The following is a 49365-nucleotide window of genomic DNA, read 5'->3' on the forward strand; positions in this document are numbered from 1 at the left end:
TATCCTGATTTCAGGAGGAAACTTAAACAGCAACCTTCTCAAGAATCTCCCGCTTCTATAAGCGGGAGAGGTTCAATTATTCAGGAAAATAGTAAATTTTGTTCTTTTTTCGGGAAGAAAAGTTGACTGTAAGTGCCCCCTTTCCCTGTGCTATAGTAAAGGCACAGACGAGCTGGAAACAGGGAATCTCCCGATACAGCTAAGACAATATACAGCTAACCACTTAAAGAAAGGATGTCTTCACGATGAAAAAATTTGCAGGAAAAGTAGTATTAGTCACCGGTGCCGGCCATGGCATCGGCAAACAGATTGCCCTTCAATTTGCCCAGGAAGGGGCCAACACGGTCATCGTCGACTACAATGAAGAAACAGGCAGCCAGACCGCCGCTGAATTGACAAAAGGCTATGAAAAATCCCTTTTCGTCAAAGCAGACGTATCCAGCCTGGAAGCCATGAAAAACGTCCGGGAAAAAGTATTTGAAACCTTCGGCCGCATCGATACGCTGGTCCTGGATGCGGGCATCGCCATTAAACATAAATTCGGCGACATCAGCCTCGATGAATGGCACAAGACCATGTCCATCAACCTCGACGGCTTGTTTACGACCGTCCAGGCCTTCTACAACGATTTCCTCACCAACAAAGGCAGCATCGTTTACATCAGCTCCGGTTCGGCCCTGTCCGGTACCGGCGGCAGTGTCGCTTACGCTTCCTCGAAAGCAGCTGGTGAAGGCATGATCCGCGGCCTGGCTAAAGAATTAGGGCCCCTGGGTGTCAATGTAAACGCCATTGCGCCGCGCCTCATCGATACCGGTGCCATGATGCGCGTCAATTATCCGACCCAGGCCGACCTCGATGCCGTCCTGCAAAAGATTCCGGTCCGCCGCTTCGGCAACGTCCGCGATGTAGCTAACCTGGCTGTCTTCCTGGCTGACAAGGAAAACTCCTATATCCAGGGCCAGACCATTCTCGTCGATGGCGGACGCACTATCGCCTAAGGCTATTATCATCGAAAAGGGCCGCAAATTGACAAATCTTCACTAAAAACTACAAACGGCAAACTTAATACTCAAAAAGGCGCTGTCCTCATGCGACAGCGCCTTTTTTGACATTGACTCCAGTTTCACTTTTTAGTAAAATATTATGATAGTTCTGCGCATAACAAAATAACCGCCCGTAGCTCCCAACTATAGCGGTTATTTCATTATACCTATTATATTGGGCATAACCGTTTGCCGTGTAATGCCCTTTCTGTTTTTATTATAGTAATAAAAGGTAATTTCGTCAATATAAACTGGAGGAATAACATGCAACATAAAACATATAAAGCAGCGATTTTTGACATGGACGGTACCGTCCTCAACACCCTGGACGACCTGACCCATGCCTTGAACCATACCTTAGCCGCCACCGGACATGACCATACCTATGGCATAGCTCAGGTCCGCCAGTTTTTTGGCAGCGGCGTACAAGTCGCCATTACCCGCGCCTTAGCCATTGAAAACGGGATTGCCCCCTATGAGCAGCTGGAATACGTCGGCCAGCCCGACGATACGATCACGCCGCGCGTCGACGCCCAGGAAGTCAGCCGCATCCAGGACATCTTCCGTCCCTACTATGCCGCCCACTGCGCCATCCAGACGGGCGAATACACCGGCATCAGCCCACTGCTCCGCCAGCTCCGGGCCCAGGGCATCTTGGCCGCTGTCGTTTCCAACAAGCCCGATTTGGCCGTACAGAAACTGACTGCCGACTATTTCCAGGGCTTGTTCGACCTTTCCCTGGGCGAACAGCCCCAGATACGGCGAAAGCCTGCGCCGGACATGGTGCACAAAGCCTTGAAAGACTTAGCCCTCACGCCGGAACAGGCCGTTTACATCGGAGATTCCGAAATCGACATCCAAACCGCTCAAAATGCAGGCCTGGACTGCCTCAGCGTCACCTGGGGCTTCCGTTCCAAAACCTTCCTGAAAGCCCACGGTGCCCGCTTCCTCGTCGATACGCCAGAAGAAATCGCTGCTTTTTTCTGAAATCTAAATCTTATTCTCCATCCGGTACGAACCAAAGACCATTATTGTTTTTCTTCATATATTCTTTGAATTCGTCGGAATGATAAGCATCGGCAATATCTTTAACCCACTGTGCATCTTTATCTTTGTCCTGGACGACGAGCTGTAACAGGAGATGCGGTAAAATATCTTCTTTAGCTAAAGCCGTCTGAGGATCAATTTTAGCATTGTAAATGATAGCACCAGTGATGACGATGTAACTGAAATCACTGCGTACAGACGGAATCGTCAAAGATTTCATTTCTGTAAATTTCAAGTGATGCGGATTTTCTACGATATCCTGCTGAGTAACTGTCGACAAATCCTTATTCGGGTCCAATTTAATCCAGCCGATTTTCTGGAGCAGCGCATAAGCGCGGGCTGTATTAGAAGCATCGTTCGGAACGGCAATCGTATCGCCATCGGCTACCTGATCTAAAGAAGTCTTAGAGCCGGGGAAAATACCGGCCGGTACGGTCGGAATCGGAGTTATCGCTGCTAAATGACCATTTTGTTTCTGGTTAAAATTTTCCATATAAGCTGTATGCTGTTCAACATTGAAGTCTACTTCCCCTTCATTTAAAGCTACATCAGCCTGCAATAAATCAGACATGTCCTTACCGGTAACTTTATAACCTTTCTTTTCCAAAATCGGCTTAATGCCTTTTTCAAAGAGGTCAGAATATGGACCTTGCGATTTACTGTACGTCAGCTCTTTCTTATTCGCACTCGATGAACTGCTGTTATCACTGCCACATCCAGCAAGGAAAGCTGCCCCCATGATGACGGCCATTGCCATGACACCAAATTTTTTCCATGTTTTCCATTTCATATGAATACCCCCTAAATAAACATCCCTATATATACGTAGACTTGTGCAACCTTAATGATTGCGCGTCTTATAGGCAAAATGATTACCAATGGATTGAATGATTTGTACAAAAATAACTAAGATGACGACTGTAAAGAACATAAGCGGCGTATTCAATCGTTCATAGCCATAGGTCAAAGCTAAGTCACCGACACCACCAGCCCCGATGACACCCGCCATGGCCGTCGCTCCGATAAGGCCTATAGTCCCAGTCGTAATCGATAAAATAAGAGAACTTTTCGCTTCGGGAAGCAGAAAATACCAAACGATTTCAAAATAAGAAGCTCCCATAGACTGCGCTGCTTCCACGATTCCCTTGCTGACTTCCAAAATGGAATTTTCAAAAAGCCGGGTTAAGTAAGGCGCAATGAAAATGACCAGCGGAACTAAAGCCGCTGTCGTCCCAATACGAGTCCCAACAATCATTTTAGTCAATGGCAAAATAAAGACCATCAGGATAATAAACGGGATACTGCGAATAATGTTTATGACCGTATTGAGGACTGTAAACACATATTTATTTTTCAAAATGCCGTCCGCATTGGTCAATACCAGGACAACGGACATAATAATGGCTAAAATCGTACCTAAAAACAGGGATACGAAAACCATATACACAGTCTGTTCGGCTGCCAAGATAATCTGCGCCATAGGTACACCTAAATCAATCATCACAACTCAACCTCCTGCCACTGAACATGCTGTTCATCAATGTATTGAATGACTTGGGAAATTTCTTCATCAGTCCCCACAATCTGAAGAATGAAGATGCCAAGGATCGTTTTTTGTAGTTCATTGACCGATGCAAAAAGAATATTCGTCTGTACAGAAAACTTCTTATTGATATGATACATGAGATGGTCTGTTGCATTATCTCCCAGAAAACGAAGTTTCAAGATTTTGTAGTTATCCTTTTCTTCATGAATCTTGGCAACGACGGACGGTGGAATCTGGTCAGGAATAACTGTACGAACGAATTTTTTGGTCATATCCTGCTGAGGATTGCTGAAGACCTCAAGAACAGACCCCTGTTCGACGACTTTGCCGTGTTCCATAACGGCAACGCGGTTGCACAGACGCTGGATGACCTGTATTTCATGCGTGACAATAAGCATGGTAATGTTTAACTCTTTATGAATCCGTTCCAGGAGTTGCAGAATGGATTCTGTCGTTTCCGGGTCCAGTGCACTTGTCGCTTCATCGCACAAGAGGATTGACGGGTCCGTGGCCAGGGCACGGGCAATACCAACACGCTGCTTCTGCCCGCCGGAGAGCTGCCCCGGGTAGGCATCGGCTTTATCTGCTAAATTGACATACTTCAAAAGTTCCATGACTTTCTTGTTCATCGTTTCTTTATCCGCTTTATTCAGCCGCAACGGAATAGCTACATTATCAAAGACCGTTCGGGAGTCCAAGAGATTGAATTGCTGGAAAACCATACCGATAGATTTGCGAAGTTTACGCATTTCATTATGAGAAATCTTACTCAGGTCCTGGCCATTGATTTCAACATGCCCTTCTGTTGGCATTTCCAGTCCATTAACCATCCGCAATAACGTTGATTTGCCGGCACCACTAAAGCCGATAACGCCAAACATATCTCCGTCTTCGATAGTCAATGATACATGCTGTAACGCCTGCGTAGTAACACCTTTGCTTTTAAAGGTCTTACTGACGTCTTTAAATTGAATCATTTCTTACTGCTCCCTTCCTGCTGAATCTGGTCTATCGCCTGACAAGCTAATTCAGCCATATATTGTGAAGCTGGATATAATGCAGCTGGGTCGACTTTAAACTTTGCATTGTGATTCGGATAAGAATGGCCGGTTCCGACAAAAACGAAATACCCAGGAACTTTGTCATAATAAAAGGCAAAATCTTCCCCGCCTAAAGACGGAGCCATCGGTTGTTTATCAAAGCCCTGTCTATCCGCTACTTCGCGAGCTAAAACTCCCCAATGAACATCATTAATCAACGCCGGCGGCCCTGGAATCCATCGAACATCTGCACTGGCTCCATAAGCAGCCGCTGTTGAAGATGCCAAGGCTTCAATCCGGTTGCGGATGGTCATCCGCCCCTCTTTGCTCATGCTCCGGGTGGTACCTTCAACAAAAGTTTCGTCTGGAATGACATTCCAGTTATGACCACCTTCAATATGAGTGACACTGACTAAAGTGGCGGCGAAAGGATCCATATTCCGGCTGACTACAGTTTGGACAGCACCGACAAAAGCAGATGCCGTTACAATGGGATCAACCCCTTTATCCGGATGAGCTGCGTGAACGCCTTTACCATGAAAAGTAATACGAAAAGCATCGACAGCCGCCATGGCCGGGCCATCGAGGATACCCATTTGGCCAACATCGAGAAGTGGAGTGCAGTGCATCCCAAAAATCGCGTCAACATCATCAATAATGCCGGTTTCAATGATTTTCAAGGCCCCACTTGGCCCTTCTTCCCCAGGCTGAAAGATAATACGGACAGTTCCCTGTATATCTTTTTCCCGTTCTTTTAACAAATAAGCGGCACCTAAAACAGAGGCTGTATGGAAATCATGGCCACAAGCATGCATGCATCCTGGATGTTCGGATGGATACGGTACATCGGCTTCTTCTGTAACAGGCAATGCATCGATATCACATCGAATCGCTACAATAGGATGCTTTCCCGTTCCGACTTCTGCAACTACGCCGGTCTCCAAAGGAAGATTCAGAATATGAAGGCCACCTTTTTGTAAATCTTGGCGGATTCGTTTCGTCGTCTCTATTTCTTTAAAAGATAATTCTGGATGACGATGGAACCATTGAAATTCATCATGAATATATTGCTCTATGTTTTGCATCATAACGTACCCCCTCTTTCTCAGCTCCTGTATATCCCTATCCGAATATACAAAAAGACCACCATCCCTATGACAGAGACGGTGGCCCGTGGTTCCACTCTGTTTACAGCCAAAGCTGTATCTCATGACCGTGTAACGCCGGTTAGACGCAGCTGCATACTTAAAATTCCGCAGCTATGCAACCAAAGGCATTCCATCCTGTTTCCTAATGATGCAGGCTTTCAGCCCCAGGCCTGCACTCTCTGACACTGTACACAGGTGTACTTGTTTTGGTTATCGCATTTCTCAATGTTTACGCCTATGGTACTATCTAAAAGGCTACTTGTCAAGTATAGTTTTCTTTTTTATATTTTTTCTCGTAAATTCAAAAAAAATGAATACTTTGTGATTTTTGCTGCCATCTCCCGATAGATACAGCGGGTATGGTATAATAGAGGCAGAATGATTACGTAGGTGAGGTGCGGATATGTCGACGGAAAAACGGATTTTTTACTCCATTTGCCTGATCAGTTTTGTCGGGCCCTTTCTTTCTACGTCCATCAATATTGCCATTCCCGTCATGGCCGGTCAGTTCGGTGTCACGCCGGACCGCATGAGCTGGGTCGTGACGATTTTCCTGATGACGACAGCGGCCTTTCTTCTGCCTTTGGGCAAAGTGTCCGACGTCCACGGCAGGCGGCGGACGTATTCTATTTCCCTGGTAGTCTTTGCCATGGCTACGGCAGCGGCGGCCTTTGCCCAGACCCTGACCGGCCTCATCGTCTTGCGGGCCATCCAGGGCATCGCCTTGTCCGGCGTCTATGTATCCTATATGCCTCTGCTCCTGGCGACGACAGATGAAGCCCATCAAGGTCATATTCTCGGCCGGGCCGTAGCCTTGACTTATCTCGGCCTGTCCCTGGGGCCGGTCATCGGCGGGGCCCTGACCCAGTTCGTCGGCTGGCGCTGCATCTTTCTCCTGTCGGCCCTGGCCATCGTCCTGTCTTACGCCTTCATCCGGCCCATCAAAGAAGAATGGTATGCCAACGGCGCGCCTTTCGTCAACCTGGTCAGTACGGCTTTGTCCGTCGCTGGCATCCTCTGTGCGCTGTACGGCTTATCGTCTTTTGAGGATTACAGCGCCTTTTTCTGGGCCGGCCTGGTCCTGCTGGCAGCCTTTGTCATCCACGAAGGGAAATCCTTCCATCCCCTGCTGCCGCTCTACTTGTTCCGTAACCTGACATTTTCCATGTCCAATCTGGCCGCCCTCATCCAGTACAGTGCCACCTATGCCGTTTCCTTTCTGTTATCCCTCTATTTTCAGGTCATCCTCGGCCTGGCGCCGGCTGTTTCCGGGGCCATTCTCCTGGTCCAGCCGATCATCATGGCCTTCCTGTCGCCCCGGGCCGGCGACCTTTCCGATAAATACGGCCCGCGGGGCATCGCCTCTATCGGCCTTCTGCTGACGGCCCTGGGGCTGACGGCATTCGCCTTGTTCCCGCACATCCCCGTCAGCGGCGCCGCTGTCTTCCTGGTCTTCATCGGCCTGGGCGCAGCCCTCTTCGGTGCGCCCAACAACAGCGCCATCATGGGGTCCGTCAAAAAGATGCATCACGGCATCGCTTCGAGCATCCTGGCCTTATCGCGCAACCTCGGCCAGGCCCTGAGCATGGCTGTCGTCACTTTCATTATGACGACAGAAACGGCCAATCAGCCGTCCTATACGGATGGCATCCTGGCGGCCTTACATGCATCATTTGCCATCTTAGCCGCTCTCTGTTTCCTTGCCGTCGCGGCCTCGCTGGCCCGTGGCAATAGTCAAAAAAAAGCTTGATTCAGGAGGTATTTCCATGAAAAAACAACTCATCGCAGCCGTTACGGTTGCATCGCTCCTCGGTTTTGCCGGCGGTACAGCCGTCCAGGCCTTCAACCTCGGTTCCATCTTAAAAGTCGGCGGCATTTCCGTCCTCGTCTCTAAGTACGGCGATTCCATCAACGATTTCCTCAACAAACTGCTCATGAAGAACGGTGTCGGCACGGATTATGCCACTAAGGTCGTCCCCATCGTCAGCGTCGGCACGGGTAAATATATCGGTGCTGTCCAGGTCATCGGCCCGTCGGCACAGGTCGAAAAAGTCAAGGCCGTTGCCCAGCTGGAAGGCGAATTCAACGGCATCGCCCGCGCCAATGCCCTCATCCCTATGGCTACGACGGACGTCAGCAATCTCAACCGCGTCCAGGGTGTCGGCGTATCGGCGACTATTGATTTCAAATTCTGATGCCTTCCCTAAGCGATGAGAGCATGGTAAAATAAGACAACATAATTTTATAAGGAGGCCCTTTGCTTGAAAACTTATCAGCCCATTACGGCAGAAATCATTGAAAAATTAAAGGCTATCACCGGTCCGACTTATGTCAAGACCGATAAAGACCTGCTCTTACAGTATCAGACAGACTATGAAACCAATCCGGCCATGTTCCACCTTCCGGAAGCAGCCGTATCCCCGGCCAACGCCCAGGAAATCTCGGACATCGTCAAATTGGCCAATGAATACGACTTCCCCATTACCGTCCGCAGCGGCGGCACCAGCCTGGCCGATGGCGCCATCCCAGTCTGTGGCGGCCTGGTCCTCTGCATGGACCGCCTCAACAAGATCATCGAACTGAATGAAGAAGGCATGTACATGACCGTCGAAGCCGGTGTCCGCACGGTAGACTTGCAGAACGCCGCCAAGAAAGTCGGCCTCATGTATGCCGGCGACCCGTCCAGCGCAGAAAGCTGCCTCATCGGCGGTAACCTGGCTACCAATGCCGGCGGCCTGCGCGCCGTCCGCTACGGCGTCACCCGCGACCAGGTCTATTGCCTGGAAATCGTCACGCCGACTGGCGACATCGTCGAATGTGGCCGCATCCTCAAGAAATGCTCTACCGGCTATGACCTGGAACAGCTCATCATCGGTAGTGAAGGGACGCTGGGCATCATCACCAAAGTCACGGTCAAACTCATCCCCCTGCCGCCGTACCGCTTCGACGTCCTGGCCATCTACACGGATCCGCGCCAGGCCCTGCATATGGTGCCGAAGCTGATGAAAGCCGGTATCGACCCGACCAGCGTCGAATACATGGACAATTCCTACGTCCGCGGCTGTGCTGACTACTGCCACTACAAAGACATGCCCCATTATGACGACGGCATTTACGTCATCATCACAGTCGAAACATTCCACGAAGATGAACTGGACACCAAGATGGATGCCGTCTGCACGATTTGTGAAGAATCGGGCGCTGCCGAAGTCCTGGAAGCCGATGACCGCGTCTGGAACATGCGCCGCAACTGCCAGACATCGGTTGAACTGCAGAGCAAGGTCTTCCTCACGGACGACGTCGTCGTACCGGTCCATAAAATCGCCGGGACCATTGAAAAAATCATGGACATCGGCAAGAACTATCCCTTTGAAGTCAAAATCAACGCCCATATCGGCGACGGCAACCTGCACATCGTCCTCTGCAAAATGGACATGAGCGACGAAGAATGGGAAAAGAACGTCGAAGAATTCCACCAGCAAGTCTATGCCTATGCCTACAGCGTCGGCGGCCGCCTGGCCGGTGAACACGGCATCGGCGCCAAGAAACTGAAATATATGGAACAATTCACGCCAAAAGGTGAACTGAAAATCATGAAGACCATCAAACGGGCCATGGACCCGAAAGACATCCTCAACCCGGGGAAAGTGATTGATGCGTAAAAAAAGGGCTTGTCGTCATGCGACAAGCCCTTTTTAAGTGGCTAGCAGTTAGTTGTTAGCGGATGGTTTTAAATTTGAAGGTTTTCTCTGCAAACTACAAACTCTGTGCTACAAACTATAAAGTAAACGGGGCATCACATGATGGCAGAAACCTTCGTGCGACAGCCTCTTTTTGAGTGGTTAGGGGCTAGGGGTTAGTAGGGGCGCCCACGTGGGGCGCCCGTTTACGCAAGTCGGTCACGGGATTCTTACACATCCCCGACTACAAACTACAAACTATTTCCCCCGCAAGAGCCGCATGGCCATGACGGCCATGATGACTAAGAGGGCCGTGACTAAGGCGAAGGAGGCGTAGAGGCTGAAGGCCCGGCCGATGAAGCCCAGTACGGCCGGTGCCAAGAGGATGCCGGCGTAACCGATGGTGCTGACGGCAGCTACGGCATCGGCGACGGGCATGTCTTTCTGCGTTCCCAGAAAAGAGTAGAAAATCGGCACGGTATTGGCACAGCCGACGCCGATGAGGACATATGAGGTAAACAAGAAAGGACCGCTTCCGATGAGCAGGATACCTAAAAATCCGGCAAAGGCAATTGGCAGAGAAAAGGCCAACAGCCGCCGTGGTCCTAAATGCATGGTCAGGGAATCTCCAGGCAGACGGGCCAGGAAGGCTGACGCCGTGAACAAGGTCAGACCCAGGCCGGATTGGGAAATGTCGATGCCTTTTTCCGTCGTCATGAAGACGCCGCTCCAATCGTTGATAGAACCTTCTACCAGGAAGGCAATGGTGCAGACCAGGCCGACGAGGATGATTTTCCCTTTCGGCAGGACCAGGGAAGCACCTTTACTGGATGCCTGCCGTTCCCCATGGAGGTGAGGGGCGAAGAAGCAGACACAGAGGACGATAAAGACGGCTCCGGCCAGCATGACGACTTTCCAGTAAAGTCCCAGATGGAGCAGAGCTGCAAAAAAAGCGGCACCGGCGAAATTCCCCAGGGACCACATGGCCTGAAGGCCCGACATGAGCCGTTTACGGACTTTCCGTTCAATGAAGATCCCGTTGATGTTGACGACGACGTCGAGCAGCCCCAGAGAGGATCCGAGGAGGACGGCCGTAATCAAGGCCGTCGCATAAACGGGCACATAGCAGAGGATGTTCAAGACGACGGCAATGGCCAGGCCGGCAACCGTCAAAGACCGGCGGCAGCCCAGACGACCGGCGATGGCCCCGGCCAGCATCATCATGATCAGGGCGCCTAAGCCCACGGCCAGCAGGAGGAAGCCCAGATGGTCGTCGGGAATCTGCAGCTGCCGCTTCAGGAAAGGAATGAGCGAAGCCCACGACGTAAAGCCGAAGCCGCCGAGGAAGTAAAAAGCTTTAGCGCTGTAAATCTGCCACAGGATATCTCGTTTATTCATCATTTTCTATCACCTCACACTAAAAAAAGCCGGACAAGAAACCACCCAGGGCTGCACCTTTATCGAAAGACGCGTTTACGTACGCATCCTTCCTCCAGTGCAGGACTGAAGTGACATCTTATCCGGCTTTATACTATACGAGCATAAGCCTCCGATGAGCGATATTATTATAACATAAAAAGAAAATTTCCTCAAGAATGACAATATTTCTTGACAGATTCCTTGAGAGATGATAATATGTACACCAACAACAAAACATTGTCTTTCATCAAGAGCAGTCGAGGGAATGGCCCGATGACGCTGCGGCAACCCCCTATCGGGATAGGTGCCAAGTCCAGCGGTGTATACCGGCAGATGAACGAATCGCAAATTGAGCCGTCATCTGTATGACGGCTTTTCTTTTTGACCGGCAAGCCCTTATGTTAGTAGAGATGCAGAAAGGAAATGATTACATGAACGCAACAGTAAAAAAACTCTTCGCCGCCGTCCTCATTACGACGACATGCCTCTTTGCCGCCGGCTGCGGTTCGTCTTCCAATTCCGGTGCTTCCGGTGACAAAAAAGAAATCAAAATGGGCGTCACTGCCGGTCCCCATGCTGAAGTCATGGAAGAAGTCGCAAAAGAAGCGGCTAAACAGGGTATCACCATCAAAATCGTCGAATTCAACGACTATGTACAGCCGAACAAAGCCCTGGCCGAAGGCGATCTGGACATGAACTCCATGCAGCATCAGCCGTACATGGATAATGTCGTCAAGAAACAGGGCCTGAAGATTACGTCCATCGGCAAGACCATCATCCTGCCCATGGCCGTCTATTCTCACAAATATAAAGACATCAAAGACGTCGCAGACGGTGCCAAAGTCACCATCCCGAACGACCCGACCAACGGAGCCCGCGCATTGCTCCTGCTCCAGCAGGCCGGCCTGATTAAATTGAAGAACGGCAACTCCGTCGACGCTTCGGTAACGGACATCACCGATAATCCCAAGAACCTCCAGTTCGTCGAACTCGATGCCGCTCAGATTCCCCGTTCCCTCGACGATACGGACCTGGCCTGCGTCAACACCAACTATGCCATCCCGGCTGGTTTGAACCCGCAGAAAGATTCGATCCTCGTCGAATCGAAAGATTCGCCGTATGCCAACGTCATGGCAGTCCGTCAGGGCGACGAAAACAACGAAACATACAAGAAAGTCTTAGAAATCTACCAGTCGGAACCGATCAAGAAATTCATCGAAGAACACTTCCAGGGAACCATCCTGCCGGCGTTTTAGCAGCTAGTGGCCAGTGGTTCGTGGCTAGGGGCTAGTGGCTAGTGGCTAGTGGTTCGTAGGGGCCGCCCAAAGGGCGGCCCGCCTGAATCCTCTTAAAAGGGCTTGTCGCACGTGCGACAAGCCCTTTACTTATGGTATAATAAGGGTTGTCCATCAGATTCAGAAAGGAGACACCGTTTATTATGAAAGCCGTATTTGTCGATTTCGAGATGAACCCTATCGGCCGGGACCAGAAGGAAGCGCGCCGCATCTGCAAGGGGGAAATCATCGAAATCGGTGCTGTCAAAATAGATGAAGACGGGAATGAAATCTCGTCTTATAAAGAATATGTGCTGCCCGAATATACGACAGCCATGAATCAGACCTGTCAGGAACTGACTGGTATCACCATGGAAATGCTGGCCGGGAAGCCCCATTTCCGCCAGGCCTTCGACCATTTCCTGACCTGGTGCAATGAAGGCTGCCCCAATGCCTACGAAATGTTCGCCTGGAGTGAAAACGACTGGCGCCAGCTGGACTGCGAACTCCGCCTCAAAGAAATCGACGAGCACGACGACCGCGTCCGCTGGATGCTCGACCACTGGCAGAATTTCCAGCAGATTTACTGTAACCTCCTGGGCCTGGATAACGTCATTTCCCTGGACAAAGCCGTCAGCACCTTGGGCGAAACCTTCGACGGCCAGATGCACGACGCCCTCTGGGATGCCCGCAACACGTCCAAGCTCTACGTCTTATCGAAGAAGAAAGAAGAATTCCGCGACATCATGCAGCCTATCATCGACGCCACCAAGCCGGCCGAACCGCTGACGTTCTCCCTGGCCGACGCCTTCCGCGCTGCCCGCAAGTAACGAGGGCGGCCATGGAAGATACGACACTCCGGATGGTTTATATTTTTACAGACATCATCCTGCCCATGATAGCCGGATATGTCGCCAAAAAGCGGAGATGGCTGACACCGGACCAGTCGAATTGGCTCATCCGCTTCAACATTATCGTCATCATGACGTCCCTGACCCTGCTCAGCTTCTGGGTCCTGCCCATGCGGACGGATTTGCTCAGTCTGCCTTTCTTTGCTTTTTTCAACGGCCTGCTGCCCCTGGCCGTCGTCCTCTTGCTGGGCCGGCAGCGCAAATTCTCGTCCTTTGTCGACCGCGGCAGCTATCTCATCGCTGCCATCCCGGCCAATACAGGGATGCTCGGCGGCCTGTGCAGCTATATCCTATATGGAGAAATGTCCTATGCCTATGTACAGATCATCGGCGTCTTTCAGAACCTGCTCATGTTCTTTGTCCTTTTCCCCATGGGCTACTACTACCAGCATGGCGGCAAAGACCGCAACTTCTTCGTCTTTTTCAAGGATAATTGGAAATCGATCTTCATCAACTGGAATCAGTTATCCGTCGTGGCCCTGGTCATCGGCACGGCATTGCACGCTGCCGGTATCCCCAGGCCGGCTGCCGGGACGACGATTTTCCAGGCCCTGATCCATGTCAGCGCCTGGGTAGCCCTCATCCCCGTCGGCTACCTCATCGACTTTTCCCACTTCAAGGACTACGCCCGTAAGACCCTGGACCTCATCCCCATCAAGATGGTCCTGACGCCGCTGGTATCGTATTTCCTGGCGTTGTACTTCACGTCGGATCCGGTGCTCCTGGGAACGATTGTCATCGTCATGGCCACACCTTGTGCCATCAACGCCTTAATTACAGAACGCCTTTACGACTTGAACGTCAACCTGGCCATGGCGCCGTTCATTACGACACAGCTCCTATATATCCTCATTCTCTATCCTGCTTTTTATCTGCTCGTATCCTGGGGATACTTGCCTTTCAAATAACTTTCGCGAGGTGCACTCATGACTCATACCCGAATCCGCTCTCTCTGTCTGGCTTTATGCCTGCTCATCGTTACGCTGAGCCTGACAGCCTGCTATACGATTACCCTCAAAGAACGGCGCGTCGACGGCATGGGCTCGGCCATTTCCCTGAAACTGCCGGGAAATCTCCAGAAGCTCGACTTCCCCGTTCCCGTCGACCCGCTGACCCAGCGTTACTTCAAGGGCAGCCGCCTGTACGGTGAAATAGACAGCGGCCTGTATATCGCCATCTATACCAACAGCATCGATACACAGCAGATGTACGATGACCTGCACATCAGCCAGGGCCAGGCCATCAGCCAGCGCCTCAACCAGACGGCTGAAGCCGCAGCCGGCGCCGTATTATCGAAAATCGACGCCCAGAACGTCTCGGTCAGCCAGGACACGACGACCGTCAGCGGCCAGCACGCCGTCGTCCAGACCTTTACGTTCACCTATGAAGACAAATCCATGAAAGCCCGCCTCATCGGCTTTGCCGACGGCCCGGCCACCTGGATCGTCGTCGTAGCCTGCGACGGCAGCAAAGAAGATAAAGTAAAACTCGCCGATGAAGTGCTCGATTCCATCCGAATCAATTAACCGCCTAATCGCCTGCTTGCATACGCCGGTAAATGGGCAGCCGCTTCAAGTGGCGCAAGGTAAAGATAGCCGTAATGCCGATGAGGATGCCCGTCCCCGTACCGGCGACGGCCAGGATGGGCAGGTAGAGCATAATCTTGATATTTCCGACGACCAGGGAGGCCACGATGACCTGGCCCAGGTTGTGGAAAATACCGCCAGCTGTGCTGACGCCGATGATAGAGAATTTCCCTGTCTTCTGCAATACCATCATGGCACCCAGGCTGAAAGCTGCCCCGGCGACGCTGTACAAAAAGGCGTTGATGCCGCCGCCAAAAGCCGTAGCCAGGATGATGCGCACGAGCAGGATGAGGCAGACGTCGCGCTTGCGCGGCAGGGCATAGAGGGCGATGACCGTAATCAGATTGGCCAGCCCCAGTTTCGCCCCTGGTGCGATGAAGGGCACGGGCAGCATCCCTTCGACGACGTATAGGACCAGGGACTGGGCGATGAACAGGCCCAGGATAATGATGTGAAATGTTTTTTTCATAAGTACCTCTAATGGGCCGGAATGACATCAGGTTCGTCATCACCGGCGGACTTTACTTCGACCAACACCTTGTGAGGCAGGCAGACGACGGTCGCACCGGGCTTGCTGACAAAGCCTTCACTGATGCAGATTTTATCGGGACAATCGGCTTCGGTAATGCCGACGCTCTCGTCCTGGACGACGACGAGGTTATAGCCTTCATCGGTCTGGATAGGGATGACGTCGGTTCCGTGGTGGCCCGACAAGGGAACTTCTTTATAGACCTTGCCATCGACCTGGATGACCGCATACGTCCGGCTCACAGACGCATCATTGCCGGTGAGGTAAAAGATACCTTCCGGGATGAAAGATAAGACGAGCAGCGTAATGATGAGGACGATGTCCCCTTTTTGGATGATATGTTTCATAAGATTTCCATTTGACGAACAGGAGAATGAACATGAAGAACAAATACTTGGCCATCCTGCTCCTGCTGGCCCTGGCTGTCGGGAGCAGCGGATGCAGTACACAGCAGGCCCAATCCCAGCCGGCTCAGACGGCGCAGGACGTACAGGCCCCATCGGCACCGGCCATCCAGGCCGATTCGCAGGCTTATAGCGACGAAGGCCTGAAAAAATACCAGGCCGGCGATTATGCCGGAGCCCTGAACGATTTCGACAAAGCCCTTTCCCTCGACGCCAACAATTATCAGGCCTTGAGCAATAAGGGCGTCACCCTGGCCATGCGCGGCAACAGTACGGGTAGCAAAAACGACGTCACCCAGGGCATCGAGCTCATCGAAAAAGCGCTGAAAATAGCCCCGAAAGACGTCGCTTCTTTCTATAACCTGGCCTTGGCCTATAAGATTGACGGCCAATACGATAAGGCCTTGACGTATTTCAAGAATGTCATCACCGCCGACCCGGGCAATACCTGGAGTTACTACGGTATCGCCACCATCTACGGCGACCTGGGCAAAGCCGATGAAGCCCTGCCCTATTTGAAACAGGCCATCGACCTGGGCGGCGAAGACGTCCGCCAGGCAGCCCGTACGCAGAGCCATTTCGATAAAATCCGGAACAACGTGCAGTTCCAGAAAATCGTCGGCTGATTACATATCTTCCTCAGCGATTTCGCAGAGGATATGACCGATCATAATATGCATTTCCTGGGCCCGTGCCGTCACTTTCGCCGGTACGGCCAGGCAGATGTCGCAGGCCTCCTTCATCTTGCCGCCGCCATAAGCGGTCATGCCGATGACGGTGAGGCCTTTTTCATGGGCTGCGTCAATCGCTTCCAGGACATTCTGGCTGTTGCCGGATGTAGAAATGCCGACCAGGACGTCGCCTTTTTCACCCAAGGCCCGGACCTGGCGGGCAAAGACCGTATCAAAGCCATAATCATTGCCGACGGCCGTCAGGATCGACGTGTCGACAGTCAGGGCAATGGCCGGGTAAGGACGCCGTTCCTTTTGGAAGCGGCCGACGATTTCTGCGGCTAAATGCTGGGAATCGGCAGCGCTGCCGCCGTTACCGCAAAAAAGTATCTTGTGACCGGAAGCCAGGGCCTCTTTGACCAGGGCCCCGGCTTTTTCAATATCCGGAATCAATTCCATCGTCGCCTCGAGGACGGCGGCGTGGTCTTTCATTCGTTGTGCTACGAGACTCATAATACCTCCTATTTTTGGCCTTCTCCATCGTCGACGACGCGGATTTCACCGGTGTGCGGATGGATGACCATACCATAAATCGTAAGGGTTGAAGGCAAGTAGGGATTGGCCCGCAGGCGGCGGACCGTGTCGCAGACAGACGTGCTGATATCGGTAATGGGATCGGCCCACTGTTCCAGTTTCGGCCGGACAGCCGCAATCGCTTCTTCGTCAATGCCTTCTTCGGCCATATGACGGCACAGGCTGTCTGCCGTCGTCTTGAGCATGCCGCAGTCATCGTGCCCCATAACGATGATGTCGTGGACGTGCAGCTCATAGACGGCGACCATGAGGCTTCCGATGACGCTGTCAAAGTCTTCAAAAGCCGTATTGCCAGCGACTTTAATGAGCTTAGCTTCCCCACGGGCCAGGCCCATGGCCGGTTCGAGGAAACTCAGGAGACGCGTATCCATGCAGGTCAGGACAGCCAGGTTGCGGCTGGGATATTTGCTGACTTCGTCGAAGCCGCCCTGAGACAGGGACTGCTTGACAAAATGTTCATTGGCTTTCAAAATCTGCCGTGTCAGTTCACTCATAGCGCCCTCCTTATGCCTTAGCGGCAGTCATGACTTTCTTGGCCTTCAAGTACTGGTCGATACCCGCTGCCGTCTTGCGGCCTTCGCGCATGGCCAGGACGACAGTCTGCGGTTTGTGGACGATATCGCCGGCAGCAAAGATACCTTCCCGGCTGGTCATGCCATAGGGTACATCCTTGACAGCGATGTAGCCATCGTCATTGGCATCGATGCCAAAAGCTTTGACAATAGGCAGTTCCGGCTTGTTGCCGATAGCGGCGATGATCTTATTGGCCGGGACGACGCCGAATTCCCCTGTCGGCACCATGGTAGCATCTTCGAGGATCTGCTGTTTTTCGTATTTCAATCCTTCTACATGGTCCGTCCCGACGACGGCTTTCGGAGCCGAATAGAACTGGAACTGGACGCCATCGGCTTTGGCTTCTTCATATTCCGACGGCAGGCATTTCATATTCTTTTCAGCACGGCGGTAGACGATCTTGACGTCAGCACCGAGGCGGAGCGACGTGCGGGCCGCATCGATGGCGACATTGCCGGCACCGACGACGATGACCTGGTCGCCTTTCTGGACGGGCAGGTCTTCCAATTCGACTTCGCCCGTCTGGACGCGCTGGACATCGCGCAGGAACTGTTCCGCATCGACGACACCGTCGAGGGTATCATTGTCGACGCCGAGATTCCAGGCATTCATCGTACCGATGGCGATGAAGACGGCATCGAAATCGCTCTGCAATTCATCCAGGGACTTATCGACGCCGATTTTGACGTTGTATTCAATGGTGACGCCCATATCCGTCAAGGCCTTGGCTTCGCGGTGCAATAATTCTTTATGGAGCCGGAAAGTCGGGATGCCGTAAGTCATGGTACCGCCAGGCTGGGAGGCCGCTTCAAAGATAGTCACATCATAATCAAGCTTAGCCAGTTCCCGCGCGGCTGCCATGCCGGCAGGACCGCAGCCGATGATGGCCACGCGGCCGGCTGTCTTGCGGCTGACCGGCTGCGGCAGGAAACCGCCGTCCAGGGCCATGTCCGCTACGAAGCGTTCGAGCTTGCCGATTTCAACGTGTTTGCCTTTTTTGCCGAGGACACAGTGGCCTTCGCACTGCGTTTCTCTCGGACAGATACGGCCACAGATAGCCGGCAGGTCGCTGCGGTGATAGATATGTTCAGCAGCGGCACCGAAATCGCCCAAGGTCATGGCGTGGATGAACTGGGGAATTTCATTTTCAATGGGGCAGCCTTTGCGGCACTGCGGCACTTTGCAGTTCAGGCAGCGTTTGGCTTCGGCTACGGCTTCAGCCAGCGTATAATCAGCATCATGCATGACTTCTTCATGGAAAGAAGCCAGCCGGTTCTTGGTATCGGACATGAGAGAACCCACCTTTCCGGATTATAAATGATTAGATTTTATTCGGGATAAAAAAATGGTGCGCCCAAGATGACTCGAACATCCGACACGCAGTTTAGGAAACTGCTGCTCTATCCAGCTGAGCTATGGGCGCACAGGGCACACAGGTCTGCTGCGTGCAGATTAATCATACCATGAAACGGCAAAAAAATAAAGGTGCTGGCTCATGAAAAAAAGGCCTATTGCAAGTCTTTCAAACACTCTCTATAATTAGAGATGTGCATATTGTTCCCAAGCGACAATAGCCACGACTGCCATGAAAGAAAGGAATCAAGCATGATCAATTTAGAAACCCTGGCTACGGAGCAGCCAAACAGCCATAGCCAGCATATCGACAGCGTATCGACAGAAGATATGCTGCGCATCATAAATGAAGAAGACCATAAAGTCGCCGATGCCGTCGGCGCCATCATCCCGGCCATCGCCAAAGCCGTCGACACCATTGCCGACAAACTGCGCCACGGCGGCCGCCTGTTCTATATGGGCTCCGGCACATCCGGCCGTCTGGGCATCCTCGACGCCGTCGAATGTCCGCCGACGTACAGCACCGATCCGGAACGCATACAGGGCCTCATCGCCGGCGGGTACGAAGCCATCTTCCGGGCCAAAGAAGGGGCCGAAGATTCACCGGAACTGGGACGGCAGGATTTAATGGCCAAAAACCTGACCGCTGCTGACGTCGTCGTCGGCCTCAGCGCCTCGGGCCGGACGCCCTATGTCGTCGGCGGCCTGACCTATGCGGCCTCGGTCGGAGCCGCTACCATCGCCATCGACTGTTCACCCCATTCAGCCATCGGCTGTTGTGCCGACATCGACCTCTGTGCCATCGTCGGCCCGGAAGTCGTCACCGGCTCGACACGCATGAAGGCCGGTACGGCTCAGAAGATGATTGCTAACATGCTGTCGACAGGCGCCATGATCCGCCTGGGCAAAGTCTATGGCAACCTCATGGTCGACGTCAAGTCATCCAATCAGAAATTAGAAGAACGAGCACGGCGTATCGTCATGACGGCGACGGGCTGCAGCCGCCAGGAAGCCATAACAGCCCTCGCCGAAAGCCAGGGCCGGGCCAAGACGGCTATCGTCATGGTCCTCCTGCATATCCCGGCCAGCGAAGCCGAAGACCGCCTGACAGCCGCCCAGGGCTACGTCGCCGCCGTCCTCAAGGAGGCTGCCCATGGATTACGATAAACTGGCACGGGCCATCTACGATATCACCGGCCCGGCAGGCAATATCGAAAAGGCCTACAACTGCATGACCCGCCTGCGCCTGACCGTGAAGGATGAACACTTCACCAAGGACGACCTGGCCAAACTGCCCGGCGTCATGGGCATCAACAAATCAGGCGATGAATGGCAAATCATCGTCGGCCCGGGCAAGGCGACCAAGCTCTATCAGGCCTTTGCGCCTTTAGTCGAAGCAGGCCGTAAAGAACAGCCGCCAGCAGCTGCGCCAGCCGCCGGCGATGATAAGCAGGGCCCGTTCGACGGACAGGCCCTGCACGAAGAAATCCGCCGTAAGAATGCGACGCCGGCCAAACTGGCCTTGAAGAAAATCGCCCACATCTTCGTACCCATCATCCCGGCCTTCATCGCCTGCGGCCTGATCACGGGCCTGCTCAACGTGGCCTTTAAGATGGACCCATCCCTGGCGGCCCAGCCGCTGATGCAGGTCCTGGCCATTGCCGGCAATGCAGCCTTTTATGGCCTGAACATCTTCGTCGGCATCAATGCGGCTAAGGAATTTGGCGGCTCGCCCATGCTGGGCGGCGTCATGGCAGCCATCCTCAGCCACCCGAACCTGGCCCAGATCAATCTCTTCGGCGAATCTCTGGTCCCCGGCCGGGGCGGCATCATCGCCGTCCTCCTGGTCGTCTTCTTTTCATCGTGGCTGGAAAAGAAACTCCACCGCATCGTCCCGGATATGTTCGACCTCTTCGTCACGCCCTTTCTGGTCGTCGTCATTTCGACCTTCGTCGCCCTCTTCCTCTGCCAGCCCCTGGGCGGTTACCTGTCAGAAGCCATCGGCTATGCGGCGACAGAATCCATCGGGACCGGCGGCGCTGTGACGGGCTTCATCCTGGGCGGGACCTTCCTGCCCATGGTCATGGTCGGCATCCATCAGGGCCTGACGCCGATTCACGCAGAACTCCTGTCGCGCTACGGCGTGACCATTCTCCTGCCCATCCTGGCCATGGCCGGCGGCGGCCAGGTCGGCGCGGCCATCGCCGTCTATGCCAAGACCCAGAACAAGGCCCTGCGCAAGACCATCGCCTCGGCCCTGCCCGTCGGCCTCATGGGCGTCGGCGAACCGCTCATCTACGGTGTCACCCTGCCCCTGGGCAAACCATTCATCGGTGCCTGCATCGGCGGGGCCTTTGGCGGGGCCGTCCAGGCCGCCTACATGGTCGGCGCCGCGACGATCGGCATTTCCGGCCTGCCCCTGGCAGCCAGCACGGACAACATCCCCATGTATTTATTAGGACTTGTCACAGCCTACGTGACCGGCTTCATCGCAACCTGGCTCTTAGGCTTTGACGACCCGAAGGAGGGTGAATAAATGGAAACGGGTATCTCTGTCTATCCCGGTCTGGGAGGGACGATACAAGAAAAAACGGCCCGCATCGAACGGGCTGCTGCCCTCGGGATGACGCGGCTCTTTACGTCATTCCACATCCCGGAAACGGATCCGGCGGCTTTCCGCAAAGAACTGCAGGCCGTCCTGGACACGGCCCGGCAATGCCAGCTCGATATCGTCGCCGACGTATCGCCGGCCTCGGCAGCCTGCTTGGGCATGGACCGTTTCGATCCGGAAGCCATCGCCAAGCTGGGTATTACAACTGTCCGCTTTGACGACGGCTTCGACGCAGCCAAACTGGCCATGTACAGCCATATCGTCCGCGTCCAGGTCAACGCGTCGACACTGACCCAGAAAGACCTGGAAGACCTCCAGAAGAATGGCGCCCAGCTGGACCACATCGACAGCCTGCACAACTTCTATCCCCGCCCCCATACGGGACTGGCCCTGGACTATTTCAAGGCCCAGACAGCCCGGCTCCACGCCTGCGGCCTGTCCGTCGGCGCCTTCGTCCCCAGCCAGACCGGCCAGCGGGCACCACTGTATGAAGGCCTGCCGACGCTGGAATTCCATCGCCATCAGGACGTCAGCCTGGCAGCCCGCCACTTAGCCGCTCTGGGCGTCCAATCCGTCTTCATCGGCGACGACAAACCAGCCGATAAAGAACTGCGCGATCTGGCCCGGGCCGGCCGGGAAGAAACAGACGTCGTCGTCATCAAAGCCAAACTCCTCAGCCGGGAACCGCATATCCAGGACCTGCTCTCCTATACCTTTACGGCCCGGCCCGATCCGTCACGGGATGTCATCCGCGCCAATGGCAGCCGGGCCCATCTGGACGGCCGTATCATCGAACCGGACAGCGACATCTTCCGCAGCCTCCACCGCGGCGACATCACCCTGGATAACGCCGATTTCCTGCGCTACATGGGCGAAGTCCAAATCGTCAAATGCGAACTGCCGCCGGAAGAACGGACCAACATCGTCGCCAAAGTCGTGCCGAACGAAGAATTTCTCCTCGACTACATCACGCCGGGCCGGAAATTCCGCTTCGAATTCATCCGTTAGGTTCCTCTTTCTTGGCCAAGAGGATGACCGCTCCCAGGATGCAGGCCATGCCGGCCGCCCCGGTCAGGGTCAAGGCTTCATGGAAAATGGCGATGCCGACGACGGTCGACGTCAGCGGTTCCACCGAAGCCAGGATGGACGCCCGGCCCGCCTCCATATGCTTCAGGCCTATCGTATAGAGGCCAAAAGGCAGGGCTGTCGACATCAGTCCGAGGAGGCCAAAGAGGAGCCCCGTATAGGGTACCGCTGCGGTCAGGGAAAGGATCATGCCGAAATGGCAGAAAGGCAGGAGCCCTAAAGAGGCGATGAGGAAGGTCCAGGCCGTGACCGTCAGGGGTTCATATTTCGCCAGGGCGTAGTGGCCAAAGACGGAATAGAGGGCGTAGCCGAAGCCGCTGCCCAGGCCGGCCAGGATCCCGGCAGCTTCGACATGGCCCATCCCTAACCCGCTGACCAAGACGCAGCCGGCAAAGGCCAGGGCCAGGCAGAACCCTTTGCGCCGCGTAAAGCGTTCATGGAAGAGGAAGATGGAAAAGACCATGACGATGCTCGGCGCCGTATAGAGCAGGATGGCCGCAACCGATAAGGTCGTCAACTCAATGGCTGTAAAATAGCAGATATTGAAAAAGACGATGCTCCCCAGGCCCGTCCCCAGGAACATCCAGATATCCCGCGGCGCGATGGCCAGGCTGCGGGGCTGATGGAAGAGGGTGGCGCCGGTCATGGCGATGGCTGTGACCAGGGCCCGGCCAAAGGTAATCTGCAAGGGCGACAAGCCATAGGCCGACAGCTGGCGGGTAAACAGGCCGATGATGCCCCAACAGATACCGGCTGCGACGACGCAGAGAGGCGCCATATGTTCTATTTTCATCTGTATCACCTTCCTAAAAAAAATAGGCCCGGCGAAGGATAAACGCCTTCGTTCCAGCCTTGGTTTTATTATAGCACAGTTAATGCTGATGATGATATAATAAAAAAAGTAATGTAAACAGAGGTAATCAAATCATGAATCAAGAAATGAAACTCGCCGTCCTCATCGACGCCGAAAATATTTCCAGCAAATACATCGACGTCATCTTATCTGAAGCGAATAATCTCGGCGATGTCATCTACAAACGAATTTACGGCAACTGGACGACGCCCCAGATGGCGTCGTGGCGCAACACCATTTTAGATAACGCCATCCAGCCCGTCCAGCAGTACAGCAATACAATCCGCAAGAATTCGTCCGACTCGGCCCTCATCATCGACACGATGGACTTATTGTACCAGAGCAATCTCGACGGCTTCTGCATCGTCTCATCAGACAGCGACTTCACCCGCCTGGCCTCGCGCCTGCGGGAATCGCAGAAATACGTCCTGGGCATGGGCGAAAGCAAGACGCCCCGGTCCTTCATCTCGGCCTGCAACAAGTTCCTCTACCTCGACGTCCTTTGGGAAGAAGCGGAAGAACACGAAACGAGCGAGCACGAAGGAAGCGACCATGAAGAAGCCCAAGCCGACCACACCAGCCCGCAGACGAAGGCCGAAAAGCCGGAAACCGACAACCATGCCAGCGAAACGCCGGCAGCCCGCCCGCTGACACCGCCGGAAACGATGCCCCTCCACGGCAAGACGCCGGGGAAAGATTTCTCCACCATCCGTCAGGCCCTGATCAAACTGACTGAAGAAAATTCCGACGATAACGGCTGGATTTTCTCGGGTACGCTGGGAAATCTCCTGAGCAAGCAGTTCTCCGATTTCGACGTCCGCAATTTCGGCTACAAGAAATTCGTCCCCTTCATCGAATCGCTGAAACTCTTTGAGGTCAATACCTTTACGGACGAAAAGAACCGTACAGTCAAGCACAATTACTTCAAGCTCAAACAAACGCCCAAGCGGCCACGGCGCACGTTCCGCCCGTATTATAAACAGCGCGGCCGCTAAAACCACTCGATTCACGGAGGATACCCGCCATGGATGCGAATACACAAAAGGCGCTGGAATCGCTGCGCCGGCGAAAGGTCAATTCGTCCATCGCCATCGCAGCGGACCTGGCCAACGACAACTTAAACAGTATCTGCCGTCTGGCGCTGGCCTGGATCAGCGACGGCAATGTCCACGGCATTTCCTATTTCATCAAGCCCAGGGAAGGCCCGGTCCAGGCGCACAACCTGACGGAAGCCATGCTGGCCGACAGCAAGCCTTTCGACGTCGTCTGGGATGAAGACATCGCCATTCTCCTCAAAGATGCCGTCCTCTCTGCGTACCGCTCGGAGCGGCTCTTCCCGGCCATCAAGGCCAGCTACGAAGCGTCGGGGCGGGAACTCCCCCTGAAGGATGTCTACATCCGGGACCTGAAATTCCTGGCCGCGACGTATATGCCCAACCTGGCCAATGACTCACTGACGTCGATCCTGCACCGCATGAAAATCCCCGTCGATATGGACAACGCACTGAGCCGGTCCATGGCCTGTATCTGCGGCTTGAGCTGGTTGGAAAACCTTTATCCTATTTCCAGCTACGGTATCCCCTTGTCGGCCATCCTGGCCGGCGCCCTGCAAGGCCAGCCGGAAGAGGTCGTTGAAACGCGGGAGGAACGGGAAGCAAGGGAACAAAAGGAAGCCAAATACGCCAAATTGACGTATTACACGAAGATGCTCTTCCTGCCCTTCGTCATTTTCTGCCTGTTCATCACCATTTATTATGTCCATCGCTACGGGGAATCAGAACAGACCAACGTCAACTTCTCCCGCTATTCGTCCAGCGGCATCCCGGAACTGAGTGATGATGAAAAAGAAGCACAGCAGGAAAAGACACGACTGCCATCGAACAGCGGCCGCTACCTCATGATGCGCGGGACCTACGTCATCCCCGATGAGACGACGATTCCCACCTTCCTCAAGGCCAGTCACGACCGGGATATGGAAACGATCCGCTCCCTCGTCCGGTCCGACAAGATACTGGTCTTCGCCAAGCCGACGCGCATCCAGATTACAGGCGACAAAGACAAGAATGGCTTCGTCCCCGTCAAAATCCTGGAAGGCGATTACGCCAATCGCACCGGCTTCGCCTCAGATGATATGATAACAAAATAAAAAAAGCGCTGTCGCATGAAGACAGCGCTTTTTCTGTAGGGGCGCCCACGTGGGGCGCCCGTTTACGCTTTTTAGTTGTTAGTGGTTAGGGGTTAGGGGTTAGCAGCCCGCCCTTCACGGGGCCAGCCAGTCCTGGAGTTCTTTGATGACGGCTTCTTTGGCTATGATGCCGTGGGAATTCCAGACGACACTGTCGACCTCCTTGACGTGGCCTTCCCGGACAGCCGGTACATGCTGCCATAAGGGATCGGCCTGCAAGCTTTCATAACGGCGCTGGGCGGCGTTGTTGTTTTCGCCGCTGCTCATGCCGTAGCCGCAGCTGACCAGGATATAATCGCACTGGAAGTCGGGGATGGCTTCCAGCGACAAGGCCATGTTCTTGCTGCTGCCCATAGCTACGGCCAACGGCGGCGGATAGAGATTGAGGAGTTCATACATGAATTTATTGATGGCATTTCCCGGATAAGGGTAAAGCCGTATTTCTTTCTTCAAGACCCGCACCAGGGCGACACTGCGGTTGCCGATACGGGATTTGATGGCCAGGCGGGCCTGCTTGACGACGTCATAATATTGGCGAAGCCGTTCAGCCCCCCGCTCAGGCTGCCCCAGGGTGATGGCCATGGCCAGGAGGGATGTCTCGGCATCCTGCAGGTCAAAAGCCGCTACGGGAGCGATTTTACTCAGGGCCACATAAGCATTGCGGTCATACGAATCGCGGAGGATGATGAGGTCCGGCTTTTCCGCCTGGACCTGTTCCAGGTTGATTGTATTAGTACTGTCATTGATGTAAATGTTGTCGACGCCTTGAGCGGCCAGCGTCTCATGCAAGTAGGAATCAGGCCGGTCATGAGCCGCCACCATAGGAACCCCCAAAGCCACCATGGGATCTTCCATGCCGATGACGACGACCCGCTGGGGCTGGTCCGGCAGGATGGTCGTCCCATATTTATGATGCAGTACCCGGTACCCATCGCCATCGTAGCTGAACATAGCCTGGGCCGCCGCCTCCTTCTTAGCAAAGCGTTTCTGCAATTCCTGGTCAATAGCCTGAGGCGTATCGGAGCGCATAGACTCCTGATCGAGCACGGGCAGGTCACCGCCGACACTCTGCCAGGACAAAGTGGCACAACCACCGAGGAAGGTCGCCGCCAGCATCAGTCCCAGTCCGGCGCAAAGGCCTTTCACCTTGGCATTACTCGTCATGAGCCGCTCCTTCCCGGACATAAGGGATACAGAACGGCCGCTTCGTCCGCGGGTCCTGCATGATTTCAGCTTCGACGCCAAAGACGTCGCCCAGCATCTCTTGGGTCATCGTTTCTTCCGGCGTACCGGAAAAGCGGATTTCCCCTTTCTTCATGGCAATGATATAGTCGGCAAAACGGGCGGCTTCATTGAGTTCGTGAATGACCATGACGATGGTCTTGCCGTATTTCCGATTCAAGCGGCGGACGAGTGTCAGGATTTCCATTTGATGGGAAATATCGAGGAAACTCGTCGGTTCGTCGAGGAACAAGATGTCCGTATGCTGGGCTACGGCCATGGCAATCCAGGCCCGCTGCCGCTGGCCGCCGGATAACTGCTCAATAGGCCGGTTGGCAAATTCCGTCATATCTGTTTCGGCCAGGGCCCAATCGATGATCTCAGCATCTTCCCGGGTCAGGCCGGAAAAGGCGTGTTTCTGATGCGGTGCCCGGCCATAACTGACCAGTTCCCGCACGGTCAGGCCGCCGGGCGCACTGGGGTTCTGCGGCAAAATAGCCAGGGACGCAGCCAGACGCCGGCTGTCCTGTTCATGGACCGATACGCCGTCGAGCAGGACCTGCCCCTTCAAAGGCGGCTGAATCCGGCAAATCGTCTTGAGCAGCGTCGACTTGCCGCAGCCATTGGCCCCGATGAGGGCCGTTACCTTCCCGGTCGGGATGCGCAGCGTCAAATCGCGGATGATGACGTTATTATCATAGCCGGCGTACAGATGTCGTGCTTCCAGTTCCATAGATAGTCCTTTCTTTTATACAGGTTTCTTCAAAAAGAGATACATGAAATAAGGGGCCCCGATGAGGGCTACAATCGTGCCGACGAGCATTTCATCAGGCGCGATGATGACCCGCGACACCCAGTCGGCCGTACACAACAGGAGGGCCCCCAGCAAGGCCGAAGCCGGAAGGACCCGGCTATGGCGGACACCGACCAGGCGCCGGGCGATGTGCGGGCAGATGAGGCCGATGAAGGCGATGCTGCCGCCGACAGCGACACAGCAGGCAGCCAGGACGACAGCCGTCATCAGGTAGAGGAAGCGGCTGCGGTTGATATTGAGACCCAGACCGATTGCCGTTTCATCGGATAAACTGAGGATGTCCAAGTCGCGATGGCGGAACCATAAAAAGAGGCCCAAGCCGAGAACGACGGGCAGCAAGACGGCGACGTGCCCCCAGGAGTTGCCGAAGATACTGCCGATGATCCAGGCATTGACCTGGTGGAATTTCGTCGAATCCAGGCGGACGATGAGGACGATTTCCAGGGCATGGATGCCGGCGGCCAGGGAGACGCCATTCAAGATGAGCGTATACATCGACGTCTTGCGCCCTTTCCGGTAAGACAGGCGGTAGATGATGAGCGCCGTCAGCGAAGCTCCGGCAATGGCAGCCAGGGGCAGGGCCCAAATGGGCAGGGCTTCTGTCGCCGACTGGCGATAGATGAGCAATAAGACGGCAAAACCGGCGCCGGCATTGACGCCAAGCAGGCTGGGACTGGCCAGGCCGTTCTTGGAAACAGTCTGAAAAATCGTCCCCGACAGGGACAATCCCATGCCGACCAGCAGAGCTAAAATCGAGCGTACCAGGCGGAAATCGAAGACCGTCAGCCGTTCTTCCGGCGTCCCGCCGCCCAGGAGGATGCGGATCAGCTGGTCATATGAGAAATACGTAAAGCCCGTACCGACGTGGATGATAAAGATAGCCGCCGTCAGCAGCACCAGGATGGCGATGCAAAGGCTATAAGAATAAGAGCGCATCACTTCATCCCCTTTCGGTTGGCAAGATATAAGAAGAAAGGTACGCCGATAAGGGCCGTAACCGCGCCGAGAGGCAATTCAAAAGGCGGCGAAACGAGACGGGCCGCCATATCGGCTGCGACGACCAGGATGGCGCCGAGCAGGGCCGCAATGGGAACGACCTTGCGGTAGTCGATGCCGACGAGATAACGGGCCATGTGCGGCGTCACCAGGCCGATGAAACCGACAGGACCGGCGACGGCGACGGCAGCCCCGCTGAGGAGCAGGACCGTAATCCCTGCCAGGACGCGGATGCGCAGGATCTTGCCGCCCAGGCCGATGGCGACTTCTTCGCCAAAGGTCAGGAGGGTCACGGATTTAGAAATAAACAGGGCCAATATAAAACCGGCCAGGACCCAGGGCAGGACTGCGGCAATCTGGGTCATGCGGATGCCGCTGATACCGCCGGCCGTCCAGTAACTGACGTCCTGTGCAACGTCAAAGAAGACGACCAGAGCCTGAGTAATGGCCGAAAAAATAGCCCCAATGGCCACACCGGCCAGGGTCAGATAGACTTTGGAAGAAGAACCGCTGACACGGAAAGCCATGGCCATGATGAAAAAGGTCGCAATGGCAGCGCCAGCAAAGGAGAAGAAAATCGTCCCTGTCAATTCAGCATCGGGAAAGAAGATCATGGCTACTGCCAGTCCCAGGCCGGCGCCAGCATTGACGCCGAGGATGGACGGACTGGCCATGGGATTGTTGGTAACGCCCTGCATGAGAGCGCCGGATACAGCAAATCCGGCACCGCAGAGCAAGGCAGCCAGCAGGCGCGGCAGGCGCAGCGTGCGTACCAGCAGCTGCGCCGCATCATCCGGGTCATAGGTGGTGAAAGACTGGCAAATGGCCTGCACGGAAATATCCCGGGCGCCGACAGTCAGGAACAGCAGGGACAGGCCCACTAGGACGGCAGCCAGGACACAGGCCAGGGCAATGGCGAAACCATTGCTGTGGCGGCTGTATCCTCCCCTGCCTGGCTGGGAAATACGCATAGTGTCATTCCTTTCTGTCGCCTTACAACTTAATATTGAAGGACAAGAGGTACGTCCGGGCCTGGCCGAGGTACACGGCATTTTCCAGGGCGTGCCAGTAGTTGCGGTTGAAGACGTTGAGGACGTCGAAACGGACCGTCATCGGCGTGCCGCCGCTCTTGAAGGAATAGCGGGCGCCCACATCCCAGCGGGTCCAGGGAGCGACGCGCAGCGTATTGGCCGCATTGGCATAGGCCGAGCTGTTGTAAATCATGCGCGTCGTGAAAGTCAGGCCCGGTACGGACTTGATATCCTGTTCCAGGCCCATCGTAGCCGTCCAGCGGGACGTCCCGGCGACCTGGTTGCCATTATACTGGCCATCCTGGGAATTGGTATACTTGGCATCGAGATAGCTGACGCCGCCGAGGATACGGGTCCCCTTCTTCGGTTCGCCAAAGATATTCCATTCGATGCCGCGGTGGCGGACTTCCCCTGTCAATTCGTAGTATTTCGTCAATTCATTTTCGATGAGCGACGGTTCGCGGATAGTGAAAGCGCTAAGGGTCGTCGTGTATTTGCCGAAATCGAACTTCGTGCCGATTTCGTACTGTTTCGTCTTATACGGGGCAAAGGACTGACCGTAGTTGGCCGCATTCGTATCGGTAACGGTTTCCCCGGCTTCCAGGCCCTGCATGTAGTTGGCGTAGATGGAAGCGTGTTTGCCCATCTTGTGGACGATGCCGTACGACGGCGAGAAGACCGTTTCATCCGACGAGCTGGCCGTATTCGCCGTCGAGCTGACGGTATTATTGAAGTTTTCCAATTTAGCCCGCTGGAAACGGCCGCCGATAATGAACTTCCAGGCATCATCTTTGGTCGACAGGATATCGGTCAGGGCGACGCCGGTCAACGTCGTTTCATCATTCTTCGGCTCTGCCCAGGCATCATGATCCGGATAGCCCTGGAACTGCGGGTCGTAGAAGTTGGTCGTATAACTGTAGTTCTTGCCAAGGGCTGTCTTGATCTTGCGGTTGGCCATGTAACGCGTGTAGTGGACGCGGTCGGCGCTGAGGACGAGTTCGTGATTGATGTCCCCTGTCTTCACCTTGCCGCGGATGCCCACTTCTTCCGTATCGGCCTTATTGACTTGATTATTGTAATTATAGGCTACCGTCGACTTGCCGCTCTTATTAGTGAGCTGGAACGTATTATACAAGTAATCCATGGATGTATCGCGCAAGCCGATAGCGGCAAAGGCCGTCCAGTCTTTGTTGAGGTCGTATTCGCCGTGGAAAACGCCATATTTTTCGACGACCGTCCGGTACGTACCGGGGGCCCCGAATTTCGAGTGTATATAAGCTTTAGGCATGTACGAGACATTTTTCAGGAAATCCGATCCAAAGGTGACGCGGTACTGCGGATTGTCGATGTGGTCATAGACATAGCCCAAGTCGAGGGAAGCCCGGTAGCGGTCGCCCTTCGCATCCAAGGCGACATTGACGCTGGTCGTCTTTTCCCGTTCATCATCGTTGACGGTATGGCCGCCGCCGCGGTTAAGGACGTTGACGCGGACACCGTATTTCCCGTCTTTCGTGCGCTGGCCGACATCGAGGTGTTCCGTCAGCTGTGCGCCCGACCCGAGGGATACGGTCAAGTCGCGGATCGGCGTGTCTTCTGCCCGCTTGGGAACGAAATTAATCGTACCGCCAACGGTACCGTTCGGCGCCAAACCGCCTAAGAGTGCGCTCGGCCCCTTGATGATGTCCACGCGATCCAAGGCTTCGACACCACTGTAGAAACGCGGCCCGACACCGTAGATACCGTCCCATTGGACGTCCTGCTGGGTCGTCTTGAAGCCGCGGATATTCCAGGCGCTGGAAGCACCGGACAAAGTCTGGTCGCTGACCGACGGGTCGTTGGAAGTGACGTCGGAAACGTTTGCTGCCTGCTGATCTTCCATAGTCTTGGAACTGATACCGACGACATTGAACGGTACATCGAGGATTTTTTGATCCCCTAAGGCACCCATATGGCTCGTCGTCGACACCTGTCCGCCTGCAAAGGTCTGCGGTGGCTGTTCTTCCGGCACCGGTTCCGGTTCAGCCGCTTTGGGTTCTGGTGCTGGTGGCGGTGCCGCCTCCTCTTTCGGTGCTTCATAGGTATCGTAAACGTCATCGGATCCTAAATCATAGACGGGCATGACATCATCGGCATAAGCAGCAGCCCCATAGAGGCTCATGCCGGATAAGGTCGTGCTGGCCAAGGCCATCAGGACCCATAAGCGCATCGTCTTTTTTCTCACGTACATGTCTCCTTTCTCTTTTTGTAACGATTATATATTCTCATTATTAATGCTATGAAAGCAGTGCTAATGATACATGATTTTATTATCGTTGTCAAATAATTTAAAGATAATTCGATTAAAACTTATTTTAATTATCTTTACGCCACAAAAATACATATTTTTGTGTTTAAATCGTGACAGTTATTTTCATTGCATTTTCAATTTATTTATGATATACTTGCTCCGCTATCGAAGTTAATTGAAAGTGAAAATTATTTAGGAGGTACACATGGAGTATATTCTGAGTGCGATTACGATGTTTCAAAAAGGCGGGATTGTCATGTACATCCTGCTCTTATGTTCTATTTTTGTTATAGCCATCGGTATTGAACGAGGCTTATTTTTTTACCATGCCGATTCAGGCCGTGCCTTTTCCCGTCTCTTTGCCATGCGGGTCTATAACAAAGAATTCCAAGTAGCCCGTGATTTGGCCGGCTCGACCAAAGGGGCTTTGGCCGACATCATCACAGACGGCCTCAACCGTTACAGTACCAATTCGGAAAAACTCAATTCTTACTTGGAAGTCCATTCCGGCATCGCCTTAGCCGGGCTTCGCAAACGCCTTTATTATTTAAGCGTCATCGTCACCATGGCTCCACTGCTCGGCCTCCTCGGTACGATCAGCGGCATGATTTCGTCGTTCAGCGTCTTCAACCTCGAATCGGGCCAGGCTACGGCCATCACCGGTGGGGTCGGTGAAGCCCTGATTGCGACAGCCATGGGTTTGTGCGTCGCCATCATCGCGCTGGTTGTCCATTCTTATTACACCCAGCGTATCGACGCCGTCGTCACCGATATGGAACAGTGCTTCTCCCTCATCGAAGACAACCGGGCTGCTTTTGCTGAAACCAGCGTCAACGACATCCAGACCGTTTCCCGGAAAGCAGGTGCCGCTGCATGAGACTTCGCGACAGGAGACAATTTTCTAAGCCCGAAGTCATGATTATCCCGATGATCGACATCATGTTCTTCCTGCTCGTATTCTTTATGATCAGTACGCTCTACATGGTCAATTTGAAGACGGTCCACGTCGCAGTCCCCAAGGCAGAACACGCCGAAACCCAGATGAACGTGACCTACTTAGTCACCATGAAGAAAGACGGGACGCTCTATTTAGAAGACAAGCCCATCAGCCAGGACGTCCTGCTCACACAGGCGAAAGCCGAAAAAGAACGGAGTGCAAAATTCGCCGTCGTCCTCCGCGCCGATGAAGGAATTGATTACGGCAACGTCGTCCAGCTCCTCGATGCCTTCCGCAGCGCCGGCATCGACCGCCTGGGCCTGGCGGCAGAATCAGGAGGCAAGTCATGACGACAGCCCAGCGGCAGCTGTATACAGGCTGGGGTGCGTCCATCGCCTTTCACGTCGTCGTCTTGCTGATACTGGCAGCAACAGGCCTTTTCGCCAGCTTATCCCAGTCTGAAGAAAAACCACCTGTCGACGTCACGGTCTACGACGCATCGGGCGCTGCCGCACCAGCTGCCGGTGGCGACAGTGCACCGGCTCCGTCGGCACCGACTCCATCCGTCGATATTTCCATCCCGACCGATAAGGAAGTGCCGCCAGATGATAAAAAACAGGAAGACGAACAGAAACAGGACCAGACGCCTTCGCCGAACCAAGACAGCCATGCCAGCAGTGATTCCCATGAAAAGGGCAGCGCTGAAGGCAGTGGCCAGGGCCATACGGAAAAAGGCGGTACTGGCGGCGGTGGCGACGGCTCTGCCCCGGGTAATGGCAACGCCATGAAACCGGCTACCCCACCCCATGTCGTAGCAGCGGCACCGCCCGCCTTCCCGCCTTCGCTGCAAGGCAAGGGCATCAGCGGATCTGTTACCTTATCCATCGTCGTCGGAGCCGACGGCAGTGTCCAATCCGCTTCCGTCGCCGGCTCTTCCGGTTATCCCGAAATGGATGCAGCTGCCCAGCAAGCCATTTACAATTATTCCTTTGAACCGGCCCGCAACAGTAACGGCGATCCCGTTCCCTGCAGAACGACAAAAACCATCAATTTCCACGGGCATTAAAAAAAAGGGCTTGTCGCACGACGACAAGCCCTTTAAAGTGGTTAGTGGCTAGCAGTTAGTTGTTAGCGAATGGCTTTAAATTTAACGGTCTTTTCTGAAAACTACAAACTCCGTGCTACAAACTATAAAGTAAAAGGGACCTCATATGATGGCAGAATCCTTCGTGCGACAGTCCCTTTTTTTAGTTGTTAGGGGTGAGGGGTGAGCGGATGGTTTTAAATTTAAAAAGAACCTCGCAGGATAGCAGAAGCCTTCGTGCGATGGCTCTATTTTTATGGTATAATTTCATTGAAATATAATTCAATGAAACATGTTTCAATGAATTATATTTCAATAAAGAAGGAGGGCATCTTTATGTATCAACCATTTATTGGCAGAAAAGAAGAGTTAGCTGCTCTAGAAAAACTATATGAAACAGAAGGATTCCAAATGATGGTCGTTTACGGACGTCGGCGCATTGGTAAATCCACTTTACTCAGTCATTTTATCCGAGGAAAAAAAGCTATCTTTTACACGGCGGCCCGCAATGGTCTCCAACGGAATTTACAACTCTTGAGCCGGAGAGTCCTTGATGTCCTGGCTCCGGACTTAAATACGTTAACCTTTTCAACGTATGAAGAGTTATTCGCTTTTCTTTCCAACAAATGTCGAGAAGAACGCATCCTTTTTATTATCGATGAATTCCCTTATCTTGCAGAACAAGCTCCAGAACTATTATCTATATTACAAAAATATATCGACACCGAATGGATGCAAGGAAATATGTATTTGATTCTTTGTGGCTCCTCTATCAGCTTCATGGAAGAAGAAGTATTGAGCGAAAAAAGTCCTCTTTTCGGCAGGCGGACAGCCCAAATACAAGTCAAACCATTTTCTTATTGCGAAGCTGCTGATTTCGTCCCATCCTATACGCCCGCTGAAAAAGCAGTATGTTACGGGATTACGGGTGGCGTCGCAAAGTACTTATCCTTACTGCGGGATACGAAATCTTTAGACGAAAATATAATCAGCTTATTCTTCTCAAAAACCGGCTATATGTATGAAGAGCCATCCAATCTGCTGACACAGGAATTCCGCAATATTACGACATATAATGCCATCATCGAAGCCATTGCGTCAGGGAGAACGAAACAAAATGCTATCGCAGACCTCACCCATTTAGAGCCATCTACGACAAGTCATGCCATACAAAATCTTATTAAAACAGGAATCTTAAAAAAAGAATATGCCATTACGGATGAACGGAATAAGCGCAAAGTCCGCTATACTTTTGCCGACCACATGTTCCGCTTCTGGTACCGCTTTCTGCCAAATGGCATTGATGCCATTGAACTCGGTCACGGCGACGCATATTATCAACATGTCGTAAAACCAGGGATTTCAGATTATATGGGCGACGTCTTTGAAGATATGTGCCGCCACTATACTTTATATATGGGATTGACAGGAAATCTTCCTTGTATGATAACTCGTGTAGGCAAATGGTGGGGAACGGACCCACGAAAGAAAGAAGAAACGGACATTGACGTTGTCGGTTTGGATACCATAAAGAAAGAAGCCGTTTTAGGAGAATGTAAATTTAAAAATGAACGGCTCGACAAATCCGTCTATGAAACCCTGCGCGACCGCACAGGACTTATAGACCATCATTATCGAACCGTCCAGTATCTGCTTTTTTCAAAGAGTGGTTTTTCTGATTGGATTTTGACCCACCAAAAAGAAGAAGCCATCATGCCTATTGATTTACCGCAAATGTATACGTCACATTGACAAGATTTTTTGGTAAATCTGATGATCCCGGAGTGCCGCCCGGCCGATGCCGATGAGGTCGGCCTGTCCTTTTTCCAGGAAGCTTTCGGCTTCATCACCGTCAGTAATACCGCCGGTCAGCAAGACAGGCAGGGTCGTCCCCGCTTTAGCCGCTGCCGATAATTCGGCAAAATACCCGGCTTCTGTATGTCCAGGACGGAAAAAGACGCTCATGCCGCCGGAAAGGCTGAGCATGTCGATGCCGGCTGCTTCAAAGATTTTAGCCGCTTCAGCAATTTCACCGGCAGCGGCGCCACCTTTCATATAGTCACTGCCACCAAGGCGCAGGGAAAGAACAAAATCACTGCCCAAACGGCGGCGGATAGCCTGAATGATTTCAACGTGCAGTCGGGTCCGGCCAGCCATAGTCTGTCCCGTATAGGCATCCGTCCGCTTGTTGGTCAGCGGCGAATAGAACTGGTCCAACAGATAGCCATGAGCCGAATGGATTTCTACGCCGTCATAGCCTGCCTGCTGCGCCCGGACAGCAGCGTCGACAAAGGCCTGGATGATGCGCTGGATATCGCCCAGGGTCATTTCCCGGGGAAATTCCGGCTGTCCATGAACCGAAGCCGCCCGCGACGGATTGGGAACGGCACTGGCACTGATGACTTCCTGACCCGTAATGGCCCGATGAGCCGCACTGCCGGCATGACTGATCTGCGCCAAAATCGGTACACCATGAGCATGGACAGCAGCCGTCACCCGGCGCAGGCCGGGAATATCGGCGTCTGCTGCCAGCGATACCTGATTGGCACTGGCCCGGCCTTCAGGCGAAACAAAGCTATGTTCCTGAATAATCAGGCCCGGACCACTGCGGGCCATTTCATCATAATATGCGACCAGCCCGTCCGTCACCTGACCTTTCGCCGACTTTTCCGTTGCCATCGGCGGCATGACCAGGCGGTTCTTCAAGACCATAGAGCCAACTTTCAGCGTTTCGTGTAATAATGGATACATCATAAACTCCCTCTTTCTGTAGTTTCTAAATATATATATTTCTATGATTATAGATTTATATAGTGAAAAAAGATGGCCCGATCCTATAAATCGTGGCCAATGAAATGAGCTAATTCCTGCAAAGCCTGCTCATTGCGGCGATAGTACGTCCAGCGGCCCAAACGCTCGGTCGACAACAATCCGGCGCGCTGCATCATGTCCAGGTAATGGGAAATCGTCGATTGAGAAATCCCAGCCTTATCCTGGATCGAGCCGACACAGACACCACCTGTGAACTCCGTTCCCGGCGGCAGATGACAACCCTGGGGCGGAAAATATTTTTCTGGCTCCTTCAGCCAAAGCAGGATATTGACCCGCGTCTCATTGGACAAGGCTTTGCACATTTCCATTAACTGATTCTTATCCATTTATATCTACCTTTCGCTATATATCTACATCTCAATCTAAAAGTAGTATAAGCCTAAATGCTCCATCTGTCAAGAAGTGGCTCGTGGTTCGTGGCTAGTGGCTCGTGGTTCGTGGCGGGCGCCCCACGTGGCGCCCCTACAGGGCTTCTGCGTAAAGGCATTGTTCGATATGGCACCCGATGCAAGGCAGAGACTCCCCATGTCTCCAAGGACCGCAGGAGCTCAATGACGCGGTCAGATTTGCGCCGGATTTGCCGGACTGGGAGAAAGCGTGGCTCGTGGTTCGTGGCTAGTGGCTCATGGCGGGCGCCCCACGTGGCGCCCCTACAGGACTTCTGCGTAAAGGCATTGTTCGATATGGCACCAGATGCAAAGCGGCCCCATGCCGCAAGGACCGCAGGAGCTCAATGACGCGGTCAGATTTGCGCCGGATTTGCCGGACCGGCAAGGAGAAAAACGCAGGCATAGCGGGGCTCTGTCGAGGCTTTTCGACGCCGCCAGTCCGGCAAAGACAAGCAAAGATGACTGCACGAATTGAGCTTCTGCGGTCCGTCAAAAAGCATCCCATTCGGCGAAGCGTTCGTTCATGCGTTTTTTCTTGATTTTTTTAGGTTCTCCTTCGACCGCGGCAAAGGGCATTTTCCCGGTGGCAATCGTCCGTTTATAAAAGAGTTCAATCGCTTGTTCTTCCGTCAAGCCCAGGCGCTCAAAGATGGCCCGGGCTTTTTTTCTCGTTTCTTCATCCATGTTCTTCATCTCCTTTGCACTTGTCATGGCGGTCCTGAGCTTCCTGATTGATGCCGTCCAGGGTAGCCATATGCCAGACGGCATACATCATGGTCTTCATGAGGATGACGCCTAAGACGGCCCCCGTCCCTTCGCCCAATGAGAGGCCGGCCTGGATGGGCACTTCGTATTCGTCGATGCCACACAGGCGCAGGGCCTGGGCCATACCGGGCTCCCGGGAAATATGGGACGGCAGGGCATAATCGCGGACAGCCGGGTTCATGGCGATAGCACAGGCCAGAGCCGTCGCCGTAATAAAGCCATCGATATAAAAAGGAATCCTTTCATCAGCACAGGCCAGCATGGCCCCGCAGAGTGCGGCCAAATCAAAGCCGCCGACACAGCGCAGGGCGTCAGCCGGCGTCACCAGCTGATTTTCATAGCGCTTAATAGCTTCGGCAATAACGCGGCGCTTATGGAAAAGCAGCTTATAATTGCCCCGGGCCGACCCGAAACCAGTCAGCCAGGACATCTTTTTCGGCGACAGCGCCGTCAAGACGGCGGCGGATGTCGTCGTGTTGCCGATGCCCATTTCCCCGAAAGACAGGAGATTGACGCCTTCTTTTGCCGCTGCCCGCACCCGTTCGCGGCCCGTCGCCATGGCTTGGGCCAGCTCTTCCCGGCTCATAGCCGGTTCGACGGCGAAATTCTTCGTCCCCCTGGCAATCTTGCGGTCCAGGCCGACGGCATCGTCACTGTCGATACCGACATCGACGACTTCATAGGGAATCCCCTGGCTGCGGCAGAAACAGGTCACAGCCGACGTCCCCTGTACCATATGGCAGCTCTGCATATACGTGATATCCGATAACTGCGCAACCACGCCGACCCGGACGACGCCGTTGTCGGCAGCGAAGATGAGGTGCTTCGGCCGCAGTTCCCGATGAAAAGTCCCCCAGGCCAATAAAATCTGTTTCGCCTGCTTTTCTAAAAGCCCCAGGCTGCCCGGCGGCTTGGCCAGATTGTCGATCTGGTACAGGGCCTGGCACCGGTAATTTTCATAGCTCACAATCATATATTCCCTCTTTTCTCGTCTGAATCGCTTCTATTGTACCATGATTGTAAGGGATTCGCGACTTACAAGAAAAATGAATACTTGTTCATCCTGTAACACAGATTTCCTTGAAAAAACGTTTAATTTATGTCAAAATAAAAGTAGAGTGGAGGTGGCCATCGTGTCCACAATTAAAGACATTGCCAAAGCTGCTGGCGTTTCCATCGCCACCGTTTCCATTGTCTTGAACGGCAAAGGCCGGGAACGGAAAATCTCGCAGGAAACACAACAGCGTATATACAAAATTGCACAAGACCTGAATTACGTCCCCAACCAATCCGCCAAAAAACTGCGGTCGGCTAAGAAGGACAGCTATGCCATTGCCTTCTACTGGGCAACGGACTTCCGTATCAACTACCTGGCCCGCATCACCCTCGGCATCCAGGAAGAAATCATGAAGCAGGACAAAGCCATTCATCTGACCGTCGTCCCTTATAAGGTCGACCAGCTGCAAAAACAGCTCGAAGCCATGCAGAATGAATTTTTCAACGGCATCATTATCGCTAATATGTCCAATAAAGATATGGACTACCTCAATTCCATCCATATTCCCTGTCCTGTCGTCCTCTTTAACCGGGAATCGGATAAATACAGCAGCGTCACCATGGATAACTATACCATCGGCTGCAACGTCGCCCGTCATTTTCTCAACAAGGGGATCTTCGACGCCGGTGTCCTGACCCATGACACGTCGTTCCCGATCATGCGCACGTGGATGCAGGGCTTCCTCGACACCTTCGCCAAAGCCGGTCACACCGTTCCGGAAGAAAACATCATCCTCTGCGATACGTCGTCATCGAGTGCCGTAGAAGCTACGAAAAAGCTCTACGAAGAAAAACGGATGCCCCGGGCTATGTTCTGTGAATCCGACGTACTGGCTCACGGTATGCTCTATGCCTGCCATGAACTGGGCATCTCGATTCCGCAGGACGTAGAAGTCTTCACCATCGGGATCAACATGGCCCAGCTCAACGATTACGCCATCCCATCCCTGTCCCGCGTCGATATCCCTATGGGGGAAATCGGCCAGCACTGTCTGCACCTCATGGTCGACCTCATCGAAAAGAAAAAACCGAACCCTACGGTCCAGTTCGTAGAAGGAAAAGAAATCATCGGCCAATCATCACCGCAGTAGCGGTGTAAAAAGGAGCTGTTGCTTACGCAGCAGCTCCTTTTTAGTGGTTAGGGTTAGGGGGTAGGGGCTAGGGGTTAGTGGTTAGGGGTTAGTGGCTCGTGGCTAGTGGCTAGGGGCTAGGGGCTAGGGGCCCGCTCATACAGGATGGCAGAAACCTCCACGTGACGCTCAAACGCCCAGCGCTTCCCGTACGATGCGGGCAACGTCCTGGAATTCGTCGTCGCCGATGGTGCGCAGGGAGAGGACGACAGCGCAGTGCTGGACGCGGGCGACGATGGGGATATCGGCCCGGCGCAGCTGCTGTTCCATTTCTTCTGCTGACAGTTCATATGGTTCAATGGCCAGGGCCCAGCCCGGCAGGACGGCATCGGGGCAGGCACCGCCGCCGACACAATCGTCGACCTGGCGCAGGGAAACGCAGGCCGGCAAATCCTCCGTATGCAGGGCCTGCAGCAGCCGTTCCGCCCGTTCCCGTGTCTCATTCTTCGTCTGGGCCAGGCAGCGCAGGGTCGGTATCTGGCGGACAGCCGTACCGTCGCGATAAGACCGCAAGGTCCCTTCCAGTCCGGCCAGGGTCATCTTATCGACGCGCAGGGCCCGCAGCAGGGGATGGTGTTTCATGGCCTCCAGATAGGCCGCTTTGCCGACGATGATGCCTGCCTGGGGGCCGCCCAGGAGCTTATCGCCGCTGAAAGTCACGATATCGCAGCCAGCGTCCAGCACTTCACGGACCGTCGGTTCATGGGGCAGTCCCCATTCGGCCAAATCGACGAACAAGCCGCTGCCGACGTCGTTGATACAGGGCAGGCCGTGGTCATGGGCCAGGCGAGCCAGGTCCGGAGCCGGGACGCTCTCTATAAAACCGATGATGCGGTAATTACTGGTGTGGACTTTCATGAGGGCCGCCGTTTCTTCTCCGATGGCCCGTTCGTAGTCAGCCAGATGGGTCTTGTTGGTCGTACCGACTTCGCAGATATGGCCGCCGCTCTGTTCGATGACGTCAGGAATGCGGAAAGAGCCGCCGATTTCGACGAGTTCCCCCCGCGACACGACGACATCCCTGCCCGTAACCAGACTGGCCAGGGTCAAAAGAACGGCAGCGGCATTGTTATTGACGACGATGGCATCTTCGGCACCGGTCAGCTCACAGAGGAGTTTCCGGACATGGTCATAGCGCGACCCCCGCTTGCCGGAAGCCAGGTCGTATTCCAAATTGCTGTAATGGCAGGCCAGACCGGCAATGTGACGGGCCAAGTCCGGACTGAAGACGGCCCGGCCCAGGTTCGTATGCAGGACCGTCCCAGTCGCATTGATGACCCGGCGCAGATGGCCTGTCTCTTCGGCCTGCAGGCGGGAAACGACGGACTGGTCGAAGATATCACCGGAAAAAGGCTGATCCCACTGGCCGGCCAAGATGGCCTGGCGCCGTTCGTCCAGTACGGCCCGGACAGCATCGCGGACAGCCTGACGCGATTTCCGTTCCTGCCAGGCCAGCAATACCGGCCGCTGCAGTAAATGATCTACATCGGGCAGCTGGCGGAGCAGCTGCTGTCGTTCTTTATTCATGGTCATTCTCCCCTTTTGCTTCATATTTCCGGGCCGCCGGCCCGGCCAGGCGGCCATCGCCGACGCGGCGGGTAATGCCGCAGCGGTCCATATATTCCAAGATAAGCAGGGCCTGCTGACGGCTGATTCCCAGGGCATCGCGGAAATCGCCCAGCATCAGCAGGCGCTCCGTCTGGAGATACTGACAGATTTTTTCTGCGGCTTTTCTCATATAGCGCTTCGACAAGACGAAATCGGGCGACAAAAAGATGAGACTCTTGCCGTTGAGGGCATCGGCGACGTCCTGCGCTTCCCGGCCCAAAGCCAGGACCTCGCGGACCGGAACGGGCACATAGCCGCTGTGGTCCAGCTTCTTTTCAATGGCCGACTGTAATTTCCGCTGGCTTGGAGAAAAAGTGATGCGGAATTGTTTCGCCGCCACGCACTGACGGGACAGACGGCAGACGCCGCCAGCCGTCAGCAGCCGCAGCAAAGCCGTCCCGTCATTTTCATCGAGATGCAGGCGGCTGCGGAAAGCCGGCTGCGGAATCCCGGGCTGCAAGGGTTTCTCTGTATGGTAGGCCAGGAGGACTTGCAGCGCTTTGGCCTGCCAGGCCTTATAGACGTCGCTGTGGATATAGCCCTGCCGGGTACGGCGGATAGTCCCGCTTTGCCGCAAATGGTCCAGGGCCAGTTCCACCTTGTCCATGGGCAGGTCCATCTCCCTGGCAATGACGTCCGCCTGGGTAAAAGGGACCTGGCGCAGGCGCAGGAATCCGGCGACGACGTCATCCGTCAAGCCGGCATCGCGGGCTTCCAGGCTGGTTACGACGTCGTCTTTGAAGCGGCGGTGCTTCTGAGGATGGGCGTCGAGGATTTCCCCGCCGGCTACGGTATGCATCGGCGAAAAAGTCCGCAAGATGAAGCGGTCCCCAGCTTTGACATAGATTTCATCCTGCTCCAGGCGCAGCTGCAAAAAGCCTTCCGCCCCAGGCGCAATCTGTTCGGCCCCTAAAGGCACGATGCGGGTCATGACTTCCCTCGTCCCGACGAGGAGACGCATGCGCTGCCATAAAAAGAGAGGCTGGGCATCGGCCAGGCAGGTCACTTTGACATCGACCATCCGCGTCGCGGCAAAATCCGGTGCCGTACAGAGGACGTCGCCGCGATGGACGGCCCCACAAGAAATGCCGGCCAGGTTCAATGCCGTCCGCTGCGGCGGGTCTGCCCGCAGGACATCCTGCTCGTGGACCTGCATATTGCGGATGCGCAGGCGACGGCCGCCGGGATAGAGCCAGACTTCGCGGCCACTCATCATGGGACCGTCGATGAGGGTACCTGTGACGATGGTCCCGAAACCTTTGATGGAGAACGAACGGTCGACGTTGAGGCGGCCCATCCCCTGGGCTGTCTCGATAGGCAGGCTCGCCGCCATGGTCTGGATTTCATCGACCAGTTCCGTCAGTCCGCGGCCGCTGACGGCATCGGTGACGACAATCGGTGCGTTTTCTGCGGCCGTATCGGCCAGATTCTGGCGGATATCCTGTAAGGTCAGGCTAAGCAGCATGTCGTCGACCGTATCGGCCTTGGTGACGACAATAATGAATTTATGCACGCCAAGAAGGGTCAAGATGTCGAGATGTTCTTTCGTCTGCGGCATGACCCCTTCATTGGCATCGACGACGAGCAGGACCATATTGAGGCCCGGCAGGCCGGCGACCATATTCTTGATGAACTTTTCATGACCCGGTACATCGACGATACCCGCTCGCGTACCATCGGGCAGGTCAAGCCAGGCAAAACCCAGGTTGATTGTCAATCCCCGTTTCTTTTCTTCCGCTGTCGTATCCGTTTCGATCCCGGTCAGGGCCCGGACCAGCGTCGTCTTGCCATGATCGACATGGCCAGCTGTGCCGATGACGATATGTCTGGCCATAATATCACTCTTCTCTGATTTTAGTATACGTAACGGCCAGGCCCTGGCGGCAGGCATGATATAAAGCGGCCCATGGCAGCCCCTTCTCGTCGAGGAGGGCTGTCAGGGCCGCTTCATCGGCCAGTTCATAGCGCAGGGAAAAACCGCATGACGCGTCGAGCTTCCCTGGCGTCGGAATGATGCGCACGGCCAGGCCGGCTGCTTTTGCCAGCTTTTCGCCTTCCATGGCCTGCCGCGTCGACGGTACCAGGACGACGCCATAGACTGCCGCTGCCATCAGGCACCTTGTTTCAGGGCCTGTTCGACGGCGATGGCCAGCTGATCGGCACAGGAGGTCCCGCGGTCCCCACAAGGATTCCCTTTCAAGAGTTTTACAGCCCGTGCGGCATCGGTATCTTCCAACAGCTTGCTCAAAGCCAAGGTGTTACCGGGACAGCCGCCCACGAAGTGGACGTTATGCAGTTTGCCGTCTTCCAGGCTGAATGTAATCTGACGGGAACAAGTCCCCTGAGTCATATAGGAATAGTTTTTCATGACAATTCTCCTCCGGCGCCAGCTTCCTTATTTGAGCAAAGCGTCTAATTTTTCTTTCAATACATTGTCCGGGACGACGCCGATGACGCGGTTGACCACTTTCCCGTCTTTGAAGAAGACCAGGTTCGGGATTGTTGCGACGTCATACGACTGGGCTACGCCCGGATTTTCATCGACATTGATCTTACCGATCTTAATCTTGCCGGCATATTCTTCGGCCAAATTGGCGATGACCGGTCCCATCATCTGGCACGGACCGCACCAGTTAGCGAAAAAGTCGACCATGACCGGCTGACTGCTGTTCAATACTTCCTGCTGAAAATTATCGGCTGTGAATTTATATTCCATGAGAGATTCCACCTTTCTTGACTATTTGCCTTTTATGACTATATCCATTATATATTACTATACCAAAGCAGTCAAGTTTTCCTGATGGATTGCCAAAATCTTACCTCGCCGCCAGATCCCGCAAAGCCTGCACAGCAGCCCGGACGTCTTCTTTCGTCGTGAATTGGGAAAAGGAAAAGCGCACCGTCCCCTGGACAGCCGTCCCCAAAGCCTCATGGATGAGGGGCGCACAGTGGTAGGCCGGGCGCGTCGCCATCTGGTACTCCTGCCAAAGGACATCGCTGACGACAGCCGATTCGGCTTCCCCTATGTTGAGGCTGTACACACCGACACGGGAACCGGAAAAATCACCATACAGGCAGATGCCGGGGATTTCCCGGACAGCCGGGACGAAAATCCGGGCCAGTTCGTCCTGATGAGCGGCTGCCGCAGCGACACCGCCGTCCAAGAGCAGATTTATCCCCGCGTCGAGGCCGGCAATACCCGCTACGTTAGCCGTACCCGCTTCAAAAACACCGGGGACTGCCGCCGGCTGTTCCTTTTCAAAGGAGTGGACGCCGTCGCCGCCGGTGATGTACGGCATCACCGCGGTGTCGCGGCGGATGACGATGCCACCCGTCCCGCCGGGACCGTACAGCGATTTATGGCCTGTAAAGCAGGCTGCCGTAACGACGCCATCGGATAAGTCGACGTCCGTGGCGCCGGCCGTCTGGGATATATCGACGATGAGCCCCAGATGGTGGCGCTGGCAAAAAGCCTTGATGCGATTCAAATCGAGGACATTGCCGGTCACGTTCGACGCGTGGTTGCAGACGACCCACTTCGTCTGCGGTGTCAGCAGCGCTTCCATCGCATCATACTGCAAGGCGCCGCTGGGGCTGTCGCTGCCGATGACGGCCAGGGATACGCCTTGGGCTTCCAGCTGGTAGAGCGGCCGCAGGACGGCATTGTGCTCCCACGACGTCGTCAGGACGCCGTCGCCGGGATGGATGAGTCCTTTGAGGCCCATATTCAGGGCTGCCGTCGAATTATGGGTAAAGGCGACGTCATACTCCGGCCCGCAGTGGAACAAGGCCTTCACATCGTCTTTCGCCTGCAGGACGATACCATAGGCCTTCAGGGCATAGCCGTGAGCTCCGCGGGACGGATTGCCGATTGTCCCTGATGACAGGACATCATAGACGGCCTGGGCGACGGCATCGGGTTTCTGCGCCGTCGTCGCCGCATTATCGAAATAATACATGAAATCACCTCCTGAGGGATTCGTGGCTCGTAGTTCGTGGTTCGTGGTTCGTAGGGGCCGCCCAAAGGGCGGCCCGGCTCTCCTGTTAGGAGAGGCTTTCGTGGATGCAGATTTCCGGAGTAGCAAAAAGAGGCTGTCTTAATGCGACAGCCTCTTTTTTAGTTGTTAGTGGCTAGCAGTTAGTGGTTAGCGGATGGCTTTAAATTTAAAACCATATTCTACAAACTACAAACTCCGTACTACAAACTATTTTTAAATTCCGAAACGGGCGAAGATGGTATCGACGTGGCTGAGCATCTTCTTGACGTCGAAGCAGCCTTCGATTTCTTCTGCCGTCATGTATTTCGTGACGTCTTCGTCTTTTTTCAGGTTTTCCAGGAAGTCTTCCCCTTCGAGCCAGCGCTTCATGGCATTGCGCTGAACCCAGCGGTAAGCCTGTTCGCGGACAGCGCCTTTTTCAACGAGCGTATTGAGGATAATCGGGCTGTAGATGAGGCCGCCAGTGAGGTTGAGGTCTTTCATCATCTTGTCCGGATAAACCAAGAGCTTGTCGATGACACGGGTGAACGTCTGAAGCATGTAGTCCAGGGCGATCGTGCTGTCCGGCAGGATGATGCGTTCGACAGACGAATGGGAAATGTCGCGTTCATGCCAGAGGGCGACGTCTTCCAGGGCAGCCTGGGCATTGCCGCGGATGACGCGGGCTAAGCCGCACATGCGTTCACAAGTGATAGGATTTCGTTTGTGAGGCATGATGGAAGAGCCCTTCTGTTTGGGGCTGAAGTATTCTTCGGCTTCGCGGACTTCCGTGCGCTGGAGGTGACGGATTTCCGTTGCCATCTTGTCGATGGAGCTGGCGATGACAGCCAGGGTCGTTACGTATTCAGCATGGCGGTCGCGCTGCAAGGTCTGCGACGAAATCGGCGAAGCAGCAATGCCGAGGTGTTCGCAGACATATTTTTCAACAAAGGGATCAATGTCGGCATAGGTACCGACAGCACCGGAGATTTTGCCGACGGAAATCGTTTCTTTGGCGTGTTTCATGCGGTCGATGTCGCGTTCGATTTCAGCCATCCAGTTGCACAGCTTGAGGCCGAATGTCGTCGCTTCGGCATGGATGCCATGGGTACGGCCGATGCACGGCGTATATTTGAATTCAACGGCACGGCGGCGCAATACGGCGTGGAAGTTTTCCAAGTCTTTGATGAGGATATCCGAAGCCTGTTTGAGCATGTAGCCAAGGGCTGTATCCTTGACGTCTGTCGAGGTCAGGCCGAGGTGTACATATTTACCAGCTTCGCCGATATTTTCCGAAAGCGTCGAGACGAAAGCCGCAATGTCATGGTGTGTTTCCGCTTCGATTTCATGGATGCGGTCGACAGAAAAAGCAGCTTTTTCGCGAATTTCTTTAGCCGCTTCCTTCGGGATGTTGCCCAGTTCAGCCTGTGCTTCACTAGCCAGGATTTCGACCTGTTTCATCGTATCCCATTCATTGTATTCTGTCCAAATATGACCCATTTCCGGTTTCGTATAGCGTTCAATCACAGTTGATCTCTCCTTTGTAGTTGACATGAGTACGGTAAAAAAACTCACCAACTTTATTATACACTATCTATGGGGCTGAAGGTAGCCGTTTTTACAAGTTTTATTCGATTACAATGGCCCATTCGTCCCGCTCGGTCACATAGCCGACGATGGCCGCACAGGGAATCGAGTCTTTCAAGGCCTTTTCCAGGGCCGGTGCGTCTTTTTCGGCGACAGCCATGAGCAGGCCACCCGAAGTCTGCGGGTCATAGAGGATGTCCATGAAACGCTTGTCAACGCCGTCCGCCTTGACGCGTCCAGCGGCAAAGTCGCGGTTGCGGTAAGCCCCGGCGGGAATCAATCCCATCGCCGCCATGGCCAGAGCCTCTTTATGGAAGGGAATGGCATCGCCCTTGAAATGAATCGTCGTCCCGCTGCCATCAGCCATTTCACAGGCATGGCCGAGCAGGCCGAAACCGGTGACATCGGTGCAGCTGTGGACCTCGTAGCGGACCATGATGTCGCGGGCCCCTTTATTGAGCTGGGCCATCTGGTCATAGAGCTGCTGGAGGAGCGGTGCCTCTACAAAATCCCCTTGCGCCGCCGTCATGAGGATGCCGACGCCTAAAGGCTTGGTCAGGATGAGGACATCGCCAGGCCGGGCCGATGAGTTGCGCAACAATCGCTGCGGATGGACGAAACCCGTGACGGACAAGCCGTATTTCGGTTCCTTATCTTCAATGGTATGACCGCCGGTGATGATGACACCGCCTTCATAGGCCTTCTGGTAGCCCCCTTCCAGGATGGCCCGGATAGCCTCGCGGCCCATAGCCAGGTTGACGCACATGACATTCATAGCCAGTTTCGCTTCGGCCCCCATGGCATAGACGTCGCTCAGGGCATTGGCCGCTGCAATCTGGCCGAATAAATAAGGATCGTCGACGATAGGCGGGAAGAAATCGACCGTTTGGACGACAGCCAGATCGTCGCTCACCTGATAGACCGACGCGTCGTCGCTCTTATCATAGCCAACGAGGAGGCGGTCATCTTTATGTGTTGGAAGCCCGTCCAACAATTGAGCCAGTGTCCCTGGCCCTAACTTAGCGCCTCAACCGGAGCAGGACGCCATCTGAGTCAATTTCAAACGTTCATCGTTCATGGTAGATACCTCCTTGGTATTACAGTATTCAGAATAAGGTCATCAAGCAAAATGACAGCATATAACTCGCCCTACAGACATTATACTATATTTATGCAATTCTTACGGCCTGGTTTAGCTCGATTTTAGATTTATCCGTTATACTGTCCTCGTAGTCAAGAATAAGTGATTGAAGACAGGAGGAATTCATCATGACACAGGAAAAATGGCAAGATACACTCGTTTCGATTAAAAATAAAGTCTGCACCGCCCGCAATGCGAAAATCGCTGCTGCCTTCTGCGTCGTCTGCGTAGTGGCCACAGCTGGCGGCCGCTACTATCTGCATCAGCAGCACATGGCCCGTCACGCCGAACGGGTCGAAGCCATGGCCCAGATGACCAAGGCCCAGGCAGAACAGCGCAATGTATCCCTCATCAGTGAAGACCAGGCCTGTGCCGCTGCCGCCCAAGCCATCGGCAAGGATGAAAGCGACCTGGACTTCAAAGAAGTCGCCCTCTTCGATATGAGCAGCGCCAAACACGGTCCGAAAGACGGCCGCAAAGACGACCGCCGCGGAGACCGGAAGGATGGTCCGAAAGATAAAGACCGCAAAGGCGATGAAAAAGGCGGCCAGCGCGGACCGGAAGGCATGAAACCCGGCCGTCCTGATGAAGAAAAAGCAGATGCAGCTGCCGGCGCTACGGCCAAAGCCGCTCCAGGCGGTCAGGCCGACAACCAAGTCGTCCCCATGACGCCGCCCCAGGGCCAACCGCTGATGAATGCTTCCGGTCAGCCGGGCCAGCCGGATATGAAAGGCCAGCCGCCGCAGGGAGCCATGATGCCAAATGCATTCCATCCGATGTACAACGTCCGCGTTACCTCCGGTTCGGTCCGCTACGACGTCCTCATCGATGCCACCAACGGCTCCGTCATCCATACAGAAATAGAAGAATAGCTTAATGCAAAAGGGGCTGTCGCACGAAGGTTTTTGCCATCATGCGAGGCCCCTTCAACTTAAAAGTTTTTCGTTCGTAGTTCAT

49 protein-coding genes, 1 tRNA gene, 1 riboswitch and 1 other annotated feature are annotated in these 49365 nt (G+C 54.2%); of the genes, 21 read left to right on the top strand and 29 right to left on the bottom strand.

Annotated elements, in window-relative coordinates:
• Positions 1-245: 245 nt before the first annotated feature.
• Entirely contained in the window at positions 246-998 is a 753-nt protein-coding gene (locus tag ACE418_RS09805; RefSeq protein WP_416450440.1) for an SDR family NAD(P)-dependent oxidoreductase, read from the top strand.
• A gap of 309 nt (positions 999-1307) precedes the next feature.
• Positions 1308-2030: an HAD family hydrolase gene (locus ACE418_RS09810; RefSeq protein WP_416450441.1), complete on the top strand. Its 723-nt coding sequence runs from the start codon at positions 1308-1310 to the stop codon at positions 2028-2030.
• 10 nt (positions 2031-2040) lie between these two features.
• Here the strand turns inward: ACE418_RS09810 and ACE418_RS09815 are convergent, their stop codons facing one another.
• The 4 genes from ACE418_RS09815 to ACE418_RS09830 are packed head-to-tail and all read right to left on the bottom strand — an operon-like array spanning position 2041 to position 5764.
• Positions 2041-2880, bottom strand: coding sequence for a MetQ/NlpA family ABC transporter substrate-binding protein (locus ACE418_RS09815; protein ID WP_416450442.1), 840 nt, complete (start codon positions 2878-2880; stop codon positions 2041-2043).
• A gap of 51 nt (positions 2881-2931) precedes the next feature.
• Positions 2932-3591 (bottom strand): methionine ABC transporter permease, encoded by a 660-nt coding sequence (locus tag ACE418_RS09820; protein WP_416450484.1) that lies wholly within the window; start codon positions 3589-3591, stop codon positions 2932-2934.
• The gene (locus ACE418_RS09825) at positions 3591-4613 is read right to left on the bottom strand and encodes a methionine ABC transporter ATP-binding protein (protein ID WP_416450443.1); all 1023 of its coding nucleotides are present in this window, start codon (positions 4611-4613) and stop codon (positions 3591-3593) included. Before ACE418_RS09825 ends, ACE418_RS09820 begins: the two co-directional genes overlap by 1 nt.
• Positions 4610-5764: an amidohydrolase gene (locus tag ACE418_RS09830; RefSeq protein WP_416450444.1), complete on the bottom strand. Its 1155-nt coding sequence runs from the start codon at positions 5762-5764 to the stop codon at positions 4610-4612. Before ACE418_RS09830 ends, ACE418_RS09825 begins: the two co-directional genes overlap by 4 nt.
• Before the next feature lie 68 nt (positions 5765-5832).
• Positions 5833-6047, bottom strand: a binding site (T-box leader).
• 180 nt (positions 6048-6227) lie between these two features.
• Here ACE418_RS09830 and ACE418_RS09835 point away from each other — a divergent pair.
• From ACE418_RS09835 to ACE418_RS09845, 3 genes are all read left to right on the top strand, one after another.
• Entirely contained in the window at positions 6228-7574 is a 1347-nt protein-coding gene (locus tag ACE418_RS09835) for an MFS transporter (RefSeq protein WP_416450445.1), read from the top strand.
• A 16-nt stretch (positions 7575-7590) separates the two neighbouring features.
• Entirely contained in the window at positions 7591-8019 is a 429-nt protein-coding gene (locus tag ACE418_RS09840; RefSeq protein ID WP_416450446.1) for a hypothetical protein, read from the top strand.
• Between the two features lie 66 nt (positions 8020-8085).
• Complete coding sequence (locus ACE418_RS09845; RefSeq protein WP_292262585.1) at positions 8086-9486, top strand: FAD-binding oxidoreductase; 1401 nt, start codon at positions 8086-8088, stop codon at positions 9484-9486.
• Between the two features lie 276 nt (positions 9487-9762).
• Here the strand turns inward: ACE418_RS09845 and ACE418_RS09850 are convergent, their stop codons facing one another.
• Positions 9763-10905: an MFS transporter gene (locus ACE418_RS09850; protein ID WP_416450447.1), complete on the bottom strand. Its 1143-nt coding sequence runs from the start codon at positions 10903-10905 to the stop codon at positions 9763-9765.
• A gap of 259 nt (positions 10906-11164) precedes the next feature.
• Positions 11165-11263, top strand: a riboswitch (SAM riboswitch).
• A gap of 91 nt (positions 11264-11354) precedes the next feature.
• Here ACE418_RS09850 and ACE418_RS09855 point away from each other — a divergent pair.
• The 4 genes from ACE418_RS09855 to ACE418_RS09870 all read left to right on the top strand — a co-directional run bounded on the left by ACE418_RS09855 (position 11355) and on the right by ACE418_RS09870 (position 14634).
• Positions 11355-12179: a MetQ/NlpA family ABC transporter substrate-binding protein gene (locus ACE418_RS09855; protein ID WP_416450448.1), complete on the top strand. Its 825-nt coding sequence runs from the start codon at positions 11355-11357 to the stop codon at positions 12177-12179.
• A 182-nt stretch (positions 12180-12361) separates the two neighbouring features.
• A complete protein-coding gene (locus ACE418_RS09860) occupies positions 12362-13027 on the top strand; it encodes a 3'-5' exonuclease (RefSeq protein WP_020311678.1) in 666 nt (221 codons plus the stop codon).
• An 11-nt stretch (positions 13028-13038) separates the two neighbouring features.
• Complete coding sequence (locus ACE418_RS09865) at positions 13039-14016, top strand: AEC family transporter (RefSeq protein WP_416450449.1); 978 nt, start codon at positions 13039-13041, stop codon at positions 14014-14016.
• Between the two features lie 18 nt (positions 14017-14034).
• Complete coding sequence (locus ACE418_RS09870; RefSeq protein ID WP_416450450.1) at positions 14035-14634, top strand: hypothetical protein; 600 nt, start codon at positions 14035-14037, stop codon at positions 14632-14634.
• A 4-nt stretch (positions 14635-14638) separates the two neighbouring features.
• On the opposite strand, the gene ACE418_RS09875 is transcribed toward ACE418_RS09870, so the two are convergent.
• Positions 14639-15163 carry a Gx transporter family protein gene (locus ACE418_RS09875; protein WP_416450451.1) on the bottom strand — a complete coding sequence of 175 codons (525 nt, stop codon included), beginning with the start codon at positions 15161-15163 and terminating at the stop codon, positions 14639-14641.
• Between the two features lie 8 nt (positions 15164-15171).
• Positions 15172-15570, bottom strand: coding sequence for a NusG domain II-containing protein (locus ACE418_RS09880; protein WP_416450452.1), 399 nt, complete (start codon positions 15568-15570; stop codon positions 15172-15174).
• A gap of 32 nt (positions 15571-15602) precedes the next feature.
• On the opposite strand from ACE418_RS09880, the gene ACE418_RS09885 reads away from it, so the two are divergent.
• On the top strand, positions 15603-16253 hold the full coding sequence (locus ACE418_RS09885; protein WP_416450453.1) for a tetratricopeptide repeat protein: 651 nt from the start codon (positions 15603-15605) through the stop codon (positions 16251-16253).
• Here the strand turns inward: ACE418_RS09885 and gmhA are convergent, their stop codons facing one another.
• From gmhA to ACE418_RS09905, 4 genes are all read right to left on the bottom strand, one after another.
• Positions 16254-16811: a D-sedoheptulose 7-phosphate isomerase gene (gene gmhA / locus ACE418_RS09890; RefSeq protein WP_416450454.1), complete on the bottom strand. Its 558-nt coding sequence runs from the start codon at positions 16809-16811 to the stop codon at positions 16254-16256. It lies immediately after the preceding gene.
• Positions 16812-16819: 8 nt separating this feature from the next.
• On the bottom strand, positions 16820-17386 hold the full coding sequence (locus tag ACE418_RS09895; protein ID WP_416450455.1) for a beta-class carbonic anhydrase: 567 nt from the start codon (positions 17384-17386) through the stop codon (positions 16820-16822).
• Positions 17387-17396: 10 nt separating this feature from the next.
• On the bottom strand, positions 17397-18755 hold the full coding sequence (locus ACE418_RS09900) for an FAD-dependent oxidoreductase (RefSeq protein WP_416450456.1): 1359 nt from the start codon (positions 18753-18755) through the stop codon (positions 17397-17399).
• Between the two features lie 56 nt (positions 18756-18811).
• A tRNA-Arg gene (locus ACE418_RS09905) sits at positions 18812-18888 on the bottom strand.
• Positions 18889-19070: 182 nt separating this feature from the next.
• Here ACE418_RS09905 and murQ point away from each other — a divergent pair.
• Genes murQ through ACE418_RS09920 form a run of 3 tightly spaced genes read left to right on the top strand, consistent with a single transcriptional unit; the run spans position 19071 to position 22437 of the window.
• The gene (gene murQ / locus ACE418_RS09910) at positions 19071-19985 is read left to right on the top strand and encodes an N-acetylmuramic acid 6-phosphate etherase (RefSeq protein WP_416450457.1); all 915 of its coding nucleotides are present in this window, start codon (positions 19071-19073) and stop codon (positions 19983-19985) included.
• Positions 19972-21354, top strand: a complete 1383-nt coding sequence (locus ACE418_RS09915; protein ID WP_416450458.1) for a PTS transporter subunit EIIC — start codon at positions 19972-19974, stop codon at positions 21352-21354. Before murQ ends, ACE418_RS09915 begins: the two co-directional genes overlap by 14 nt.
• Positions 21355-22437, top strand: coding sequence for a DUF871 domain-containing protein (locus ACE418_RS09920; protein WP_416450459.1), 1083 nt, complete (start codon positions 21355-21357; stop codon positions 22435-22437).
• Here ACE418_RS09920 and ACE418_RS09925 read toward each other — a convergent pair.
• Positions 22427-23308 (bottom strand): DMT family transporter, encoded by an 882-nt coding sequence (locus ACE418_RS09925; RefSeq protein WP_416450460.1) that lies wholly within the window; start codon positions 23306-23308, stop codon positions 22427-22429. The genes ACE418_RS09920 and ACE418_RS09925 overlap by 11 nt on opposite strands.
• A 134-nt stretch (positions 23309-23442) precedes the next feature.
• On the opposite strand from ACE418_RS09925, the gene ACE418_RS09930 reads away from it, so the two are divergent.
• Both ACE418_RS09930 and ACE418_RS09935 read left to right on the top strand, forming a co-directional pair.
• Entirely contained in the window at positions 23443-24363 is a 921-nt protein-coding gene (locus tag ACE418_RS09930) for an NYN domain-containing protein (RefSeq protein WP_416450461.1), read from the top strand.
• 29 nt (positions 24364-24392) lie between these two features.
• Positions 24393-25514: a 3'-5' exonuclease family protein gene (locus ACE418_RS09935; protein WP_416450462.1), complete on the top strand. Its 1122-nt coding sequence runs from the start codon at positions 24393-24395 to the stop codon at positions 25512-25514.
• A 114-nt stretch (positions 25515-25628) separates the two neighbouring features.
• On the opposite strand, the gene ACE418_RS09940 is transcribed toward ACE418_RS09935, so the two are convergent.
• From ACE418_RS09940 to ACE418_RS09960, 5 genes are read right to left on the bottom strand one after another with little or no spacing between them, the layout of a single operon-like run.
• Positions 25629-26717 (bottom strand): ABC transporter substrate-binding protein, encoded by a 1089-nt coding sequence (locus tag ACE418_RS09940; protein ID WP_416450464.1) that lies wholly within the window; start codon positions 26715-26717, stop codon positions 25629-25631.
• Complete coding sequence (locus tag ACE418_RS09945; protein ID WP_416450465.1) at positions 26707-27507, bottom strand: ABC transporter ATP-binding protein; 801 nt, start codon at positions 27505-27507, stop codon at positions 26707-26709. The genes ACE418_RS09940 and ACE418_RS09945 overlap by 11 nt, the downstream gene beginning before the upstream one ends.
• Positions 27508-27522: 15 nt before the next feature.
• Complete coding sequence (locus tag ACE418_RS09950) at positions 27523-28524, bottom strand: FecCD family ABC transporter permease (protein ID WP_416450485.1); 1002 nt, start codon at positions 28522-28524, stop codon at positions 27523-27525.
• On the bottom strand, positions 28524-29555 hold the full coding sequence (locus tag ACE418_RS09955) for a FecCD family ABC transporter permease (protein WP_416450467.1): 1032 nt from the start codon (positions 29553-29555) through the stop codon (positions 28524-28526). The genes ACE418_RS09950 and ACE418_RS09955 overlap by 1 nt, the downstream gene beginning before the upstream one ends.
• Before the next feature lie 22 nt (positions 29556-29577).
• Positions 29578-31836: a TonB-dependent receptor gene (locus ACE418_RS09960; RefSeq protein ID WP_416450468.1), complete on the bottom strand. Its 2259-nt coding sequence runs from the start codon at positions 31834-31836 to the stop codon at positions 29578-29580.
• A gap of 271 nt (positions 31837-32107) precedes the next feature.
• Between ACE418_RS09960 and ACE418_RS09965 the strand changes: the two genes are divergently transcribed.
• From ACE418_RS09965 to ACE418_RS09980, 4 genes are all read left to right on the top strand, one after another.
• Positions 32108-32779 (top strand): MotA/TolQ/ExbB proton channel family protein, encoded by a 672-nt coding sequence (locus tag ACE418_RS09965; protein ID WP_416450469.1) that lies wholly within the window; start codon positions 32108-32110, stop codon positions 32777-32779.
• Positions 32776-33189: an ExbD/TolR family protein gene (locus tag ACE418_RS09970; protein ID WP_298590882.1), complete on the top strand. Its 414-nt coding sequence runs from the start codon at positions 32776-32778 to the stop codon at positions 33187-33189. Before ACE418_RS09965 ends, ACE418_RS09970 begins: the two co-directional genes overlap by 4 nt.
• A complete protein-coding gene (locus ACE418_RS09975) occupies positions 33186-33905 on the top strand; it encodes an energy transducer TonB (protein ID WP_416450470.1) in 720 nt (239 codons plus the stop codon). The genes ACE418_RS09970 and ACE418_RS09975 overlap by 4 nt, the downstream gene beginning before the upstream one ends.
• Positions 33906-34259: 354 nt before the next feature.
• A complete protein-coding gene (locus ACE418_RS09980; protein ID WP_416450471.1) occupies positions 34260-35675 on the top strand; it encodes an ATP-binding protein in 1416 nt (471 codons plus the stop codon).
• Here ACE418_RS09980 and ACE418_RS09985 read toward each other — a convergent pair.
• The 4 genes from ACE418_RS09985 to ACE418_RS10000 form a co-directional block, all read right to left on the bottom strand.
• Positions 35667-36677, bottom strand: coding sequence for an NADH:flavin oxidoreductase (locus ACE418_RS09985; RefSeq protein WP_416450472.1), 1011 nt, complete (start codon positions 36675-36677; stop codon positions 35667-35669). The genes ACE418_RS09980 and ACE418_RS09985 overlap by 9 nt on opposite strands.
• A gap of 80 nt (positions 36678-36757) precedes the next feature.
• On the bottom strand, positions 36758-37081 hold the full coding sequence (locus tag ACE418_RS09990) for an ArsR/SmtB family transcription factor (protein ID WP_416450473.1): 324 nt from the start codon (positions 37079-37081) through the stop codon (positions 36758-36760).
• Positions 37082-37633: 552 nt separating this feature from the next.
• Entirely contained in the window at positions 37634-37828 is a 195-nt protein-coding gene (locus ACE418_RS09995) for a type II toxin-antitoxin system RelB/DinJ family antitoxin (RefSeq protein ID WP_416450474.1), read from the bottom strand.
• Positions 37821-38882 (bottom strand): nicotinate-nucleotide--dimethylbenzimidazole phosphoribosyltransferase, encoded by a 1062-nt coding sequence (locus ACE418_RS10000; RefSeq protein WP_416450475.1) that lies wholly within the window; start codon positions 38880-38882, stop codon positions 37821-37823. Before ACE418_RS10000 ends, ACE418_RS09995 begins: the two co-directional genes overlap by 8 nt.
• Before the next feature lie 160 nt (positions 38883-39042).
• Here ACE418_RS10000 and ACE418_RS10005 point away from each other — a divergent pair, with 160 nt between their 5' ends.
• A complete protein-coding gene (locus ACE418_RS10005; RefSeq protein ID WP_416450476.1) occupies positions 39043-40056 on the top strand; it encodes a LacI family DNA-binding transcriptional regulator in 1014 nt (337 codons plus the stop codon).
• Positions 40057-40224: 168 nt separating this feature from the next.
• On the opposite strand, the gene selA is transcribed toward ACE418_RS10005, so the two are convergent.
• The 8 genes from selA to selD all read right to left on the bottom strand — a co-directional run bounded on the left by selA (position 40225) and on the right by selD (position 48345).
• Positions 40225-41622 (bottom strand): L-seryl-tRNA(Sec) selenium transferase, encoded by a 1398-nt coding sequence (gene selA, locus ACE418_RS10010; protein ID WP_416450477.1) that lies wholly within the window; start codon positions 41620-41622, stop codon positions 40225-40227.
• Positions 41615-43537 (bottom strand): selenocysteine-specific translation elongation factor, encoded by a 1923-nt coding sequence (gene selB / locus ACE418_RS10015; RefSeq protein ID WP_416450478.1) that lies wholly within the window; start codon positions 43535-43537, stop codon positions 41615-41617. The genes selA and selB overlap by 8 nt, the downstream gene beginning before the upstream one ends.
• Positions 43538-43541: 4 nt before the next feature.
• On the bottom strand, positions 43542-43814 hold the full coding sequence (locus tag ACE418_RS10020) for a DUF3343 domain-containing protein (protein WP_416450479.1): 273 nt from the start codon (positions 43812-43814) through the stop codon (positions 43542-43544).
• Positions 43814-44071: a TIGR03905 family TSCPD domain-containing protein gene (locus ACE418_RS10025; RefSeq protein WP_226884366.1), complete on the bottom strand. Its 258-nt coding sequence runs from the start codon at positions 44069-44071 to the stop codon at positions 43814-43816. Before ACE418_RS10025 ends, ACE418_RS10020 begins: the two co-directional genes overlap by 1 nt.
• Positions 44072-44098: 27 nt before the next feature.
• Positions 44099-44419 (bottom strand): thioredoxin, encoded by a 321-nt coding sequence (gene trxA / locus ACE418_RS10030; RefSeq protein WP_292297116.1) that lies wholly within the window; start codon positions 44417-44419, stop codon positions 44099-44101.
• A 100-nt stretch (positions 44420-44519) separates the two neighbouring features.
• Positions 44520-45662, bottom strand: coding sequence for an aminotransferase class V-fold PLP-dependent enzyme (locus ACE418_RS10035; protein WP_416450480.1), 1143 nt, complete (start codon positions 45660-45662; stop codon positions 44520-44522).
• Positions 45663-45914: 252 nt separating this feature from the next.
• Positions 45915-47207, bottom strand: coding sequence for an adenylosuccinate lyase (purB, locus tag ACE418_RS10040; protein WP_416450481.1), 1293 nt, complete (start codon positions 47205-47207; stop codon positions 45915-45917).
• A 100-nt stretch (positions 47208-47307) separates the two neighbouring features.
• A complete protein-coding gene (gene selD, locus ACE418_RS10045; RefSeq protein ID WP_416450482.1) occupies positions 47308-48345 on the bottom strand; it encodes a selenide, water dikinase SelD in 1038 nt (345 codons plus the stop codon).
• Between the two features lie 191 nt (positions 48346-48536).
• Here selD and ACE418_RS10050 point away from each other — a divergent pair, with 191 nt between their 5' ends.
• Entirely contained in the window at positions 48537-49280 is a 744-nt protein-coding gene (locus ACE418_RS10050; protein WP_416450483.1) for a hypothetical protein, read from the top strand.
• The last annotated feature ends 85 nt before the right edge of the window (positions 49281-49365 follow it).

It is taken from the genome of Megasphaera jansseni, assembly GCF_047974155.1.
Lineage (GTDB): Bacteria > Bacillota > Negativicutes > Veillonellales > Megasphaeraceae > Megasphaera.

Excerpts from the sequence above, each read along its gene's own strand:
- ACE418_RS09805 (WP_416450440.1), top strand. The coding sequence starts at position 246 with ATGAAAAAATTTGCAGGAAAAGTAGTATTAGTCACCGGTGCCGGCCAT.
- ACE418_RS09810 (WP_416450441.1), top strand. The coding sequence starts at position 1,308 with ATGCAACATAAAACATATAAAGCAGCGATTTTTGACATGGACGGTACC.
- ACE418_RS09815 (WP_416450442.1), bottom strand. The coding sequence starts at position 2,880 with ATGAAATGGAAAACATGGAAAAAATTTGGTGTCATGGCAATGGCCGTC.
- ACE418_RS09820 (WP_416450484.1), bottom strand. The coding sequence starts at position 3,591 with ATGATTGATTTAGGTGTACCTATGGCGCAGATTATCTTGGCAGCCGAA.
- ACE418_RS09825 (WP_416450443.1), bottom strand. The coding sequence starts at position 4,613 with ATGATTCAATTTAAAGACGTCAGTAAGACCTTTAAAAGCAAAGGTGTT.
- ACE418_RS09830 (WP_416450444.1), bottom strand. The coding sequence starts at position 5,764 with ATGATGCAAAACATAGAGCAATATATTCATGATGAATTTCAATGGTTC.
- ACE418_RS09835 (WP_416450445.1), top strand. The coding sequence starts at position 6,228 with ATGTCGACGGAAAAACGGATTTTTTACTCCATTTGCCTGATCAGTTTT.
- ACE418_RS09840 (WP_416450446.1), top strand. The coding sequence starts at position 7,591 with ATGAAAAAACAACTCATCGCAGCCGTTACGGTTGCATCGCTCCTCGGT.
- ACE418_RS09850 (WP_416450447.1), bottom strand. The coding sequence starts at position 10,905 with ATGATGAATAAACGAGATATCCTGTGGCAGATTTACAGCGCTAAAGCT.
- ACE418_RS09855 (WP_416450448.1), top strand. The coding sequence starts at position 11,355 with ATGAACGCAACAGTAAAAAAACTCTTCGCCGCCGTCCTCATTACGACG.
- ACE418_RS09860 (WP_020311678.1), top strand. The coding sequence starts at position 12,362 with ATGAAAGCCGTATTTGTCGATTTCGAGATGAACCCTATCGGCCGGGAC.
- ACE418_RS09865 (WP_416450449.1), top strand. The coding sequence starts at position 13,039 with ATGGAAGATACGACACTCCGGATGGTTTATATTTTTACAGACATCATC.
- ACE418_RS09870 (WP_416450450.1), top strand. The coding sequence starts at position 14,035 with ATGACTCATACCCGAATCCGCTCTCTCTGTCTGGCTTTATGCCTGCTC.
- ACE418_RS09875 (WP_416450451.1), bottom strand. The coding sequence starts at position 15,163 with ATGAAAAAAACATTTCACATCATTATCCTGGGCCTGTTCATCGCCCAG.
- ACE418_RS09880 (WP_416450452.1), bottom strand. The coding sequence starts at position 15,570 with ATGAAACATATCATCCAAAAAGGGGACATCGTCCTCATCATTACGCTG.
- ACE418_RS09885 (WP_416450453.1), top strand. The coding sequence starts at position 15,603 with ATGAAGAACAAATACTTGGCCATCCTGCTCCTGCTGGCCCTGGCTGTC.
- gmhA (WP_416450454.1), bottom strand. The coding sequence starts at position 16,811 with ATGAGTCTCGTAGCACAACGAATGAAAGACCACGCCGCCGTCCTCGAG.
- ACE418_RS09895 (WP_416450455.1), bottom strand. The coding sequence starts at position 17,386 with ATGAGTGAACTGACACGGCAGATTTTGAAAGCCAATGAACATTTTGTC.
- ACE418_RS09900 (WP_416450456.1), bottom strand. The coding sequence starts at position 18,755 with ATGTCCGATACCAAGAACCGGCTGGCTTCTTTCCATGAAGAAGTCATG.
- murQ (WP_416450457.1), top strand. The coding sequence starts at position 19,071 with ATGATCAATTTAGAAACCCTGGCTACGGAGCAGCCAAACAGCCATAGC.
- ACE418_RS09915 (WP_416450458.1), top strand. The coding sequence starts at position 19,972 with ATGGATTACGATAAACTGGCACGGGCCATCTACGATATCACCGGCCCG.
- ACE418_RS09920 (WP_416450459.1), top strand. The coding sequence starts at position 21,355 with ATGGAAACGGGTATCTCTGTCTATCCCGGTCTGGGAGGGACGATACAA.
- ACE418_RS09925 (WP_416450460.1), bottom strand. The coding sequence starts at position 23,308 with ATGAAAATAGAACATATGGCGCCTCTCTGCGTCGTCGCAGCCGGTATC.
- ACE418_RS09930 (WP_416450461.1), top strand. The coding sequence starts at position 23,443 with ATGAATCAAGAAATGAAACTCGCCGTCCTCATCGACGCCGAAAATATT.
- ACE418_RS09935 (WP_416450462.1), top strand. The coding sequence starts at position 24,393 with ATGGATGCGAATACACAAAAGGCGCTGGAATCGCTGCGCCGGCGAAAG.
- ACE418_RS09940 (WP_416450464.1), bottom strand. The coding sequence starts at position 26,717 with ATGACGAGTAATGCCAAGGTGAAAGGCCTTTGCGCCGGACTGGGACTG.
- ACE418_RS09945 (WP_416450465.1), bottom strand. The coding sequence starts at position 27,507 with ATGGAACTGGAAGCACGACATCTGTACGCCGGCTATGATAATAACGTC.
- ACE418_RS09950 (WP_416450485.1), bottom strand. The coding sequence starts at position 28,524 with ATGCGCTCTTATTCTTATAGCCTTTGCATCGCCATCCTGGTGCTGCTG.
- ACE418_RS09955 (WP_416450467.1), bottom strand. The coding sequence starts at position 29,555 with ATGCGTATTTCCCAGCCAGGCAGGGGAGGATACAGCCGCCACAGCAAT.
- ACE418_RS09965 (WP_416450469.1), top strand. The coding sequence starts at position 32,108 with ATGGAGTATATTCTGAGTGCGATTACGATGTTTCAAAAAGGCGGGATT.
- ACE418_RS09970 (WP_298590882.1), top strand. The coding sequence starts at position 32,776 with ATGAGACTTCGCGACAGGAGACAATTTTCTAAGCCCGAAGTCATGATT.
- ACE418_RS09975 (WP_416450470.1), top strand. The coding sequence starts at position 33,186 with ATGACGACAGCCCAGCGGCAGCTGTATACAGGCTGGGGTGCGTCCATC.
- ACE418_RS09980 (WP_416450471.1), top strand. The coding sequence starts at position 34,260 with ATGTATCAACCATTTATTGGCAGAAAAGAAGAGTTAGCTGCTCTAGAA.
- ACE418_RS09985 (WP_416450472.1), bottom strand. The coding sequence starts at position 36,677 with ATGATGTATCCATTATTACACGAAACGCTGAAAGTTGGCTCTATGGTC.
- ACE418_RS09990 (WP_416450473.1), bottom strand. The coding sequence starts at position 37,081 with ATGGATAAGAATCAGTTAATGGAAATGTGCAAAGCCTTGTCCAATGAG.
- ACE418_RS09995 (WP_416450474.1), bottom strand. The coding sequence starts at position 37,828 with ATGGATGAAGAAACGAGAAAAAAAGCCCGGGCCATCTTTGAGCGCCTG.
- ACE418_RS10000 (WP_416450475.1), bottom strand. The coding sequence starts at position 38,882 with ATGATTGTGAGCTATGAAAATTACCGGTGCCAGGCCCTGTACCAGATC.
- selA (WP_416450477.1), bottom strand. The coding sequence starts at position 41,622 with ATGAATAAAGAACGACAGCAGCTGCTCCGCCAGCTGCCCGATGTAGAT.
- selB (WP_416450478.1), bottom strand. The coding sequence starts at position 43,537 with ATGGCCAGACATATCGTCATCGGCACAGCTGGCCATGTCGATCATGGC.
- ACE418_RS10020 (WP_416450479.1), bottom strand. The coding sequence starts at position 43,814 with ATGGCAGCGGCAGTCTATGGCGTCGTCCTGGTACCGTCGACGCGGCAG.
- ACE418_RS10025 (WP_226884366.1), bottom strand. The coding sequence starts at position 44,071 with ATGAAAAACTATTCCTATATGACTCAGGGGACTTGTTCCCGTCAGATT.
- trxA (WP_292297116.1), bottom strand. The coding sequence starts at position 44,419 with ATGGAATATAAATTCACAGCCGATAATTTTCAGCAGGAAGTATTGAAC.
- ACE418_RS10035 (WP_416450480.1), bottom strand. The coding sequence starts at position 45,662 with ATGTATTATTTCGATAATGCGGCGACGACGGCGCAGAAACCCGATGCC.
- ACE418_RS10050 (WP_416450483.1), top strand. The coding sequence starts at position 48,537 with ATGACACAGGAAAAATGGCAAGATACACTCGTTTCGATTAAAAATAAA.